45 protein-coding genes, 1 pseudogene and 1 riboswitch (2 of these 47 running past the window's edge) are annotated in these 57,531 nt (G+C 71.4%); of the genes and pseudogenes, 18 read left to right on the forward strand and 28 right to left on the reverse strand.

Translation table 11 applies throughout. The features are described 5' to 3' along the window. Positions 1 to 267, reverse strand: partial view of a phytoene desaturase family protein gene (locus OHA72_RS05195; protein ID WP_327006700.1) — the 5' end (the start) only. The gene continues 1,329 nt to the left of window position 1, outside the view; only the first 267 of its 1,596 coding nucleotides appear in the window; its start codon is at positions 265 to 267; its stop codon lies beyond the left edge, outside the window. A gap of 62 nt (positions 268 to 329) precedes the next feature. Here OHA72_RS05195 and OHA72_RS05200 point away from each other — a divergent pair, with 62 nt between their 5' ends. From OHA72_RS05200 to OHA72_RS05210, 3 genes are all read left to right on the forward strand, one after another. Continuing rightward, positions 330 to 1,430 carry a hypothetical protein gene (locus tag OHA72_RS05200; protein ID WP_327006701.1) on the forward strand — a complete coding sequence of 367 codons (1,101 nt, stop codon included), beginning with the start codon at positions 330 to 332 and terminating at the stop codon, positions 1,428 to 1,430. Further along, positions 1,357 to 2,613, forward strand: coding sequence for a S8 family serine peptidase (locus OHA72_RS05205; RefSeq protein ID WP_327011471.1), 1,257 nt, complete (start codon positions 1,357 to 1,359; stop codon positions 2,611 to 2,613). Before OHA72_RS05200 ends, OHA72_RS05205 begins: the two co-directional genes overlap by 74 nt. A 77-nt stretch (positions 2,614 to 2,690) precedes the next feature. After that, positions 2,691 to 2,897 (forward strand): hypothetical protein, encoded by a 207-nt coding sequence (locus tag OHA72_RS05210; RefSeq protein WP_327011988.1) that lies wholly within the window; start codon positions 2,691 to 2,693, stop codon positions 2,895 to 2,897. 22 nt (positions 2,898 to 2,919) lie between these two features. On the opposite strand, the pseudogene OHA72_RS05215 reads toward OHA72_RS05210, so the two are convergent. Beyond that, positions 2,920 to 3,107 (reverse strand): annotated as a pseudogene (locus tag OHA72_RS05215) (IS630 family transposase); the annotation flags it as partial. A 923-nt stretch (positions 3,108 to 4,030) separates the two neighbouring features. On the opposite strand from OHA72_RS05215, the gene OHA72_RS05220 reads away from it, so the two are divergent. Then, positions 4,031 to 4,912, forward strand: coding sequence for a GNAT family N-acetyltransferase (locus OHA72_RS05220; RefSeq protein ID WP_327006702.1), 882 nt, complete (start codon positions 4,031 to 4,033; stop codon positions 4,910 to 4,912). 142 nt (positions 4,913 to 5,054) lie between these two features. On the opposite strand, the gene OHA72_RS05225 is transcribed toward OHA72_RS05220, so the two are convergent. After that, positions 5,055 to 5,285 carry a hypothetical protein gene (locus tag OHA72_RS05225; protein WP_327006703.1) on the reverse strand — a complete coding sequence of 77 codons (231 nt, stop codon included), beginning with the start codon at positions 5,283 to 5,285 and terminating at the stop codon, positions 5,055 to 5,057. 91 nt (positions 5,286 to 5,376) lie between these two features. Here OHA72_RS05225 and OHA72_RS05230 point away from each other — a divergent pair, with 91 nt between their 5' ends. Continuing rightward, entirely contained in the window at positions 5,377 to 6,423 is a 1,047-nt protein-coding gene (locus OHA72_RS05230; RefSeq protein WP_327006704.1) for a dipeptidase, read from the forward strand. 57 nt (positions 6,424 to 6,480) lie between these two features. Here the strand turns inward: OHA72_RS05230 and groL are convergent, their stop codons facing one another. The 4 genes from groL to OHA72_RS05250 form a co-directional block, all read right to left on the reverse strand. Beyond that, entirely contained in the window at positions 6,481 to 8,103 is a 1,623-nt protein-coding gene (groL, locus tag OHA72_RS05235; protein ID WP_327006705.1) for a chaperonin GroEL, read from the reverse strand. Between the two features lie 384 nt (positions 8,104 to 8,487). Further along, the gene (locus OHA72_RS05240) at positions 8,488 to 8,691 is read right to left on the reverse strand and encodes a cold-shock protein (RefSeq protein ID WP_203848689.1); all 204 of its coding nucleotides are present in this window, start codon (positions 8,689 to 8,691) and stop codon (positions 8,488 to 8,490) included. Positions 8,692 to 8,983: 292 nt separating this feature from the next. Beyond that, positions 8,984 to 10,657: a phenylacetic acid degradation protein PaaN gene (gene paaN, locus OHA72_RS05245; RefSeq protein WP_327006706.1), complete on the reverse strand. Its 1,674-nt coding sequence runs from the start codon at positions 10,655 to 10,657 to the stop codon at positions 8,984 to 8,986. Positions 10,658 to 10,751: 94 nt separating this feature from the next. Next, a complete protein-coding gene (locus tag OHA72_RS05250) occupies positions 10,752 to 12,008 on the reverse strand; it encodes an MFS transporter (protein ID WP_327006707.1) in 1,257 nt (418 codons plus the stop codon). A 51-nt stretch (positions 12,009 to 12,059) separates the two neighbouring features. Here OHA72_RS05250 and OHA72_RS05255 point away from each other — a divergent pair, with 51 nt between their 5' ends. Further along, complete coding sequence (locus tag OHA72_RS05255; protein WP_327006708.1) at positions 12,060 to 12,554, forward strand: ArsR/SmtB family transcription factor; 495 nt, start codon at positions 12,060 to 12,062, stop codon at positions 12,552 to 12,554. Here the strand turns inward: OHA72_RS05255 and OHA72_RS05260 are convergent. Beyond that, positions 12,543 to 13,568, reverse strand: a complete 1,026-nt coding sequence (locus OHA72_RS05260; protein WP_327006709.1) for a GNAT family N-acetyltransferase — start codon at positions 13,566 to 13,568, stop codon at positions 12,543 to 12,545. The two genes, OHA72_RS05255 and OHA72_RS05260, sit on opposite strands and share 12 nt — an antisense overlap. Before the next feature lie 358 nt (positions 13,569 to 13,926). Next, the gene (gene thrC, locus OHA72_RS05265; RefSeq protein WP_327006710.1) at positions 13,927 to 15,195 is read right to left on the reverse strand and encodes a threonine synthase; all 1,269 of its coding nucleotides are present in this window, start codon (positions 15,193 to 15,195) and stop codon (positions 13,927 to 13,929) included. Positions 15,196 to 15,205: 10 nt separating this feature from the next. After that, positions 15,206 to 15,344: riboswitch (SAM riboswitch) on the reverse strand. A 107-nt stretch (positions 15,345 to 15,451) separates the two neighbouring features. Between thrC and OHA72_RS05270 the strand changes: the two genes are divergently transcribed. After that, complete coding sequence (locus tag OHA72_RS05270; RefSeq protein ID WP_327006711.1) at positions 15,452 to 16,372, forward strand: glucosyl-3-phosphoglycerate synthase; 921 nt, start codon at positions 15,452 to 15,454, stop codon at positions 16,370 to 16,372. On the opposite strand, the gene OHA72_RS05275 is transcribed toward OHA72_RS05270, so the two are convergent. The 4 genes from OHA72_RS05275 to OHA72_RS05290 all read right to left on the reverse strand — a co-directional run bounded on the left by OHA72_RS05275 (position 16,369) and on the right by OHA72_RS05290 (position 21,507). Further along, entirely contained in the window at positions 16,369 to 16,623 is a 255-nt protein-coding gene (locus OHA72_RS05275) for a hypothetical protein (protein WP_327006712.1), read from the reverse strand. The genes OHA72_RS05270 and OHA72_RS05275 overlap by 4 nt on opposite strands. Positions 16,624 to 17,347: 724 nt before the next feature. Further along, on the reverse strand, positions 17,348 to 17,842 hold the full coding sequence (locus OHA72_RS05280; RefSeq protein ID WP_327006713.1) for a hypothetical protein: 495 nt from the start codon (positions 17,840 to 17,842) through the stop codon (positions 17,348 to 17,350). Positions 17,843 to 17,878: 36 nt separating this feature from the next. Beyond that, positions 17,879 to 18,754, reverse strand: a complete 876-nt coding sequence (locus OHA72_RS05285) for an ABC transporter permease (protein ID WP_327006714.1) — start codon at positions 18,752 to 18,754, stop codon at positions 17,879 to 17,881. Continuing rightward, complete coding sequence (locus OHA72_RS05290) at positions 18,751 to 21,507, reverse strand: alpha/beta fold hydrolase (protein ID WP_327006715.1); 2,757 nt, start codon at positions 21,505 to 21,507, stop codon at positions 18,751 to 18,753. Before OHA72_RS05290 ends, OHA72_RS05285 begins: the two co-directional genes overlap by 4 nt. Before the next feature lie 98 nt (positions 21,508 to 21,605). Here OHA72_RS05290 and OHA72_RS05295 point away from each other — a divergent pair, with 98 nt between their 5' ends. Continuing rightward, a complete protein-coding gene (locus OHA72_RS05295) occupies positions 21,606 to 23,795 on the forward strand; it encodes an AAA family ATPase (RefSeq protein ID WP_327006716.1) in 2,190 nt (729 codons plus the stop codon). A gap of 161 nt (positions 23,796 to 23,956) precedes the next feature. On the opposite strand, the gene OHA72_RS05300 is transcribed toward OHA72_RS05295, so the two are convergent. Further along, the gene (locus OHA72_RS05300; RefSeq protein WP_327006717.1) at positions 23,957 to 24,412 is read right to left on the reverse strand and encodes a DUF3263 domain-containing protein; all 456 of its coding nucleotides are present in this window, start codon (positions 24,410 to 24,412) and stop codon (positions 23,957 to 23,959) included. Between the two features lie 86 nt (positions 24,413 to 24,498). Beyond that, entirely contained in the window at positions 24,499 to 25,284 is a 786-nt protein-coding gene (locus OHA72_RS05305) for a DeoR/GlpR family DNA-binding transcription regulator (protein WP_203848668.1), read from the reverse strand. Positions 25,285 to 25,470: 186 nt separating this feature from the next. On the opposite strand from OHA72_RS05305, the gene OHA72_RS05310 reads away from it, so the two are divergent. Together OHA72_RS05310 and nagA are read left to right on the forward strand one after the other, a co-directional pair. Further along, complete coding sequence (locus OHA72_RS05310) at positions 25,471 to 26,436, forward strand: ROK family protein (protein WP_327006718.1); 966 nt, start codon at positions 25,471 to 25,473, stop codon at positions 26,434 to 26,436. Beyond that, positions 26,433 to 27,542, forward strand: a complete 1,110-nt coding sequence (gene nagA / locus OHA72_RS05315; RefSeq protein ID WP_327006719.1) for an N-acetylglucosamine-6-phosphate deacetylase — start codon at positions 26,433 to 26,435, stop codon at positions 27,540 to 27,542. The genes OHA72_RS05310 and nagA overlap by 4 nt, the downstream gene beginning before the upstream one ends. A 35-nt stretch (positions 27,543 to 27,577) precedes the next feature. Here the strand turns inward: nagA and OHA72_RS05320 are convergent, their stop codons facing one another. The 3 genes from OHA72_RS05320 to OHA72_RS05330 form a co-directional block, all read right to left on the reverse strand. Next, on the reverse strand, positions 27,578 to 28,291 hold the full coding sequence (locus OHA72_RS05320; protein ID WP_327006720.1) for a phosphatase PAP2 family protein: 714 nt from the start codon (positions 28,289 to 28,291) through the stop codon (positions 27,578 to 27,580). 73 nt (positions 28,292 to 28,364) lie between these two features. Next, entirely contained in the window at positions 28,365 to 29,552 is a 1,188-nt protein-coding gene (locus OHA72_RS05325) for a trypsin-like serine peptidase (RefSeq protein WP_327006721.1), read from the reverse strand. A gap of 131 nt (positions 29,553 to 29,683) precedes the next feature. Beyond that, a complete protein-coding gene (locus OHA72_RS05330; protein ID WP_327006722.1) occupies positions 29,684 to 31,486 on the reverse strand; it encodes an NAD-binding protein in 1,803 nt (600 codons plus the stop codon). 145 nt (positions 31,487 to 31,631) lie between these two features. Here OHA72_RS05330 and OHA72_RS05335 point away from each other — a divergent pair, with 145 nt between their 5' ends. Continuing rightward, a complete protein-coding gene (locus OHA72_RS05335; RefSeq protein ID WP_327006723.1) occupies positions 31,632 to 32,708 on the forward strand; it encodes a hypothetical protein in 1,077 nt (358 codons plus the stop codon). A gap of 51 nt (positions 32,709 to 32,759) precedes the next feature. On the opposite strand, the gene OHA72_RS05340 is transcribed toward OHA72_RS05335, so the two are convergent. Both OHA72_RS05340 and OHA72_RS05345 read right to left on the reverse strand, forming a co-directional pair. After that, a complete protein-coding gene (locus OHA72_RS05340; protein WP_327006724.1) occupies positions 32,760 to 33,323 on the reverse strand; it encodes a DUF1684 domain-containing protein in 564 nt (187 codons plus the stop codon). Positions 33,324 to 33,332: 9 nt separating this feature from the next. Then, positions 33,333 to 34,334 carry a fatty acid desaturase family protein gene (locus tag OHA72_RS05345; RefSeq protein WP_327006725.1) on the reverse strand — a complete coding sequence of 334 codons (1,002 nt, stop codon included), beginning with the start codon at positions 34,332 to 34,334 and terminating at the stop codon, positions 33,333 to 33,335. Positions 34,335 to 34,434: 100 nt separating this feature from the next. Between OHA72_RS05345 and OHA72_RS05350 the strand changes: the two genes are divergently transcribed. Then, a complete protein-coding gene (locus tag OHA72_RS05350; RefSeq protein WP_327006726.1) occupies positions 34,435 to 35,388 on the forward strand; it encodes a lactonase family protein in 954 nt (317 codons plus the stop codon). 12 nt (positions 35,389 to 35,400) lie between these two features. Here OHA72_RS05350 and OHA72_RS05355 read toward each other — a convergent pair whose 3' ends face one another. Continuing rightward, positions 35,401 to 35,643: a hypothetical protein gene (locus tag OHA72_RS05355; protein ID WP_327006727.1), complete on the reverse strand. Its 243-nt coding sequence runs from the start codon at positions 35,641 to 35,643 to the stop codon at positions 35,401 to 35,403. A 119-nt stretch (positions 35,644 to 35,762) separates the two neighbouring features. Next, a complete protein-coding gene (locus OHA72_RS05360; protein ID WP_327006728.1) occupies positions 35,763 to 36,758 on the reverse strand; it encodes a hypothetical protein in 996 nt (331 codons plus the stop codon). A 408-nt stretch (positions 36,759 to 37,166) separates the two neighbouring features. Between OHA72_RS05360 and OHA72_RS05365 the strand changes: the two genes are divergently transcribed. After that, entirely contained in the window at positions 37,167 to 38,282 is a 1,116-nt protein-coding gene (locus OHA72_RS05365) for a DMT family transporter (protein ID WP_327006729.1), read from the forward strand. Between the two features lie 327 nt (positions 38,283 to 38,609). Here the strand turns inward: OHA72_RS05365 and OHA72_RS05370 are convergent, their stop codons facing one another. Both OHA72_RS05370 and OHA72_RS05375 read right to left on the reverse strand, forming a co-directional pair. Continuing rightward, positions 38,610 to 44,402 carry a ThuA domain-containing protein gene (locus OHA72_RS05370; protein WP_442788521.1) on the reverse strand — a complete coding sequence of 1,931 codons (5,793 nt, stop codon included), beginning with the start codon at positions 44,400 to 44,402 and terminating at the stop codon, positions 38,610 to 38,612. 187 nt (positions 44,403 to 44,589) lie between these two features. Further along, positions 44,590 to 45,447 (reverse strand): helix-turn-helix transcriptional regulator, encoded by an 858-nt coding sequence (locus tag OHA72_RS05375; RefSeq protein ID WP_327011472.1) that lies wholly within the window; start codon positions 45,445 to 45,447, stop codon positions 44,590 to 44,592. Positions 45,448 to 45,555: 108 nt separating this feature from the next. Between OHA72_RS05375 and OHA72_RS05380 the strand changes: the two genes are divergently transcribed. The 3 genes from OHA72_RS05380 to OHA72_RS05390 are packed head-to-tail and all read left to right on the forward strand — an operon-like array spanning position 45,556 to position 48,020. Further along, positions 45,556 to 46,938, forward strand: a complete 1,383-nt coding sequence (locus tag OHA72_RS05380; RefSeq protein ID WP_327006731.1) for an MFS transporter — start codon at positions 45,556 to 45,558, stop codon at positions 46,936 to 46,938. 20 nt (positions 46,939 to 46,958) lie between these two features. After that, positions 46,959 to 47,543 carry a helix-turn-helix domain-containing protein gene (locus OHA72_RS05385; protein WP_327006732.1) on the forward strand — a complete coding sequence of 195 codons (585 nt, stop codon included), beginning with the start codon at positions 46,959 to 46,961 and terminating at the stop codon, positions 47,541 to 47,543. A 33-nt stretch (positions 47,544 to 47,576) separates the two neighbouring features. Next, positions 47,577 to 48,020: a hypothetical protein gene (locus OHA72_RS05390; RefSeq protein ID WP_327006733.1), complete on the forward strand. Its 444-nt coding sequence runs from the start codon at positions 47,577 to 47,579 to the stop codon at positions 48,018 to 48,020. A gap of 31 nt (positions 48,021 to 48,051) precedes the next feature. Here the strand turns inward: OHA72_RS05390 and OHA72_RS05395 are convergent, their stop codons facing one another. Continuing rightward, positions 48,052 to 49,563, reverse strand: coding sequence for a ricin-type beta-trefoil lectin domain protein (locus OHA72_RS05395; RefSeq protein ID WP_327006734.1), 1,512 nt, complete (start codon positions 49,561 to 49,563; stop codon positions 48,052 to 48,054). A gap of 128 nt (positions 49,564 to 49,691) precedes the next feature. On the opposite strand from OHA72_RS05395, the gene OHA72_RS05400 reads away from it, so the two are divergent. Further along, entirely contained in the window at positions 49,692 to 53,618 is a 3,927-nt protein-coding gene (locus OHA72_RS05400; RefSeq protein WP_327006735.1) for a wHTH domain-containing protein, read from the forward strand. Between the two features lie 6 nt (positions 53,619 to 53,624). On the opposite strand, the gene OHA72_RS05405 is transcribed toward OHA72_RS05400, so the two are convergent. Then, entirely contained in the window at positions 53,625 to 54,572 is a 948-nt protein-coding gene (locus OHA72_RS05405) for a TIGR03557 family F420-dependent LLM class oxidoreductase (RefSeq protein ID WP_327006736.1), read from the reverse strand. An 85-nt stretch (positions 54,573 to 54,657) separates the two neighbouring features. Here OHA72_RS05405 and OHA72_RS05410 point away from each other — a divergent pair, with 85 nt between their 5' ends. After that, positions 54,658 to 55,893, forward strand: a complete 1,236-nt coding sequence (locus OHA72_RS05410; RefSeq protein ID WP_327006737.1) for an MFS transporter — start codon at positions 54,658 to 54,660, stop codon at positions 55,891 to 55,893. On the opposite strand, the gene OHA72_RS05415 is transcribed toward OHA72_RS05410, so the two are convergent. Together OHA72_RS05415 and OHA72_RS05420 are read right to left on the reverse strand one after the other, a co-directional pair. Then, positions 55,863 to 56,249: a hypothetical protein gene (locus OHA72_RS05415; protein ID WP_327006738.1), complete on the reverse strand. Its 387-nt coding sequence runs from the start codon at positions 56,247 to 56,249 to the stop codon at positions 55,863 to 55,865. The two genes, OHA72_RS05410 and OHA72_RS05415, sit on opposite strands and share 31 nt — an antisense overlap. Positions 56,250 to 56,251: 2 nt before the next feature. Then, a protein-coding gene (locus OHA72_RS05420; RefSeq protein ID WP_327006739.1) for a sigma-70 family RNA polymerase sigma factor crosses the window boundary here: on the reverse strand, positions 56,252 to 57,531 show its 3' portion. The gene runs 505 nt beyond the window's last position; 1,280 of the gene's 1,785 nt are visible here — the last part of the coding sequence; its start codon lies beyond the right edge, outside the window; the stop codon is at positions 56,252 to 56,254.

The raw sequence follows: 57,531 nt of genomic DNA on the forward strand, positions 1-57,531 counted from the left end.
GACCTCGGGCGCGTGCGTCCACCGCAGCCCGTGCGCTTCGAGGTCGAGCGCGAGCAGCGGTGGCGACCCGGCGCCGAGCGGATAGAACGCGCTGCACAGGTCGCTGAGGAACCCGGGCGCGGTGATCTGCGCCGAGCGGACCGCGCCGCCGACGTGGTCCGTGCCCTCCAGGACGACGACGTCCCAGCCGGCGTCGGCGAGCATGTTGGCGGCGACCAGACCGTTGTGCCCGGCACCGATGACCACCGCGTCGACCGTCTCCGTCATGCCCCTCAGTTTGCCCCTCCAGCTCATCCGAAACTGTCACAGCCGGGTCGTAGAGTGCGGCCATGGTTCGATCACGGGGTTGGGCGCTGGGATTGACCATCGTCCTCGGCCTGTGGGCGGCGGCGATCACGGTCGCGGTCCACGGCGCGGGCTGGCTGGTCGGTGAGGGCCTGCTGGCACTGGGGTCCGACCTCCCACGGTGGGCCTGGGCGGTGCTCGGCTGGCTCGCCGCCGTCTTCGTCGCGGTGCCGGCGATCCTGCTCGGACGGCTGTCCTCCGTGCCGTTCGCGCGGGTGGCCGGCCTGCAGTGGTCGATCACCGCCCTGTTCGGCGGCCTGCTGGGCACCGCCCGTCTCATCCCGGACACCTATCACGAGGTCTATCTGGCGGTGCTCGCCCTGGCGGCGGCGCTCGCCGCGCTCGTGCACCGGGCCGTCCGGGGCCGGGCGGAGCGGTCCGACCGCTGGTTGCTGTGGCTGTCCCTGACCGTCGGGCTGGTCGCGCTGCTGCCGTGGCTGTGGGTCGGCGCGTTCGGCGGCCAGGTGGAGACGGTCCTGGCCGCGCTGGCCGCGGTGGCGGTGGCCTGGCTCGCGGCCCGCCCGGTCTCGGCGCTCATCGCGCTCGGCGCGACGGTGCGCAGCATGTGGGGCGGCACGGCGATCGGCGGCCTGACCGCGGGGGTCGGCCTGGTCACCCTGGTCGCCGGCGTCGGCGAGCCCGCGGTGCAGCTGTTCGCGCTGATCTCCGTGCCGCCACTGGCGTTCGCGCTGGCCGCGCTGGCTCGCCGGGGCCGCCCCGCGGTGCCGGCCTGCTGGCGCCCGCCCTGTTCGGCCCGCTCGCGCTGGTCGACCCGGACGGACGACGCTGCTGCTCGGCCTGCGCGACGTCGCGTTCTGGTCGTTGGTCGGCGCGGTGGCCGGCCTCGCCCTGGCGCTGCTGGCCGGCGCGGTCATCGTGCCCGCGACCGGCAGGCTCCGGTGGCGACCCAGGTTCGCGGCCCTGGCCGCCGTCGTCGTCGCGGCGGCCGGCACGGTCGTCTACACGACCCTGGGCCAGCCCGGCTTCCACGGCGAGCACCTCTTCGTGATCATGAAGGAGCAGGCCGACCTGGGCGGCCTGCGCGACGTGCCCGACCGCACCACCCGCATCCGCCAGACCTATGAGCGGCTGGTCGGCACCGCCGAGCGCTCCCAGGCGTCGCTGCGCAGCGCGCTGCGCGCCAAGGGCCTCGATTTCACACCCTTCTACCTGGTCAACGGCATCGAGGTGGACGCCGGCCCGCTCGCCCGGCAGTGGCTGGAGGGCCGCTCCGACGTCGACCGGGTCCTGCTCAACCCGCACCTGCGCCCGCTGCCCGTCACGCCGTCCCCGTCGCTCGACGACAGGTCCCCCGCTCCGGCCGAGCCGCCGTGGAATCTGACGCTCATCAAGGCCGACCAGGTCTGGTCCCAGTTCACCACCGGCCGCGGCATCGTCGTGGGCAGCTCCGACTCCGGCGTCGACGGCACCCACCCCGCCCTGCGGGCCTCGTTCCGCGGCGCCGACGACTCCTGGCTCGACCCGTTCGGCCACTCGGCCGTCCCCGTCGACACCAGCGGCCACGGCACCCACACCCTGGCCACCGCGGTCGGCGCCGGCGTCGGCGTCGCCCCCGGCGCGCAGTGGGTTGCCTGCGCCAACCTCCCCCGCAACCTGGGCAGCATGGCCAACTACCTCAGCTGCATGCAGTTCATGCTCGCGCCCTATCCCGCCGGCGCCGACCCCATGCACGCCGGCATGCCCCAGCGCGCGCCCCAGATCCTCACCAACTCCTGGGGCTGCCCCGCCGTCGAAGGCTGCGACACCCGCTCCCTGGAGCAGGCCGTCGACGTCTTCGCCGCCGCCGGCATCTTCTTCGTTGCCGCCGCCGGCAACACCGGCCCGTCCTGCGCCACCATCACCGACCCACCCGCCAACTACGCCGCCACCTTCACCGTCGGCGCCGTCACCAGGGCCTCGAAGGTCGCCTCCTTCTCCAGCCGCGGCCCCGCCCCCGGCAACCTCCCCAAACCCGACCTCATGGCCCCCGGCGCCGCCATCGTCTCCGCCCTGCCCGGCGGCGGCTACGGCGCCCTGAGCGGCACCTCCATGGCCACCCCCCACGTCGCGGGCGTCGTCGCCCTCATGTGGGCCGCCAACCCCGCCCTCATCGGCCACATCGACCAGACCCGCGACCTCCTCCTCCACACCACGCAGCCCGTCAACACCTCCACCTCACCCTGCGGCCCCCAGGACACCGCCGGCGCCGGCCTCGTCGACGCTTTGGCCGCCGTCACCGCCGCCACCGCCGCCCGCCCCACCCCCTGACCCACCCCGTTATCCCCCTACGTTTTGCGGGTTGATATTGGATGTGTGGCGGAGGGAAGTCGTCATAGCTTGTGCAGATGAGCGACCTGGGCCGTGGTCGGTGGCGGACGCGGCTTCGGCGGCACCTGCCGTGGTCCCTGATCGATCGAGGCGTTGCGGGCAAAGGGACGACCGACTGCGGCGATCATGAGTGGTACAACGCCGACGGCGTGGTCGAGCACTGCTACCACTGCACGGTTGGCCGGCGGCCGTACGATTCGGCGCATTTCGACACGACGGGCTGACCTCAAGCGGCCCGGGCCGGCATGGGTCGGCCCAGCGTTGTTGGCGTTCGCTGCGGATACGGGCGCGTTCGCGGCGTTGGCCGGCCAGGACGTCGAGGCGGCGGGCGTTGGCGTTGCGGCGACGTGAGTGGTCGTGCGGGTCGCGGGCCAGGACAGTGTCGTTGGGGTAGTTCGATTGGCCATGGCGAACCGGCGCAGCGGCCCGATCTCGTTGAACCGGTGGATCACGTCCCGCACGGTGTCCTCGTGCGCCGCGACCAAGCGAGCGCCCGCCGGCACCGGTGTCCCCGCCACTCCATATGCGGCCGACCTCCGGCTCATAGCCTCCGGCCGACGGCGCCTGCCCCGACCCTCGCACCCGATCGCAGCCGCCCGCCCCACCACACCACGTGCGGCTCGTCGCCCCTGCTCCCAACCTGCGCACCCGATTGCCCCCAGCGTCGCCGCGCCGCCCATGGCTTATCGCCCCTGATCGCTACTCACCACCGCGGCCACGACCGCCTCTGGGACCCAGAGTCTCCACTCCGACCACGACCACCCACTTCGCCTACGACCCCAATCCGCCACCGCGACCCGCGACTTCGCCCACGGCCGCTACCCGCCACCACCACCGCGACCACGACCCTCCGCCGACGGGACCACCCGAACCACGACTCCGCCCACGATGACCCGGACCACCGTCGCGGGGGCGCCATCAGCCACGCGGGCCGCCGATCCCTCGATCCACGCCCGGATCAGGACTCGGCCGGCGACATCACTGACTGCGGCCCACCGCCCCACACCACCACTGGCTGCCACCCGCCCAGCCGTCGGGCAACTGGTCCGCCACCCGGCCGCCGCCGACAGCTCTGTCCGCTGCCCGAGTCGCCACGTCCGGGTGAGCCGCCGTTCCGGCGCACGGGTGCTGCAGATCCGCAGTCCGCCATTCGGTGATCATCAAAGCTTCGAGCGACCGACAATGGGCACGCTTGTCACGGACGCGGTCCAAGACGTGGCATCGCCCGGGTCAGCCATCGACTCTTATCACTTCCCTGTGGTCACGGAGACGGGCGTGCGCCAGAGGGCGGCGAGAGCCACGTTGCCAATGATCAAAGGTGCGCCAGGGGACGCTAACAGTTAGGTATCTTTACCAAATGATCGTTGATCGGGTGGATGAGCGTGAGGTGGTTCGGCTGTGTGCGGAGGCGTTGGAGCTGCCGGAGGACGCCGTAGAGGCCGGGGCGCTGGTGCGGCGGTTGGCGGCGCCGCCTGAAGGGCGGGTCACGGTGCGTCTCGCGGAGCTGGATGCGGACGGTGCGGTGGCCGGCGTGGTGCTCGGTTCGATCAGCGACGCCGATCCGCTCCTCGGGCACGTCGAGCTGCTCGCCGTGCGGCCCGATCAAAAGCGGAAAGGCATCGGCAGGGCGTTGCTGGCGGCGGCGGAGCGGCGGCTGGCAGATCTCGGCGCGCAGCGGGTCCGGATCGGCGGCAACCCGCCGTGCTACGTGTGGCCGGGCATCGACGTGCGGTACACGCCGGCGGTATGTCTCGCGCAGGCGGCCGGGTATGAGCGCACGGACACCGCCTGGAACATGACCGCGGACCTGACCCGGACCAGCCCGGCGGCCACAGCCGACGAGGAGCGGCTGGACGGCGCCGGGGTCAAGGTGATGCGTGCCGGGCCCGGCACGCCGGAGTGGGTGCGCGGGATCTGGGGCAACGGCTGGGCCTGGGAGGTCGCGCAGTCGCTGGGGCGTGACGGTGCCGGCTGCTGGGTGGCCGTGCGGGACGGCGAGATCCTGGGCTTCGCGGCGTACGGCGCCAACCGCCCCAGCTGGTTCGGCCCGATGGGCACCGCCCCATCAGCAGAAGGGCTCGGGGTCGGGCGGGTGCTGCTGCGGCGCTGCCTCGCGGACCAGGTCGCCGACGGGCACCGTACGGCGCAGATCGGCTGGGCGGGACCGATCGCGTTCTACTCGAAGACGGTCGGCGCGCGGCTCGAACGGATCTTCTGGATCTACACGAAGCAGCTGTGAACGCATGAAGGGCAGGCCATGGGTTCGCCACGGTCCTGCCCCGCACACGTCGCATCGGCACGCCTCGTGATCCCCCGTCATGCCACGGGCGGCCGATGCCGTCTTAAAAACCGGCCGGAAGCCGGGAAGCAAACCAGGACGCTCAGCGGTCGGGCTGGTTGGCGCGCTTGTCCTGCAGGCTGGTCTGCTGCTCCTGCTGGAGCTTCTTCGCCTGCATGGTGGCCGTGTTCGCGGTCGCCGACTGGCCCGCGACGTCCGCGTCCGGAGTGATGGTCATGTCGTCGGAAAGGTCCGGGTCCATGTAGCCGAGGTCGTCCTCGCTGCGGTGCATGCCGCGGCTGTCGAAGTTGCTGTTCTTCTTTGACTTGCCCATGGCTTTCCCCCTCGTGTAGGCCGCTCCCACCATATGAGGAGGCTTCACATGATGCGGGCAAAATCCACATTTCATCCCTACAGTCGGTGGGATGAGTGGTGCGATACCCGTCATCGACGGCCACAACGACCTGGCCTGGCGCATGCGGATGCGCGCGGAGGACCTGCACACCGACATCCCACGGCTCAGAAGCGGTGGCGTACGGGCGCAGTTCTGGTCCGTGTACGTCCCCGGCGGCGACCCCCAGTCCGCCGCGACCGTGAAGGTGCTCGAACAGATCGACCTGGTCCACCGGCTGATCGAGGCGAACCCCGGCGACCTCGCCCTCGCGACCACGGCCGGCGACGTCCAGCGGATCGCCGACAGCGGACGGATCGCGTCGCTGCTGGGCGCGGAGGGCGGGCACTGCCTCGACGACTCGCTCGGCGTGCTGCGCAGCCTGTACCGGCTGGGCGTGCGGTACCTCACCCTCACCCATGGCAGGAACACCGCCTGGGCGGACAGCGCGACCGACGAGCCCCGCGTCGGCGGGCTGTCGGCGTTCGGCGTGGAGGTCGTCCGCGAGCTCAACCGGCTCGGGATGATGGCCGACCTCTCGCACGTGGCGCCGTCGACGATGCACGCGGCGCTGGACGTGTCCACGGCGCCCGCGTTCTTCTCGCACTCCTCCGCGCGGGCGCTGTGCGACCACCCGCGCAACGTCCCCGACGACGTCCTGGCCCGCGTCCGCGACACCGGCGGCGTGGTGATGGTGACGTTCGTGCCGTTCTTCCTCAACGAGGCCTGCCGGCAGTGGGGCGACGAGCTGTACCGGGTGGAGGACACCATCCCGGCCGAGTACGGCTCGGCGGAGTTCGAGCGACTGCAGCGGGCGTGGATCGCGGCCAATCCGTGCCCGCCGTCGAGCGTGCGGGACGTCGCCGATCACGTGGAGCACGTGCGTGACGTCGCCGGCATCGGCGCGGTGGGGCTCGGCGGCGACTTCGACGGCACCGAGGTGCTGCCGGAGGGCCTGCACGACGTGTCGACGTACCCGGTGCTGTTCGACGAGTTGCGCGGCCGCGGCTGGTCCGACGCCGACCTGCGCAAGCTCGGCTGGGACAACACCTTGCGCGTCCTGAAGGACACCTGCGGCTGAAACACGACAAGAGGGGCAGACCCGAAGCGGGCCTGCCCCTCTCGAAGAGAACTGGACTCAGAAGTCCATGTCGCCGCCGCCGGGCGCACCCGCCGGCGCCGGGGTCTTCTCCGGCTTGTCCGCGACCACTGCCTCGGTGGTGAGGAAGAGCGCCGCGATGGAGGCGGCGTTCTGCAGAGCGGAGCGGGTGACCTTGGCCGGGTCGATGATGCCTTCGGCGAGGAGGTTCACGTAGTCGCCGGTGGCGGCGTTGAGGCCCCACCCGGCTTCCAGGTTGCGGACCTTCTCCACCACGACGCCGCCCTCGAGGCCGGCGTTGACCGCGATCTGGCGCAGCGGGGCGTCCAGGGCGACCTTGACGATGTTGGCGCCGGTGGCCTCGTCACCGACCAGGTCCAGCTTGTCGAACGCCGACTTGCCGGCCTGCACGAGCGCGACACCACCGCCGGGCACGATGCCCTCCTCGACGGCCGCCTTCGCGTTGCGCACGGCGTCCTCGATGCGGTGCTTGCGCTCCTTGAGCTCGACCTCGGTGGCCGCACCGACCTTGATCACCGCAACGCCACCGGCGAGCTTCGCCAGCCGCTCCTGCAGCTTCTCCCGGTCGTAGTCCGAGTCCGACTTCTCGATCTCGGCCCGGATCTGCGCCACCCGCCCGTTGATGCCGTCGGCGTCGCCGGAGCCCTCAACGATCGTGGTCTCGTCCTTGGTGATGACGACCTTGCGGGCCTTGCCCAGCAGGTCGACGGTCGCGTTCTCCAGCTTGAGACCGACGGTCTCGGAGATGACCTGACCACCGGTCAGGATCGCGATGTCGGTGAGCATCGCCTTGCGGCGGTCACCGAAGCCCGGGGCCTTGACGGCGACGGACTTGAACGTGCCACGGATCTTGTTCACGATCAGGGTCGCGAGAGCCTCGCCCTCGACGTCCTCGGAGATGATCGCGAGGGGCTTGCCGGACTGCATGACCTTCTCCAGCACCGGCAGGAGGTCCTTCACCGCGGAGATCTTCGACTCGACGATGAGGATGTAGGGGTCGTCGAGGACCGTCTCCATCCGCTCGGTGTCGGTGACGAAGTACGGCGAGATGTAGCCCTTGTCGAAGCGCATGCCCTCGGTGAGCTCCAGCTCCAGCCCGAAGGTGTTGCTCTCCTCGACGGTGATGACGCCTTCCTTGCCGACCTTGTCCATCGCCTCGGCGATGATCTCGCCGACCGTGGAGTCACCGGCGGAGATCGAGGCCGTGGAAGCGATCTGCTCCTTGGTCTCGACGTCCTTGGCAAGGTTGGCCAGCTCCGACGCGACAGACGCGACGGCAGCCTCGATGCCACGCTTCAGCGCCATCGGGTTGGCACCCGCGGCGACGTTGCGCAGACCTTCACGAACCAGCGCCTGGGCGAGGACGGTCGCGGTCGTCGTGCCGTCACCGGCGACGTCGTCCGTCTTCTTCGCGACCTCCTTGACCAGCTCGGCGCCGATCTTCTCGTAGGGGTCCTCGAGCTCGATCTCCTTGGCGATGCTCACACCATCGTTGGTGATGGTGGGCGCGCCCCACTTCTTCTCGAGGACGACGTTGCGGCCCTTGGGGCCCAGCGTCACCTTGACGGCGTCGGCGAGGGTGTTCATGCCCCGCTCGAGGCCGCGGCGCGCTTCCTCGTCGAACGCGATAATCTTGGCCATTCGGCGTTGTCCTCCTGGACACTCCGGTTACGCCTCGACCCACGTGGGGCCGGCGGCTCACCGCCTGCTTTCGCACCTTCAAGGACCCGGTGGGATCCCCGGTGGTCGGGCCGGATGAGCCCGCGACGACCAGCCCCTCGACGCTCCCGCGCCCAGGCGCTGCACCGCCCCGACCGTTGGCACTCACCTGACGCGAGTGCCAACTCCTGTTTAGCACTCTGCCCCGTCGAGTGCAAGCAAACCCGAGGTGACGACACGGGTGGTCGAAGCGCCCCAAGGCCGACAAACCAGGCATGAATGGTACGAACAATGCCGGAATAGACGCAGGGCACCGTTCCTCATAAATGAGAACGGTGCCCCGGCGGGGTGAATCCAGACGATGTCTCAGGCGAGATGACGAACCTTCTCCGCCTGCGGGCCCTTCTGGCCCTGCGCGATCTCGAACTCGACGCGCTGTCCGTCTTCCAGCGATTTGTAGCCATCCATCTCGATCGCCGAGAAGTGGACGAAGACGTCCTGCCCCCCGTCGACGGCGATGAAGCCATAGCCCTTTTCGCTGTTGAACCACTTGACGGTGCCCTGTGCCACGGTGCACTTCCTCTACTTCGGTCCCTCTTCGTCACTCCGGCTGGCTGTGGGGACCAGCCTTGAGGCCCTCGGCCGGCCACGCCGGGCCTGTGGGGTGGCACCGGCGCGAGGATCGACGACCGAAACGGACGGTACACGAGATAACCCGAGGCCCGACAGCCCCAAATCGGACAGCAAGGTCACGAATCATGCGCACACAAAAGGTTTCCGATGGGACCTTTGCGTGCCGCTTCTTGCCGGCGCAAACATCGCCAGTCGACTAAGCGCCGACAAGATGCCGACAAGGCCCCGACTACACGTGCCTGCGCGACTGCACCACGCGGAACCGGCTGGCCACGTACGCACCGTCAGTGAGCGCGGCATTGGCGGCAGGATTGGCGCCACTGGCATGGAAGTCCGAAAACGCCGCCGACTGGTTCACGAAGACACCGCCGGTAAGGTTGACTGACAAATGAACACTGGCCTGGAGTGCGGCCTCTTCCATCGCGTCCAGCACATCGGCAGACGTCGAATAGACCGAGGCGGTCAATGCGCCCTTCTTACCGACAGTGTCGGCGAAGATCCGCAAACTGCCCACCGTGGAATCGGTGGCGACAACGAACGAAATGGGACCGAACCACTCGGTGCCATAGGTGGCCGACGCATCCGCGTCGAGTCGCACGATGAGTGGCGTGCGGACGGTCGCGTTCTGAAATACCGGATGCGTAACGTCTGACGATTCCAGCACCACCGTGCCGAGCGTGCGGGCTTTCTCCAACCGGCGAAGGACGCCGTCATTGACGATGGCGCCGGAAAGCTCCACGCCCTTGGCCGGGTCGCGGGTCAGCGCGGCGACCGCGCCGGCGATCCCGGCGGCGACGTCGTCGAAGGAGCGATGGCCGTCCTCGGTGGCGATGCCGCCCTCGGGCACCAGCACGTTCTGTGGCGTCGTGCACATCTGGCCGGAGTACAGCAGCAGCGAGAAGCCGATGTTGCGGCACATGCCGGCGAAGTCGTCGGTCGAGTCGACGACGATCGTGTTGACCCCGGCCTTCTCGGTGTACACGGCGGCCTGCCGGGCGTTGTCCTCCAGCCAGTCGCCGAACTCCGTCGAGCCGGTGAAGTCGATGATGCGCACCTCGGGGCGCAACGCGAGGACCTTGGCCAGCCCCTCCCCCGGCGCCTCGGGCGCGAGGAGCACCAGGTTGGGGTCGAAGCCGGCGTCGGCGAGCACCTCACGGGCGATCTTGACAGTGATCGCGAGCGGCAGCACGGCACCGGGGTGCGGCTTGACCACGACGGGGTTGCCGGTGGCGAGGGACGCGAACAGGCCGGGGAAGGAGTTCCAGGTCGGGAACGTGTTGCAGCCGATCACCAGCGCGATGCCGCGGGGCACGATGTGGAAGGTCTTGCTCATCCGCAGCGGGTCGCCCTTGCCGGCCGGCTTCTCCCAGGTGGCGGTCGCCGGGGTGCGGGCCATCTCGCGGTACGCGTAGGCGATCGCCTCCAGCGCCCGGTCGAAGGCGTGCGGGGCGCCGGCCTGGAACGCCATGACGAACGCCTGACCGGTGGTCGCGTGCACGGCGTTGGCCAGCTCGAACGCGTTCGCGTGCAGCCGGGCGAGGATCTCCACGCAGACCCCGGCGCGGGTCTGCGGCCCGGCGTCGCGCCAGGCGGGCATCCCGGCCGCCGCGGCGGCGAGCAGGCCGTCGACGTCCAGGTGCGGATAGCGCACGTCGAGGGGGATGCCGAACGGCGAGGACTCGGTGGCGACCCAGTCGGTGATCGCCGGCTGGTCCTTGAGCGGGAAGTCGTTGCCGAGGTACGCACGGAAGGCAGCCTCACCGTCGGCCGCGGCGTGCTCGCCGTAGACGCGGGGGCTGGGCGACTCCGGGTACGCCGACCAGTACGCACGCTCGGCGATCGCGGTCAGCGCCCGCTCGAGGGTGTCGGTGTGGGTGGTGAACATGGGGTGTGAGTTCTCCATGCTGCCATCCTGCCATCTGGGAAGCGCCGACCTTGCGGTTGTGACCGGAAGCCGCGACTGGAACCACGCAACCTGTCACAACCGCAAGATCGGCCTACTTCCGCACCACTTCCGTGCCCGCGGAGGGTGCGGACGTCAACTCGCGGAGCTTCCGCAAGGGTGACAGAAGGATCGGCACCACGGATAGCAGCGATCCGGCACTGCCGACCCAGAGCGTCTCGTGGACACCGATCCAGTGGCCGAGCAGGCCGCCGACGAGCCCGCCGATCGGCATCGTGCCCCAGACGATGAACCGCATCGTGGCGTTCATCCGGCCGAGCAGGTCGTCGGGCGTGATCAGCTGCCGGAAGCTGACCTGGGTGACGTTGTAGACGACGACCCCGATGCCGAACACCACGTAACCGGGCGCGGCCAGCCACAGCCGCCAGTCGGCCTGGGCGAGCGGCACGAGCAGCAGGCCGAGCGACCCGCCGAGGATCGAGATCCACATCGTCGGGCCCTGGCCGAACCAGCGCACGAACGGCCCGACCAGGAACGCGCCGGCGAGCGCGCCGAGGCCGGTGACGCTGAACCACAACCCGATGACCGCCGGCGACAACGCCAGGTTCCGGGCGAGATAGATGATCAGCATCGCGTTCATGATCGAGCCGAAGAAGTTGCCGGTGCCCGTGCACATCGAGATGGCCCGCAGCAGCCGGTTGCCCAGGACGAACCGGAGGCCCTCCATGATCTCTCGGCCGAGGTGGGGGTCGGGCTTGCGGGTGGGCCGCTCCTCGATCTTGCGGATCCGCCACAGCGCCAGCGCCGAGACGAGGTAGCTGGCCGCGTCGGTGGCGATCGCCCAGGGCCCGCCGAGCAGCTTGACCAGGCCACCGGCGACCGTCGGGCCGGCGATCTGGGAGGTGGAGCGGACCATCTCGAGGCGCGCGTTGCCCTCGACCAGGTGCTCCTTGCCGACCAGGAACGGCAGGTAGCTCTGGTACGCCACGTCGAAGAAGACCGTGCACACCCCACAGAGCAGGCCCACCACGTACAGCTGCGGCATGTGCAGTTGATCCATCCACCATGCCAGCGGCACTGAGGCGAGCAGGGCGGCCCGCAGGACATCGGCCACGACCATCGTCCCGCGCCGGCGCAGCCGGTCGACCAGCGCCCCGGCGGGCAGCCCGACGAGCAGGAAGGCGGCGGTCTCGCACGCGGCCAGGACCCCGACCTCCAGCGCGGTCGCTTCCAGGGTGAGCACCGCGACCAATGGCAGTGCCAGCAGGGTCACCTGCGTGCCGACCTGGCTGATCGTGTCCGCGGTGAACAGCAGCCGGAAGTCGTGATCGCGGAGCAGCCCGAGTCTCACCAGCCCACTGTCGGTGACTGATTGGGAAAAGTCAATCAGTAGAATCGAACGATGCGGCGACCAGCTACCGACGCGGAGGCCAGGGCACTCGCCTCCGGCGTCCGCCTGCGCATCATCCGGCTCTGCCTGGACCGGGCGCTCACCAACAAGGAGATCGCCGAGCGGCTCGACGCCAACCCCGCCACCGTGCTGCACCACGTCCGGACGCTGGTCGCGACGGGTTTCCTGGTGCCACAGGAGGAGCGCCGCGGGCCGCGCGGGTCCCGCGAGGTGCCTTACCTCTCGACGCGCAAGTCCTGGCAGCTCGACGGCGGCGGCGCCGACCAGGCGATGCTGGAGGCCTTCCACCATGAGCTCGCGCTGCTGGAGGGCGAGACCGGGGCGGCCAACCTCGCCCGCCTCGGTCTGCGCCTCACGCCGGAGGAGTGGCAGGAACTGCAGGATCGCTTCCAGCTGCTGCTGGACGAATACGCCAACCGCGAAGGCACCGAGGGTAGGCCATATTCGATCTTCCTCGCCATGTACGAGGACCGCTCACGCGACTGATGCCTGCCAGTTCGCCCAGCGGTCCACCGCGCGGAACCCCATCGCCTCGTTGATCCCGATCATGTGGGCGTTGACCTCGGCGTTGAACGTGTCGATCACGCGTACCGCGGGCTCCTGCGCGCGCAGGGTCCGCAGGTTGACCACCTTGGCGATCATGCCGAGCCGGTGGCCGCGGTGCTCCGGGTGCACCAGCGTGATCAGCTGCCAGGCATGCCAGTCGATGGTCTTCGCGACCCGCATCGCGGTCCACGCGACGAGCCGGCCGGTCGCCTCGTGCACGATGCCGGTCTCGTACCGCCGGGCACCGTACTGCGCGCGCACCGCCGAACTCCGGCGGAGCCGGTCGGCGTCGATCTTCTCCGGCTCGTAGTCCAGGTCGCCGTTCGGGGTCTCCTCCATGAAGGAGCTGTCCAGCAGCGCCAGGTCCTCGATCAGCTCCTCCGGCGGGATGTTTCCCCACTGGACGCACCGGTAACCGGCCGCCTTCGGCCAGCTCTCGGCGAGCAGCCGGTCCAGCTCGACGTCGTCGGCGGTGGACAGGTCGAGCCGGCGGCGCACGTCGAGGAGCTTGTTCTCGTGGCCGATCGCGGCCGCGAACGGCGCCGAGGAGCCGATCGGCGCGCCGTCACGATCGGTGATCACGCTGAAGCCCATCACCGAGGTGCGGCCGCGGGCCAGCCCGAAGTCGACCGCGTGCCGGTACAGCGCCCGCCCGACGCCCTGGCGGCGGTGCTGCTTGAGCACCAGCACGTCGAGGATCGCCTTGTCGAGGTTGTCGTAGACCGGCAGGTCGACCTGGACGAGACCGGCCGGCTCCTCGCCGCGGTACGCCAGGAAGGTGTGCCGGTCGGCGCCCGGCATCGGCAGCCGGACCCGCACGTCGTGCTCGTGGCGGCAGATCGGCGGGAGGTCCGGCAGATCGGTGGCTATCGCTTCGTTACCGATGATGTAGGCCGCGTCGACCGCCGTCGGGTCATCGACGTCCAGCTCGACGATGCGCAGATCCTGACTCATGCCGCCAGGGTGGCCCACCGGCCGCCGGGCGACAACAGATATAACCCGGCCCGGAAATTGGTCGAGAGGACGCTCGCCAACACCTCCGGTGTTGTGGTCGCGGGCCTGGACCAGGGTCCGGGCCTCGCGGCGACACGTCCTCCCGCATCGAGCATCCTGGCGCGCGGTCCTGAGGTCGTCAAGTCCCTCGCGGGGTGGCTTCGAGACGCACGGCTTGACCGCGATCACAATGCGTCGCGGTCAACTCCGTCGATCGGATGAGTCGCCCCTCGTCCAAGCGTGGAAGCGCTCTCTCAAACGCAGCCGGACCAACACCGAGCGTCACCGTTGTGCGCCGGTTGCACAAAAAAATCAGCCATCAGCTCAAAAGGCCCGCCTCGCGCACGGACTTCAATGACGGCTTCACCCGGTGCGTCGGGCCGACCGTCCCGGCGACGGCGTCGAGGGTCTTCAGCCCGTCGCCGGTGTTGAAGACGACCGTCTCTTTCGACGGGTCGAGCTTGCCGGTCTCGACCAGCTTCTTCAGCACCGCCGCGGTGACCCCGCCGGCGGTCTCGGCGAACACCCCGGTGGTGCGGGCGAGCAGCTCGATGCCGGCGCGGATCTCGTCGTCGTCCACGTATTCCATCCAGCCGCCGGTCCGGCGCACCGACTCGAGCGCATAGACCCCCGCGGCCGGGTCGCCGATGTTGAGCGACTTGGCGATGCCCGTCGGCTTGACCGGCACGATCTCGTCGGTGCCCTTGTGCAGCGCGACCGCGATCGGGTTGCAGCCCGCGGACTGTGCCCCGAACACCGTCCACTCCGACGCCGGCACCAGCCCGATCTCGACCAGCTCACTGAACGCCTTGTCGATCTTCGTCAGCAGCTCGCCGCTGGCCATCGGGATGACGACCTGCGCCGGGATCCGCCAGCCGAGCTGCTCGGCCACCTCATACCCCAGCGTCTTGGAGCCCTCGGCGTAGAACGGCCGGACGTTGACGTTGACGAACGCGGTGTCCTCGAACTCGTCGGTCTCCGTCAGCTCCGAGCACAGCCGGTTGACGTCGTCGTAGGACCCCTCGATCGCGACGACCTGGCCACCGTAGACGGCGCTCATCACGACCTTGCCGGGCTCCAGGTCGGCCGGGATGAACACGGTCGAGGGCACCCCGGCCCGCGCGGCGTGCGCGGCGACCGAGTTGGCCAGGTTGCCGGTGGAGGCGCACGAGTAGCGGGTGAACCCCAGCGCCTTCGCCGCCGTCAACGCCACCGAGACGACCCGGTCCTTGAACGAGTGGGTCGGGTTGGCCGAGTCGTCCTTCACCCACAGCTGCCCGGTGATGCCGAGCGCCTTGGCCAGCAGGTCGGCCTTGACCAGCGGGGTCAGTCCCGGGTCGAGGGTGACGCGGCTGGCGGGGTCGGTGCCGACCGGCAGCAGCGGCGCATAGCGCCAGATGTTCTGCGGGCCCGCCTCGATCTGCTCCCGGGTGACCCGGCCGAGCGCCTCGGTGTCATAACCCACCTCAAGGGGGCCGAAACACTCGTAACAGGCGTGCTGCGCCGCGAGCGGGAACTGAGCGCCACAGCCACGGCAGACCAGGTGGCGGGCGGGAGAGTCGGTGAAGACGCTGAGCGTCGAGGTCATGGAGGCCTTCCTCTCATCTTCCCCAGGTGCATGGCCTTGCGCACCGGGACGGATTTGGCACCTACCGCGACCGGCCTCAGCATCGAGACGTGTCGCAGGGGTTGCCGGGGCTTCATCGGGCCGTATCCCTCTGCCCCTCTGGATGAGGTATTCAGTTGTGTCGTGCGCGTATGTCCTGCGTGTTTCAGTGTAAGGGCCGACACGGGCGGCGCCGTATGAGTCATCTCACGGGATGGACCTGACTACGGTTTCACTCATGCATCCCGACGCGGCGGCCTGGTTCGCCAAGCGCACCTCGACCTGGCGCGACTGGCCCCTCGCCGACCTCCGGCGCCGCAAGGGCGACACCCGCGTCAGCGTCGTGCTGCCCGCACTGGACGAGGAGCCGACCGTCGCCGAGATCGTCACCGGCGTGCGCACCCTCATCCCCCTCGTCGACGAGGTGATCGTCGTCGACTCCGGCTCCGTCGACCGCACCGCGGAGGTCGCCGGCCGGGCCGGCGCCACCGTCCACCACCGCGACGACATCCTCCCTGCGACAGGCTCCCGCCCCGGCAAGGGCGAGGTGCTGTGGAAGGCCCTCGCCGTCGCCACCGGCGACATCCTCGTCTACGTCGACGCCGACCTCACCGACTTCCGCCCGCACTTCGTCACCGGCCTGCTCGGCCCGCTGCTGGAGGACCCGGCCACCCTGATGGTGAAGGCCTTCTACGACCGCCCGCTGCTCGACGTCTCCGCCGCCGGCGGCGGCCGCGTCACCGAGCTCGCCGCCCGCCCCCTGCTCAACGCGTACTTCCCCGAACTGGCCGGCGTCGTGCAACCCCTCGCCGGCGAATACGCCGCCCGCCGCTCACTGCTGGAGTCCCTGCCCTTCGCGGCCGGCTACGGCGTCGAGACGGGCCTGCTCATCGACACCTACCGCACCGCCGGCCTCGACGCCATCGCCCAGGTCGACCTGGGCCAGCGCACCCACGGCCACCAGGACACCGCCGCCCTCGGCCGCATGGCCGCCACGATCCTGCACACCATCCACTCGCGCGTCTTCCCCGGCCACCCGTCGTGGCCGACCCTCACCCAGTTCGAACGCCACGACACCACGGTCACCCCTGCCGACCACGACATCGCCCACCCGGACCGCCCCCCGATGCGCACGATCCCCGGCTACCGCACTGCCTAGCCTTCAGGCGCTCGGTCCGCTTTTTCCTGCTCCGGTCCGCCGTGCGCACGGTCCGCCGCTCCCGTCAGCCACCGGTCGGCCGTGAACGGCCTCCCTGCCACCTCCGCGTGCAGTTGCGCCGCCGCGACCTGCGGCCGCGACAAACCCGCCGCCGCGACCTGCGGCCGCGACAAACCCGCAGCCGCCGGCCGGCCCGCATCCGCGGCCCGCTCGGCCACGGCCGCGCCGCAGTGATCGCCCACCACCGCCATGATCGAAGGCCCGCAACGGCCACCCGGACAACCAGTCCCATCCTTCGATCACCGACAGCGACCACCATCCCCGCGGCGTCGCCCGGCATCCCCGGCTCCCACCGTGATCGAAGTCGCGGACCGGCCACCCGGACAACCACCCGACGCCTTCGATCACCCGTCCACGATCAAAGAACCCAGCCCTGGGCCCGCGCCCGCCACCCACGGCCGCACGGAACAATGATCGCCCCGCGCCATGATCGAAGGACCGCGACGGCCACCCGGACGACCAGATCCATCCTTCGATCACCAGCGGAAGCGGGATGCCCGCCGTTCCGACCGCCGCAACGCGCAAGCACACGGCGGCCCGGCCGCCCCTCTGTGATCGAAGGACCGCAGCGGCCACCCCCGCGACCAGATCCATCCTTCGATCACCAGCGGAAGCAGGATGCCCGCCGTTCCGACCGCCGCAACGCGCAAGCACACGGCCGACCCGCCCGCCCCGTGATCAAAGGATCGCAGCGGCCACTCGGACGACCAGATCCGTCCTTCGATCACCAGCGGGAGCAGGATGATCGCCGTTCCGACCGCCGCAACGCGCGAGCACACGGCGGCCCGGCCCACCCCCGTGATCAAAGGACCGCAGCGGCCACCCCCGCGACCAGATCCATCCTTCGATCACCAGCAGGAACGAGATGATCGCCGTTCGACCGCTGCGACGCGCAGGCCGTTATCGAGGATGCGGTCAGCGCCAGGCTGCTGAGGGGGCGTCGGCCTCGGCGGGGGTGAACTGCCAAAGTGTCGACGTTGTGATGCCCGCGCCCAGCAAAGCGGTCCCGACCGCGGCCCACTCGGCGAGCAGCAGCCACGCCGGCGTGTCGATCAGGGCGGTCGGCGCGTCACCGGTGAGCGACGCGACCACGACCACCATCGCGACCAGCGAGAGCAGCACGAACGTCAGCACCACGGTCAGCCGTAGCGCCCAGTGCCCGAGCTTCCTGCCGGTGGCGAACAGCAGCGCGCAGACCAGCACCAGGGACCCGACCGCCGCGGCCGCGAACGCACCGATCAGGGTGAAGATCTGCGCGGTGAGCGCCTCGGCCGGGCCGTTCATCGCGTTGGACGACGGCTTGTAGCTGGTCCAAACGGCGATGTTGGCCTGGTCGTAGTAGAGAGTGCCCGACAGCGCGGCGAGGCCGAGGACGAGCAGCCACGCACCGCGGAGCGCCGAAGTTCGCATGGACCGGCACCCTACCGGCCAGTACGTGAAATGACTTCAGCTGACCACGTCTTTTCGCAGGAATCGCCACCATGCCAGTGAGAAGAAGATCGTCGCGTACGCGAGGGAGGCGATGCACCCCTTGACGATGTCGTCGGTCTGCAGCGGGGTGGAGAGCAGGCCGAGCCACGCGTCGCCGTAGTGGGTGGGCAGGAAGTTGCGGATGGTCCCGAGCGCGGTGATCTGGTCGAGGATGTTGGACAGGATCTGCAGCAGGACCGCGCCGCCGACGGCGCCGAGCGGGGCGTCGGTCGACACGGACAGCAGGAACGCGAGCGACGCGACCACCAGCAGCGAGACGCACAGGTAGCCGACGATCTCCAGCAGCCGCACGACGCTCGTGCCGGCCGCGATCTCGCCGCCGATCGGGGCGTTGAGCGGCGCCCAGCCGTAGCGCAGGGTGCCCGCGAGCAGGGCGGTGCCGACCAGGACCAGCATCGCGACCAGGCAGTAGAGCAGCGCGGCGGTCACCTTGACGCCGAGCAGCCGGGCCCGTGGGACGGGCATCGCCAGCAGGTACCGCAGGCTGCCCCACGACGCCTCGCTGGCCACCGTGTCGCCGCAGAAGAGGGCGACGACGACCACCAGCAGGAAGCCGGAGGAGACCAGCAGGGTGAAGAGGGTGAAGTTGGCGCCGCCGGCCGTGGCGAGGTCGGCGAGGCGGGCGAACTCGCCACCGCTGCCGCCCTCGTCGTCGCCGCCGTTGTCGAGCTGGAACGCGACGAGAATGATCAGCGGCAGCAGGACCATGAAGCCCAGCGCCATCTGGGTGCGGCGGCGGGCCGCCTGGCGGCGGATCTCCGTCCACAGCGAGAGGGTGGCGCCGGGCCGGTAGCCCGCAGCACCGCCGACGACATCTACGGACGTGGTCATGACCGCTCCCCACTGGCCTTGGTGTCGCCGCCGACGAGCGACAGGAACGCGTCTTCGAGCCGCCGCCGCGGGGTCACCCGGTCGATCCCGACGCCGGCCCGCACGAGCGCGGCGACGACCTCCGACCTGGGCACGCCGTCGATGTCGACGACCAGGCCGCTGCCGCCGGACCAGGCGACCGAGCGGATCCCTTCGAGCTCCTCGAGGACCTTCTCGGCGGCGTCCACGTCGGACACGTCGAGCTGCACGGTCGGGGAGTCGCCGACGATGTCGTCGACCTTGCCGGCCGCGACGACCTCGCCGCGGTGCATCACGACGACGTCGGTACAGGTCTGCTCGACCTCGGCGAGGAGGTGGCTGGAGACCAGGACGGCCCGGCCACCGGTCGCGTAGCGGCGCAGCACCTTGCGCATCTCGGCGATCTGCGGCGGGTCGAGCCCGTCGGTGGGTTCGTCCAGGACCAGCAGCTCGGGCAGGCCGAGCATGGCCTGCGCGATGGCGAGGCGCTGGCGCATGCCGTGGCTGTAGGTCTTGACCCGCCGGTTGACCGCCGTGCCGAGACCCGCGATCTCGAACGCCTCGTCGAAGTGCGCGTCGTCCTTGGGACGGCCGGTCGCCGCCCAGTACAGGTGGAGATTCTGCAGACCGGTCAGGTGTGGCAGGAATCCCGGCCCCTCGACCAGCGCGCCGACCCTGGACAGCACCGGCGCACCCGGCAGCAGCTGATGGCCGAAGACGAGGATCTCGCCCTGGCTCGGCCGGGTCAGCCCCATCAGGACCCGCAGCGACGTCGTCTTGCCGGCGCCGTTGGGTCCGAGGAGGCCGACGACCTGTCCACGCTGGACGGTGAAGTCGACCTTCGCGACGGCGACGAAGTCCCCGTACGTCTTGCGCAGCCCGCGCACCACGAGCGGCGTGTCGACGAGGTCGGGGTCGACGCGGCGTTCGATGCGCCTGGCCCGGCCGCGGGCGACCAGCAGCGTGACGGCGAGCCCGACCACGATGAGCGCGACGAGCGCGGCGAGCACGTACCGCCAGATGACGTTCGGGTTGGCCAGCGGTGTCCCGGCGACGTTCGGCACCGTCAGCGCCCCGTCGACGGCGACCTGGTAGACGACCGGGTCCGGCGGTGACCAGTAGGCGGTGTCGGCGGCGGCGACGGTGATCCGCACCCGGCTGCCCGCCTCGAAGCGGTGCACGACGGCGGGCAGCGTCACGGTGACCGGCTGCGCGTCGGCGATGCTCTTGGGCAGCCCGGTCAGCCGTACCGGGGCGATCAGCCCGTCGGGGATCGACGCCGCGCCCTTCGCGGGCACGTCGTACAGCTTGACGAAGAGCACCGCCTCGCCGGTCGGCGACGCGGCCCGGATACGCACCGTCGGCGCGCCGGCCACGTCCAGCGTCGCGGGCAACGCCGCGGAGGTGTAGTCGGCGTGCTGCCCGGGGATCTCCGCGGACACGCCGGTGCCGAGCAGGCTGGCGATGTTGGCGATCGGCAGGGAGGAGATCCCGGCGGGGTTGCCGTTGGGCGGGTTGGCGATGTCCTCCGGCGCGCCGGTGAGCGACACGCTCTCGGTCGAGGTGCCGGCGATGCCCGGGTACGTGTCCAGCTTCGACGCGGCCGTGACGAGGCCCCGGCCCTGGGCGTTGAGGCCCGAGACGCGCGAGTAGGTGAAGCTGTTCTCCGGCGCCTTGCCGTTGCCCTTGACGTAATGGTCCAGCCACTGCGCGGTCAGGAACCGCAGCCGGTCGACCTCGGACTGGGGGCCGCTGCCGCCGTCGTGGCCGCCGGTGAACCAGGCGACCCGCACCGGGGTGCCGGCGGCGGCGATGCCGCGGGCGTTGGCGTCGCCCTCGCTGAGCGGGAACAGCGTGTCGACCTGGCCCTGGATCACCAGCGTCGGCGCCTTGATCCGGCTCAGCACCGGCGCCGGGCTGGACCGCCGCAGCAGCGCGATCGCGTCCTCGTCGGCCTTGCCGGTGGTGGCGATGTCCAGGTACGCCTCGCAGATGTCCCTGGCGAACCTCCCGCACTGCGCGTCGCCGGTCGGGGTCCGCTGTGGCGGGGCACCGCCGCCGCTGAGCACGTCGGCGACGGGGTCGGCGCTGCCGGAGCCGAAGAACAGCCCGGCCCACTGCTTCTTGAACACGCCGGCCGTGGCGCCCTGACCGGTCGACTCGGGCAGGAAGACGCGGGACAGGTCGTTCCAGGTGATCATCGGGACGATCGCGTCGACCCGGGAGTCCTGCGCGGCGAGCAGGAGCGCCAGCGCGCCGCCGTAGGAGCCGCCGACCGCCGCGACGCGCGGGTCGCCGGCGGCGTCCGTCTGGATGTCCGGACGGGCGGCGAGCCAGTCCAGCAGCCGCTGCGCGTCCTTGACCTCCCAGTCGGGGCTGTCGACGTGGATCTCGCCGGTGGAGCGCCCGAAGCCCTGCGCGGTCCAGGTGAGCACCGCGTAGCCGAGGTCGGCGAAGTCCTGAGCGTCGGACTTCACGCTCTGCTTGGTGCCGCCGAACCCGTGCGCGAGCAGGATCGCCGGTTTCTTCCCGCTCTTCTTGGGCAGGTACAGCGTGGTGTCGAGGGTCACCTCGGTCGCGTCGTCGGGGCCGGTGCGCACCGTGATGCTCTGCTCCTCGGTGCGGAACGTGGCGGGCGAGGGGATGACCGCCCAGCCGACCAGGCCGACCAGCAGCAGGGTGACCACCGAGCCGGCCATGACCCTGCGCCGGTTGAGACGCGGTAAGAGACGCATCGGCCAAACGTACGCAACCGATGTTGCGCCCTGACGAATTCCTCAGCGCCCTCTCAGCAAGCGGTCGAGGCAAGCCGCTGGGTTATACGCTCGGCTTCGTGTCCGCGACCTTGACGCTCACCGCAAGTCTGCGCCCAGCGGCGCTGGACGCCCGCCGTGGCGTGGTCCGGCTCCACCCCGAGGTGCTCACCGCCCTGGGCCTGCGCGCCGGCGACCCCATCACGCTCACCGGCCGCCGCGCGTCGGCCGGGATCGCCGCGGTCGCCGAGGCCAGCGCCAGCCGCGCCCTGCTCTACGCCGACGATCTCCTGCTGGGCAACCTGGGCCTGCGCGACGGCGGCCAGGTCACCGTGTCGGCGGCGCCGCTGCGGGCGGCAGTGTCCGTGACCCTCGCCGGGCCGGCGGAGATCGCCGCGGTGGTGTCCCCGGAGATGCTCCGGCTGGCGCTGCTCGGCAAGGTCGTCACCGTCGGTGACAACGTGTCGCTGCTGCCGCAGGACGTGTCGCTCACGTCGCTGGACCCCGGCGTCTTCGAGGCGGCGCGGCGCAGCCTGTCCAACACCGTCGGCTACGCCTGGACCAGCGCCCTGCTCACCGTCGTCACCGCCGAGCCCGACCCGGGCGCGCTGGTCACCATGGACACCGCGGTCGGCTGGCAGCACGGGCACGCCACGCACGCCCCGGGCAGTGTGATCACCGCGCCCGCCTTCGAGGAGGACGCGCCGACGCTGGCGGACCTTCCGGGGCTGCGCGCGCAGGCGGAGCAGCTGGTCGAGCTGCTCGACCTCGGCTTCCACCACGGAAACGTCCTGGCGAAGCTCGGCACGTCGGTGTCGTTGGGGGTACTGGTGACCGGCCCCGCCGGCTCCGGCAAGTCCGACCTCGTCCACGTCGTCGCGACCAGCGTGCAGGCGCGGGTCGTGCCGCTGTGGGCCCCGGAGCTCGCGGCCCTCACCAACAACGACGCCGCCGCCCGGCTGCGCAAGGCCGCCGCCGAGGTGCGCGCGCCCGGCCCGGCGATCCTGCTGGTCGCCGACGTCGAGGCCCTCGCACCGCGCGACCAGCCCGGCCCCCTGTCGACCGTGTTCCGCCAGCTGATCGGCGAGCTCATCCGCGAGGGCGAGGCGGTCGTGTGCACCACCAGCCGCCCCGAGTCCGTGGACCCGGCCCTGCACTCCCCCGGCCTGCTGGCGCACACGATCGCGGTCCCGCTGCCCGACGCCGCCCTGCGCCGCGAGCAGCTCACCGTCCTCACCCGCGGCATGCCCCTGGACGAGGGCGTCCGGCTCGACGACGTCGCCGCCCGCACCCCCGGCTTCGTCGCCGCGGACCTGGCCGCCCTGTCCCGCGAGGCCGGTGTACGGGCAGCGCTGCGCCACCGCCGCGAGGGCGAGCCGCCACTGGTGCTGATGGCCGACTTCGACGCCGCCCTGGAGGTCGTGCGCCCCACGTCGATGGCCGAGTCGTCCCTGGAGCTGGCCAAGGTCACCCTCGACGACGTCGGCGACATGGTCGAGGTGAAGCAGACCCTCACCGAGTCCGTCCTGTGGCCGCTGTCCTACCCGGACGCGTTCTCCCGCCTCGGCGTCGAGCCGCCACGCGGCGTCCTGCTGTACGGCCCGCCCGGCTGCGGCAAGACCTACCTGGTCAAGGCGATCGCCGGCACCGGCAAGGCCAACGTCCTGTCGGTCAAGGGCGCCGAGCTGCTGTCCAAGTGGGTCGGCGAGAGCGAGCGCGCGGTCCGCGAACTGTTCCGCCGCGCCCGCGAGGCCGCCCCCACGCTGGTCTTCCTCGACGAGGTCGACGCGCTCGCCCCGACCCGCGGCCAGGCCACCGACGGCGGCACCACCGACCGCGTCGTCGCCGCCCTGCTGACCGAGCTCGACGGCGTCGAGTCCCTGCGCAACGTCGTCGTCATCGGCGCCACCAACCGGCCCGACCTGGTCGACCCCGCGCTGCTGCGCCCCGGCCGGCTCGAACGTCTCGTCTTCGTCCCACCCCCGGACGCGAACGCCCGCGCCGAGATCCTGCGGGCCGCGTCGAAGGCCGTACCCCTCGCCGCCGACGTCGACCTGAAGGCCCTCGCGGCGTCACTGGAGCGCTTCTCCGCCGCCGACTGCACGGCGCTGATCCGCGAGTCCGCCCTGGCCGCGATGCGCGAGTCCCTGGAGGCCACCGAGGTCACCGCCGCCCACGTGGCCCTCGCCCGCGAACGCGTCCGCCCGTCCCTGGACCCGGTCCAGGTCGCCTGGCTCGCCGCCTACGCCGAGCAGCAACAGTCCCGCTGAGCCCGCCGAGCTGTCAGCCCGGCGCCGAGCACGGGTCGGCGAGCGACCGGCGGGCAGCAGACGAACGATGAGCACCACCGCGCCGAGCAGCACGGCGAACGTCGCCGCACCCGTCCCGGTCCTGGCGGCGAACGACGCGCAGACCGGTGGGCGCGCGGCGTTCAGCGACGGCGGGACCTTGAGGCGCGCAGGCGGCGGAGGCGCTGGACGACGACGGGGTCGTGTGCCAGGGCGAGAGGGTCGTCCAGCAGGGCGTTGAGCAGCTGGTAGTAGCGCGTCGCGGACAGGTTGAACGTGTCGCGGATGGACTGCTCCTTGGAGCCCGCCTGGCGCCACCACTGGCGCTCGAAGTCCAGGATCTGCTTGCCGCGGTCGTCGAGCTCCGGCGGCTCCTCCGCCTCGGCGACGTCAAGCTCGTCGGCGACGTCAAGCTCGTCGGCGACGTCAAGCTCGTCGGCGACGTCAAGCCCGTCGGCGACGTCAAGCCCGTCGTCGGCAGTGGCGGCGTCAGTGGCGTCAAGCGCGTCCGTGGACAGGTCGGTGTCGACGAAGTCGTCGGCGTCCTGGGTGGACCGGGACGCCGGGACACGAGCGGCGGCGAGGTCGTCGCGCTTCATCGTCGCTCCAAGGCTCTGATCCGCAGGGGTCCGGGGTTCGCCCAGCCTACCGGCGTGCCACCAGGACCGCCCGCACCCGCAGCGGGCTACGCAGTCACGATCTTGACGCCGGCGGCGGTGAAGGCGGCCAGGGTCTCGGGGGTGGCGTTGAAGTCCGTGACCAGGGTGTCGATGCGGTCGATCGGGCAGATGCGGGCGAACGCGTGGCCGCCGAGCTTGGAGCTGTCGGCGATGATGACGACCCGGCGGGCGCGGGCGACCATGAGGCTGTTCATCGCCGCCTCGCCCTCGTGGTGGGCGGCCGCGCCGAGGGTGACGTCGAGCGCGTCGACGCCGAGCAGGGCGATGTCGAGGGTGACGTCGCGCAGGATGTTGCCGCCGAGCGGGCCGACGAGCTCGAAGGACTGCGGGCGGACCACGCCGCCGGTCACCACGATCTTCATGCGGGAGCGCACGAGCAGCTCGTTGGCGATGTTGAGGGCGTTGGTGACCACGGTGAGCTGGGCGTCGTCGACCCCGCCGGTCAGCTCGGGGCGCACGGCCAGGGCGCGGGCGACCTCGGTGGTCGTGGTGCCGCCGTTGAGGGCGACGACCATGCCGGGCGAGACCAGCGCGGCCGCGGCGGCGCCGATCCGCTGCTTCTCGGGCGCGTGCTTGGCCGTCTTGTACCGCAGCGGCAGGTCATACGAGACGCCGTTGGCGACCGCTCCGCCGCGGGTGCGGGTGATCATCTGCTGCTGCGCGAGCTGGTCGAAGTCGCGGCGGATCGTCGCCTGCGAGACGTCGAGGCGCTCGGCCGCGTCCTCGACGCTGATCCGGCCGCTGTCGGTGAGGATCTCGAGGAGCGCGTTCCAGCGCGCATAGCGGTCCACTGGCCCCTCCCCTGCGCGTACGGTGCGAGATGTGTGCACAATAATGCGCGAAACTACGGGTAAACGCAAAGGCAACTGCTCGAACTAACCCGCGGGGTACGGTTGCCAGCCTGCCCGACTGTGCGCAATGATGCGCGAACCCGCCGAGTTTCATGCCACATCGATCAGCGCGAGGACGAGCTACACATGACGCAGACCGTGATCGCCCTCGATGTGGGGGGCACCGGGATCAAGTGTGCACTGGTCGGCGCCGACGGCGACACACGGCACACGGTCCTGCACTCCGAGCGACACGCCACCGGCCGTGAGCGCGGCTCCGACGCCGTCGTCGCGACGATCCTCGACATCGCCGAGGGCCTCGCCGCGACCGCGCGCGCGAAGGGCCTCGACCCGCGGGCCGCCGGCGTGGCCGTCCCCGGCGTGATCGACGAGCGCAACGGCGTCGCCGTCTGGGCCGCCAACGTCGGCTTCCGCGACGTGCCGCTCAAGGCCCTGCTGGAGGAGCGCCTCGGCCTGCCCGCCGCGCTGGGCCACGACGTGCGCGCCGGCGGGCTCGCCGAGGCACGGCTGGGCGCCGGGCGGGACCACTCGTATGTGCTGGTCATCCCCATCGGCACCGGCATCGCCGCGGCCAACGTCGTCAACGGGCAGGTCTACACCGGCGCGCACGGTGCCGCGGGCGAGATCGGCCACATCGTGGTGCGCCCCGACGGACCGATGTGCGGCTGCGGCCAGCGCGGCTGCCTGGAGGCGATCGCCTCCGCATCGGCGGTCGGTCGCCGGTACGGCGAGCAGGCCGGCCGCCCCGCCACCGCCGAAGAGGTCGCCCGGCTCGCCGCCGAGGGTGAACCCGTCGCGGTCGCCGTGTGGCAGGAGACCGTCGACGCCCTCGCCGATGGGCTGATGACCGGGATCGCGCTGTTCGACCCGGCGGTCATCGTCCTGGGCGGCGGCCTCGCCGAGGCGGGCGAGGCATTGCTGGCCCCGCTGCGGGCAGGGGTCCACGCGCGTGTGACGTTCCACCGCGAGCCGACCATCACCCGCGCCGCGCTCGGCGACGAGGCCGGCTGCCTCGGCGCCGCCCTGCTCGCACTGGACAGCCTGCACGCGCTGGACAGCCCGCACGACAACAGCACAGGAGGAACGCGATGACGGTGGTGTCCGGCGTACGGGTGATCGCGGGCGACCGCGTCATCGAGGACGGCTTCGTCCGGATCGAAGGGGGCCGCATCGCCGAGGTGGGCGAGTCCCGGTCCGGATCCGATGGGACCACCGTCGTGCCCGGGTTCGTCGACATCCACGTCCACGGCGGCGGCGGCGCCACGTTCACCACCGGCGATCCCGACGCGGCCCGCACCGCAGCGGCGTACCACCTGCGCCACGGCACGACCACGCTGCTGGCGAGCCTCGTCACCTCGCCCCCGGACCTGATGCTGTCCGCCACGAAGGCGTTCGCGCCACTGGTCACCGAGGGTGTCCTGGCCGGCATGCACTTCGAGGGCCCGTACCTGTCGCAGGCCCGCTGCGGCGCGCAGAACCCGGCGTACCTGCGCCATCCGTCCCTCGACGAGCTCACCACCCTCATCGACGCCGGCGACGGCGCCGTCCGCATGGTCACCGTCGCCCCCGAGCTCCCCGGCGCCCTCGACGCGATCAAGCTGCTCGTCTCCCGCGGCGTCGTGGCCGCCATCGGTCACACCGACGCCACCTGGGAGGAGACCCTCGCGGGCGTCGACGCCGGCGCCACGGTCGGCACCCACGTTTTCAACGGCATGCGCCCCCCGCACCACCGCCAGCCCGGCCCCGTCTTCGCCCTGCTCGGCGCCACCCCCGTGACCTGCGAGTTCGTCGCCGACGGCGTCCACCTGCACGACGGCACCCTCGCCTTCGCGGTCTCCGTCACCGGCCCCGCCCGCGCCGCCCTCATCACCGACGCGATGGCCGCCGCCGGCATGCCCGACGGCGAATACGACCTCGGCGGCCAGGGCGTCGCCGTCGCCGACGGCGTGGCCCGCCTGACCCGCGACGGCTCGATCGCCGGCAGCACCCTCACCATGGACGCCGCCTTCCGCCGCGCCGCGGGCGCCGGCCTGTCCCTCGTCGACGCCTCCCGCATGGCCTCGACCACCCCCGCCGCCGCCATCGGCCTCGGCGACGAGCTCGGCACACTGCGCCCCGGCCTCCGTGCCGACCTCGTCCTGCTCGACCAGTCCCTGCACGTCACCCGCGTCATGCGCGCCGGCACCTGGCTCTCATGACCCGCGGCGAGTTCGCCGGCTCTGCGGGTTTGCTGCTACCGCAGACCCGCGGGTTCGGCGAGCTTCGGGGGTTCGATCGGGCCGGACCAGCCGCGCGTGGCGAACCAGGCGGGCAGGGGGACGGTGTCCCAGGGGACGCGTTGCAGGATGCGGTCCAGCACGACGCCGAGGCAGATGGCGGCGAGGCCGTCGGTGAGCCAGTGGAAGCTCAGGAACGTCGTGGTGAACAGGACCACGGCCGGGGCACCGTAGCGGATGGCGCGCAGCTGGCCGGGGCGCAGGAGGCCGCCGAGGAGGATGGCGAGCACGCCGTACCAGACGATCGCGTTGACCACGTGGCCCGACGGGTAGGACATGCCGGCGTCGGCGTGGAAGAGGTACTCGGGATGGTCCGGGTCGGGCGAGCTGGCGGCGAGCCGGTCGGTCCACAGCTTCAGGGGGCCGATCGTCAGGTACGTGATGACGAAGCCGCCGAGCACGGGCAGGGCCGGGCGGATGGAGTGGGTGCGCCAGCCGACGTAGATCGCGGTCAGGACGGCGAGGGGCGTGAGGACCTGACCGCCCTGGCCGAGGTAGTTGAAGACGCGGGCCGTCCAGTACGCCCATGAGGGCCGGTGCGCGTCGACCAGGTCGCGGACGGCGAGATCGACCGACAGCAGCGGGGTGCGCAGCGCCAGGGCGATGGTGATCGCCGCGAAGAGTGCCAGGAGCACCAGGTCGAACCACAAGGCCGGGCGCACGTTTCGCATGTCGGAAAACGCTACCCGACGGTGCAGCCCGGGCCCGGCCCTGCACAGGACCTCTACAAACCTCTACAAACCTCTACAGAAGGTTCCTGATGTCCGCCGCGATGTGGTCCATGCGCACGCCGGAGTTGGGGCAGCCGCCGAAGTGGTGCAGGGCGATGACCTTGTTGGTGTGCCGGGAGATGACGGGCGAGCCGGAGGAGCCGCCGTCGGTGTCGCAGTAGTAGGACATGTCGGTGTCGACGTCGTAGCCGTCGTAGGCCGGGTTCGCGACCGCGCAGTTGCCGCTGCGTTCGCTGGTGTCGTGGGTGGTGATGACGGTCGGCATGCCGCGGGGGTGCTGCGGGATGTAGAGCTCCTCGCCGCGGACCGGGGCGCGGTCGTCCAGCTGCAGGTAGCCGAAGCGGGCGATCGCGTCGAAGTTGCGCACGGTGAACAGCGTGTAGTCGAGGACGTCGTCGGTGGCGAGGACCTGGTCGCCCATGACCTTGGTGGGGCGCAGGGTGGCGCCGCCGCCGCACTGCGCGCACTCGTAGTTGAACCAGACCTCGGTGTTGCGGGCCTCGCGGGTCGTGGTGAAGCAGTGGTGGTTGGTCATCATGCGGTTGTTCGCGCCGAGCCGCCAGGCGGTGCACAGCTCGACGCCGTTGATGAGGATGCGTGCGACCGGTTTGGCGTTGGCGTACGCGACGGGGTCGGCCGACTTGTAGCAGACGGCGTCCTGCTTCTCGTCGTGCCCGCAGATGCTCTCCTCGTGGCGCTGCGCGGCGGCCGCGGCCTTGCGCTTCGCGGTGGCGTCCGCGCGTTCCGCAGGGGTCTGGCCGCGGGCGACCCGGTCGACGGTGACGCCGAGGCCGGCGAGCCTGGACCGGATGCCCAGCGGGTCGGTCCCGGCCCGCTCCACGCTGACCGTGGCCGACTCGCCGGACACGGACATCGTCCAGTTGTCCGTGTCGCTCAGCTGTGCGCCGCTGTACCGGTGGACCTCGGTGCCGGTCGCGTCGGCGACCTTGACCGTGTCGCCCGGGTCGAGCTGGAGCCGGGAGAAGTGGACCTTCACGTAGTCGGCGCCGGGGTAGCGGAACGTCGTGGCGCGGTCGATGGTGCCGCCGCTCACCGCCTCCAGGATCCCTGACGGCTCGGGGGCGGGCTCGTCGTGCGCGGGCGCCGCGAACGCGGTCGCCGGCGGTCGTGCGGGGGCGAACGACGTCGCCGCGGCGACACCTGCCCCGGCGAGCGCGATCACGGCGCACACCCCGGTCACCAGCAAAACCCTACGGCGCATAAGCGCATTCCTCCCGAATGGTCCGCATGAAGGGACCGCCCGGGCTGTTAGGGGTAAATCGGGCGATCCGCCCCATTCAACGACGGATCCCGGGCAGAGGAGGCGGGAACTCAGGGAGTTGGGTCGACCGTGCCGCCGGTCTGAGCCAAAAGGTTGCCCAGGCCCAGCCGGGTCGCTACCACGATGAGCAGGTCGCTCTCGCACAGCACGTAGCTGGTCGGCGGGCTCCAGATGGTCTGCCGGCCGCCGTCGGTGGTGACCGCGAGGACCCGGACCTCGCCGACGTCCTGCGCCGCCGCGACCAGCCCGCCGTCGAGGTCGGACGCGGCGACGACCGGCACCTCGGCCAGCAGCAGCACCCGGCGGTCGACGGGGATCGTGCCGATCACCTCGCGCTCCAGCAGCGCGGCCGCGAACGCCGGCGCGGCGAGGTACGACACGCTGCGCGACGCGGTGATGCCGAACGCGCGCTGCACCCGGTCGGCGAACGCGCCGTCGAAGAGCCGCAGCACGACCCGCAGGTCGGGCTTGAGCTCGCGGCCCTCCAGCGCCGCCTCCAGGTTGGCCTGATCGTCGGTGGAGACCACGACGAGGGCCCGGCTGGTGTCGACGGACGCGGCCCGCAGCGTGGCGATCCGGCTCGCGTCGCCGACGATGAACGGCACGCCGCGGTCCCGGGCGGACTGGGCGCCCCGGGCATTCTCGTTGCGGTCGATCACGACGACCGGCACACCCAGGTCGACGAAGGCGTGCATGACGCGGGTACCGACGTTGCCGAGGCCGACGAGCACCACATGGTCCGACAGCGGCTCGCGCAGCCGGCCGAGCGCGATGGCGAGCTTCGCGTTGACGACCGCCTCGACGACCGCGGCCGTGATGACGGGGATCAACGCGATGCTGACCAGGCTGAGCAGCACCGTGACCAGTTTCTCCGGCCATTGCGCCTGCAGGTCGGGCCCGGCGCCGACGAGTTCGGACAGCAGCGTCACGTACGCCGCGTCCCACCACGAGATCTGCTTGTAGTACGCGATGACCGCGGTGCCCACGGCCAGCAGGCCGAGCATGATCATCGCGGTGGTCCAGAGCCGCCGCCCGACCAGCCCCCGGTAGGTGCGCAGCGGATGGCGCAGCCAGCGCCAGCGGCGACGCCGGCGGCGGACCGGCGCATGCTCCGGGCCGTCCTCGCGGCCCATGACGGTGCTGACCGGTTCGCCGGTCGCGACGGCCAGGACGAGGTCGGCGGCGGCCTGGTCGGCCGGCAGCAGCACGGGCTCGCCGTCGCCGGCGGTCACCGCGAGCCCGCAGATCACGTCCTCGGCGCGCACCTCCGAGCGCCGCGCCACGAACAGCGTGCGCCGCGCCACGCGGACGTGCACCGGGGCGACCTCGCCGAGCGCCTCCGACACGAACGCGGGCGCCGCCATCTGCGCGTCGGACAGGACGCGGGCGTCGGCGAAGAGGCGGCGGACGCTGTACCCCAGGCGCAGGTTGAACATCCGGATCACCAGGCGCAGCCCGGGATTGACCTCCTGCGCCTGCAACGCCGCGTCGAGGTTGCCGATGTCGTCCTGCTTGACCAGCGCGAGCGCGTCGGCGCCGGTGAGGTCCGCCAGCTCGAACGCGTCGCGGTCGGCGTGGTCCGACTCGATGACCCGGCCGCCGTGCTCGCGCAGCAGCCGGGCGATGTCGGGCCCGTGCCGGCGCTGGACGCTGGGCAGGATCGCGGTGACGTGCACCCCGTACTGGTGGATCAGCTCCTCGATCAGGCGATGCGCCAGGGGGTCGTCACCCCAGACGACGATCTTCTTCGTGGCCGCCGGACCGGGAGGCCGGTGCGGGCCACCGGGGGGCTCGAGGGACCACGGACGGGTGATCGCCTGAGCGCGGGGAAGACCGCTTCGGAGCCGACGCATCAACCATGATTCGGACTCCACGGGTCGATCCTAACGACGATCACCAACCCCTGATGTCCCGGGCGATCGACAACTACCGCGTCACTTTGTCCGGGTTGGTCGTTGAACAGACGATCGGATTTGTCGACCAGATTGGTTTACGAGGATGAACACGTGGTTTCGCCGGGCGGTCGGTACCGTCGGTTTGGCCGGCGGCATTTTGCTGCTCGGTGCCGGTGCCGCACATGCCGATGACGCCGCCCTGGTACCCGGCCAGCTGGACGATCTCTTCTCGCCCGCCGGGGGTCCCAACAACCAGTCGCTGCAGCTCGAGGCACACGGCTCGCGCATCGACACGAGTACGGCCAGCAGCTCGCAGGCAGGTCGTCGCACCACAACCAGCACCACCACGACGCGGGCCGGGAGTCAGCAGCTGCCCAACGTGCTGACGCTGCTGCCGACGGAGATGCTGGGCATGCCCCGCGCCACGTCGAGCAAGGTCTCCAACATCCAGACGGTGCCGGGCAGCCTGCCCACCGAGGACGCCGTCGCGGCGCTGCCGCTGGTCGGCTCGCTGCAGCAGTTCGGCCTGCCGGGGGTGTCCGGCATGCCGGTCGACGCCGGTGACACGCTGCGGGGCACGTCGATCGCCGACACCCGCACCGCGTTCCCGAACGTGGGGACCGAGGCGACCAGCCTGCCGCTGGGCAACGGCGCCGGCGGTGGCCTGCCGCTCGTCGGCGGCGCGGGTGGCGGCCTGCCGGTCGTCGGCGGCCTGGTCAACGGCCTGCCCGTGCAGGGCACGCTCAAGCCCGTCGACGACTTCGCGATCCCGGTCGGGGCCAAGGGTCAGCGCTCGGGCGGCCAGCGGGTGCAGCGCATCCAGGGCACCGAGGCGGGCACCGGCCTGCCGATGATCGGCGAGCTCCCGCTCGGCGGCAGTGACGTGCTGAAGAACGACTCGGTCACCGGCGTCCCGGTGATCGGCGGCGTCGGCCCGACCCCCGGCGTCAGCACCACCGCGGTCGCGAACCGCTTCGTGCCGACGACCGGCGCCCTGCCGCAGGCGGCGAGCCAGCTGCCACTGGTCGCCGAGAAGACCTACGCACCGAAGCACTCCACCGCGTACAGCCCGCGGCACTCCGCTGAGGAGGCCCTGCCGGTCGTCGGCGGGCTCCCGCTGCTCAACGGCATCGCGGGCGGCAACCTCCCGCTCGTCGGGGGGCTGCTCGGCGGGCGCTGACCCATCGTCGTGAGTGGCAGAGGCCGGCACCCGCACGGGGGGCCGGCCTTTTCACGTGTACGCCAGCTCGCCGGCTCTGATCTCGGCGTCGAGGCGGTTCTCGTACGGCGCGAGCGGGCACGCCCACGCGTCGTCATACGCGCATGAGGGGTTGTAGGCGTAGTTGAAGTCCAGCCGCACCCGGCCGTCGGGCTCCAGCGCGACGCCGCGGCCGTGGGTGCCCTTGACGGTGTCCGTCAGGTAGCGCCCAGCGCCGTAGGACTCCTTGCCGCAGGTGGCGTCGCGGAAGGGCAGGAACAGCCCGCCGCCGTACGCCGCCAGCCAGAACAGCGTCAGTCGCCCCCACGGCGTGGGCAGCACCCCGACCCGTTCGTAGCGCAGGACGCCGTCCGGACCGCCGGTCGCGATCTCCAGCGAGCCGTCGGCGGGCTCCACCGGCACGACCGCCGAGAATGCGGGGTCGACGGGGAAGTACCGCAACGGCCCGGGTGCAGCCGACTGCGGATGCGTCGCGAACAGCTCGTCGCGAAGGGCCCGGAACCCCGCCACGTCCACATCGGACAGGTACATGGCGGCGACCCGGGCCCGGAAGTCGGCAAGCGACAGTGCGTCCACGCCCCGACGTTACTTGCGCAGCGGCGCGCCCGCCTCGTGCAGGTGGCGCAGCGCCTGGGAGTACGAGTCGACGAACGACGCGGACAGGTACGACACGCCGATCTCCGCGCAGTACTTCTCGACGATCGGCTGGGCCTTGCGCAGGTTCGGCGTCGGCATGTTGGGGAACAGGTGGTGCTCGATCTGGTAGTTCAGGCCGCCGAGCAGCACGTCGACCCACACCCCGCCCCGCACGTTGCGGGAGGTCAGGACCTGCTTGCGCAGGTAGTCCAGCTCGTCCTCACCGGTGAGGGTGGGCATGCCCTTGTGGTTCGGTGCGAACGTCATGCCCAGGTACAGGCCGAAGAGCCCCTGGTGCACGGCGATGAACGCGACCGCCACGCCCGGCGACAGCAGCGCGAACACGGCGACCAGGTAGATGACGAAGTGGCCGTACAGCAGGAAGCCCTCGATCTTGGAGCGCTTGATCTTGCCGATCGCCCGGGCGCTGGCCACGTGGAGGTTGAACCCTTCCAGCAGCAGCAGCGGGAAGAACAGCAGCGCCTGGTGGCCGCCGATGAGCCGGGCGATGCCCTTGGCCTCGTTCGCCTGCCGCGTCGACCAGACCAGGATGTCCGGCGCCACGTCCGGGTCGTGCTCCTCGTGGTTGGGGTTGGCGTGGTGGCGGGTGTGCTTGTTCATCCACCAGCCGTAGCTCATCCCGATGCCGAGGTTGCCCACCAGCATGCCGAGGATCTCCGAGGCGGGCCGGCCGCGGAACACCTGCTTGTGCGCCAGGTCGTGGGCGACGAGCGCGACCTGGGCGTATGCCACGGCGAGCACGGCGGCGACCAGCAGCGCCCACCACGACGAGCCGGTGAGGGCGAGGGCGGCCCAGCCGCCGACGTACAGGGCACCCACCAGGGTGAACCGCACGGCGTAATACCCGGGACGACGGTCGAGCAGACCGGCCGCACGGATGTGTTTGGACAACGTCGTGAAGTCGGACGTGCGGTCGGCCAGGATCGTCATGTGTCCAGCGTCTCGGCATCGAGCCGATACATCGAGCCGGGCAGCCCCGCTGTTTATGGTAGGGCTGGCCCTACCATCGCAGACCGTTAGGGTGGGTGGGGTGCCAGTGCTCATCGGCTCCTACGCCGACCAGATCTCGATCTTCGACGACGACTTCAAGCCCGCCGGATCACCGATCCGGGCGTCCTCACCGTCCTATCTCGCCGCGGGCCCGACCGGCGTCATCTACACGGTCGCCGAGCTCGACGAGGGCCACATCGCCGCGTTCCGGCTCGACGGCACCCCGCTGGGCTCGCTGCCGACCGGTGGCGCGTCCCCGTGCCACCTCGCCGTCACCGACGGGTTCGTCCTGTCCGCCAACTACCAGGGCGGCAGCGTCTCCGTGTTCGCCCTCGACGCCGACGGCGGCCTGGCCGCCCGGACGGACCTCGTGCAACACACCGGTCACAGCGTCCACCCCGACCGCCAGTCCGCCCCGCACGCGCATCAGGTGACGGTTCGCGATTCGATGGTGTACGTGGTGGACCTCGGTCTCGACGAGATCATCCACTACCGGTTGACGGCCGAGGGCACGCTGCAGCGGCAGCGCGTCACGTCCACGACCCCGCTGGGCAGCGGCCCGCGGCATCTCGCGCTGCACCCGGACGGCCGCGTCTTCGTCGCCAACGAGCTGATGTCGACCGTCACCACGTACAGCGCGGACTTCGACGTCCTCGACGTGCGGCCGTCGGTGCAGGTCCCGCCCGTGGGCGACAACTTCCCCAGTGAGCTGCTCATCTCGCCGGACGGCACGCGGCTCTACGTCGCCAACCGCGGCAACGACACCGTCACCACGTTCGCGGTGACGGACGCCGGCCTGTCGCCCCTGGACGAGGTGTCCACCGGCGGCACCTGGCCCCGCCACTTCACCCTGATCGACGGCGCGCTCGTGGTGGCCAACCAGCACTCCGACACCGTCACGCTGCTGGAGCTGGACGCGGGCACCGCAGTGCCGCAGCCCGGCCGGGTCGTCCTGGAGCACCCGTCGCCGAGCATGGTCCTGCACCTGGCGTAGCGGACGGCGCCGTCAGGCGCTCTCCTCCCGCACCACCATCGGTGCGTCGTTGAACTCCATCGCATCGAGGGCGGCCCGCAGCCTGGGCAGGTCGCCCTCGGACAGCTGGAACGACGCCCGGCAGATCTTGTCCACCCACAGCGACACCACAACTGTGCCGCGCATCGGGTGACAGGTCACCCGCATGGTGCGGTCATCGCCCCGCACGTCTTCGAACACGTCGCCCGATTTGGGCAGCGCCACAAGCTCACCCATGCACTCCATGCTGCGGTACTGAACGAGCGTTCTTCAACCCTTGGGACCCCTATCCCCCGTGCCGTCCCCCACGCACTCATCCGCGCGGCCGACCGCCACCCCGCTCACGCGGGGCCGGTTCAGGCCGCTTCGGTCAAGGGGGAGTTGACCGGGACGGCCTCCATGGCGGCACGGATGTCCTGGGTGCGGTCGATGTCCGGGGTGACGGAGATGTCGAGGCCGGGGCGGGTCTCGACGGCCCGGGTGTTCTTCGTGCGCTGCTGCGGGACGCGGCGCTTCTTGCGCGTGATGGTGGAGGCGACGATCGCCGACTGGCGGGCGGCGTCGAGCGTGTCGCGCAGCTCGGCGGCCTCCTCGGCGACCCCGGCGGCCTCCTCGGCAAGGGCGTGGGCGGCGACGACCGCCACGTCCGCGGCCTTGACGGCGGTGCGCTCCGCCGCGGCAGCGGCATCGTAGAGGCGGCGGGCCCGGCTCTCCGCCGAGCGGCGCAGCTCGATCTCGCGGGCCTGCAGCTCGTGCAGCTGGTCCCAGCCGGATGCGCCCCGGAAGACCGACTCGAGGGCGTCGACGGTGATGTCGCCGCGCTTGAAGGCGGCGAGCGCGGCCCGGGACACCTCGCGCTTGTCGTCCTCCTCGGCGTCGGTCGGCGCGTCAGGGTCGGTGGCCGCGGCGGCCCGCAGGGCCTCCTCGTAGGCCTTCTGGGCGACGTCGAACGTGGTCCAGGCGATCTCGCGGGCCTGCTGCGCGGCGAGGGCGCGGGCCTGGGCCTCGACCACCTCGATCTGGGCGCGCTTCGCGGCGGCGGCGGTCGCGGCGGCCTGGCGGATCAGCTCGCCGGCCTCGACGCGGAGACGGGCCCGCTCGGCGGGGCTGAGGCTGGCGTCGGCCTCGGCGACCTGGGCGCGGCGCTCGGCCCGGTTGATGCGGTGCAGGCTCCAGCGGGACAGGATCGCGGCGAAGATGATGAACAGGATGATGACGCCCATCAGTGCGGCCCAGACCACGAGGGCGCCGGTGATGGGGTCGAGACCGAGGATGCCTCTGCCGCCGTCGAGGGTCCAGGGCAGGCCCCCTCCCGAGGATGACCCGTGCGTGGCGGGTGCGGAAAGAGCCACGGCGCGACCTCCGGCTGTGCGTGTCGCTACAGCGTAGTGGTCATGACCAGGGCCGGTCGACCCATCGAAGGGTGACAATTCGATGAAAACCCGGGCACGAATTGTCACCGCCGGACGGAAAAGCGCCGGTCAGCAGGCCTGTCGCGACAGCGGACGGTGATGATCACCAGATAGCTGTCGGAGACTTGTCACCAGAACGTGATCGTGAACGGTAATTCAGGTGTCCCGCCCGCGGGTGATCGCTACCGTGCCCCGCATGTGCCTCCGTGTCGTGCTCTCGCCGCCCACTCGCTAGCGGGCAGGCGAACGACCCCGAAAGAGCACCCGGCCTCGGCCCCGGTGCCGGTGACGGCTGCCCGCATTTCGTGAAGGTTCGCATTCTCACGACAATTCGGGAGTTAATCACAAATGGTACATAACCATTCCCTGCCCGTCGGGCGGGGACTGTTCTACATCGCATTCGCCGCCGTCGCGTGGGGCGTCGGCGGGTTCGTCGCCGCCGTCCTGTACGACCACAGCGGGCTCGGCCCGATCGCGGTCACCTTCTGGCGGTACCTCGGCGGCCTGCTGCTGCTCGCCGCCATGCGCCCGTTCACGTCGAGGGGCGGGGCGGCCCCGCGCAGCAGGACCAGGACCGTCGTCAACGGCCTGGGCATGGCGCTCTACCAGACGGCGTACTACGTGGCGATCGACCTCGCCGGCGTCGCCGTCGCCACAGTCGTCGTCCTCGGGTCGGGGCCGGTGCTGGTCGCCGTCGGCGCGCGGGTCTTCCTCGGCGAGCGGCTCGGTGGCACCGGCGCCGCGACGGTCGCCGTGTCCCTCGCGGGGCTGGTGCTGCTGGTCAACGCGGACGGCACCGGGAGCAATCCGGCGGCCGGGCTCGCCGTGGCGCTGGTGTCCGCGGCCGGGTACGCCGCCGTCACGCTGCTCAACAGGGCGACGAAGGACGACCCGTTCGACTCGGCGCTCGGTGGGTTCGCGGTCGGCTCGGTGGCGCTGCTGCCGCTCGCCCTCTTCGAAGGGCTGCTGCCGACGCGGGGTGGGACCGGCGAGACGGTCGGGCTGCTGGTGTTTCTCGGCGCGGTGCCGACGGCCCTCGCGTACGCGCTGTTCTTCGCGGGCCTGACCGTGGTCAGGGCCACGACCGCGTCGGTCGTGGCCCTGGTCGAGCCGATCACCGCGGTGGCGCTCGGCGTGCTGGTCCTGCACGAGCCGCTGACGGGTTGGTCAGCGGCTGGTGCAGGGCTGCTGTCGCTGTCGGTGCTGACCAGCGGTCAGGGGGAACGCCGCAACCGCACGACGGCGGTGACCGCGAACGCCCCCGCCGCCACGGCCGCGGCGAGCACCCACCACCACAGGTGGGAGGAGCCCGGCTCGGCCGGTGGTGCCGATCTGGACACGGGCGGCGGCGGTGACTGCGCCGGTCGCGACTCCACCACCGACGTGGCCTTGACCGGGTTCGCGCCCGGGCCGGTGACCACGACGGTCCACGTGCCCGGCGAGAGCACCGGGCCCGAGGTGTAGAAGCCGCGGCCCTCCGCCGCGGGGTTGAGCTGCAGGGGACCGACCGTCCGGCCGCCGGCCGCGGACGCGGTCAGCACCAGGCGGAGGTCGCCCTCGGCGGGGCGGCCGTCCGCGCCGAACGCGCGGACGGTCACCCCCTCGGCGCCGTCCCCGGCGACCTCGAGCTTGAGGTCGCCGGGAACGTCCGCGTAGGCGGCACTGGGCGCGAGGCCCAGCACCACGAACGCGAGCAGAGCAAAAACAAATCTCACAGTTCCCAGCTCCGAGGCTGCGCCACCGGTTCCGTGGGGGGTTTCCACCCCACACCCCCCACGCGGCAAGCCGCGCTCATGCCAGCTTGCCGTTCTTCTTCAACCGGTTCGGGTCCTCGTCGAGCCGCCCGGTACCTTTCAGGGTCTTGCCGGCGTTGGCCTGCACCCCGGCGTTGTTGGGCGGTGTACCGCCGAGCCGCACCGTCATCGCGTCCGCATCGCGGATCAAGACGTCGCGGACCTCCGCCTCGGGGACGAGCTTGGCGGTCACCAGGTCCCGGAAGGCTTTGAGCTCCTTCAGGGCCTTCGTGTCGTTGCCGTTCGCCTCCGCCTTGCGTGCCTTGGCGAGCTGGTCCGACAGCTGGGTGTAAGCCTTGCTCGTCAGGCGGCTCGTCGCCTTGAACCGGTCCAGCAGGTTCTGCATGTCCCGGAACGAGGTGGTGACGAAGAACCGCACGGTGCTGGTGGTGGCGTTGCCGGCGTTGTCGGTGCCGACCACGACCAGCTCGTGCATGCCGAGGTCGAGCTCGTACATGGCCTGCAGCGTGCCGGTCTGGTAGGCGCCGCCGTCCAGCGAACCGGTGACCGACCTGATGCCGGAGACCGGGTCGATGGCCTGCCAGGTGACGCGGACGTCCTGGCTGTCGCCGTAGAGCTGGCCGTCGGCGAGGCCGGCGACGATGACCGTCGGCGCGGTGCCGTCGATCTTCAGGATGGCCGACTTGAGCGTCTCGACGTTGCCGGCCGCGTCGGTGGCCTTGTAGAGCAGCTCGTGCTGGCCGTTGCCGGTCACGTTGACCGGCGTCGTGTACACCGTCCACGGGCCGCCGTCGAGGGACCACTCCACCTTCGACACGCCCGCGCCGGCGTCGGTGGCGGCGAGCGTCACCGGGGTGGCGCCGTTGTGCCAGCCGGCGTCGGTCGCCGGTGCGAACGCCGCCGTGGTGACCGGCGCGGTCGCGTCGATCTTCACGGTCGCCGTCTGCACGGCGGACACGTTGCCCGCCTTGTCGGTGGCCCTGGCCTTGACGGTGTGGGTGCCGTCGCCGCTGACCGCGACCGGCGCGGTGTAGGCGGTCCAGGTGCTGTCGGCGTCGAGCTGGTATTCGACCTTGTCGACGCCGGAGCCGCCGGTGTTGTCGGTCGCCGCGAGGGTCACGGTGACCGGCCCGGTGTACCAGCCCCCACTCAGCGGTCCATCCACTGTGGACGTGACGACCGGAGCCGTCGTGTCCACCGAGGCGGTGCTGAGGTGGAAGTAGTCGAACGCCGCCGACTTCGACGCGGTCTGCCCGGCACCCAGGGTGTACAGGCCGACCTTCAGACCCGCCGCCAACGCGTTGGTGAGCGTCTCGAACGGCGTGTAGGTGACGCCGTCCGCCGAGTACGAGGCGGTGTAGACGTTACCGGCCTTGGCCAGGCGCAGGTACCAGACCGAGGCGGTCAGGTTGCTCACGCCGGGCTGCGGGTTCTGCACGGCGCCGGCGATCTCGCTGCGGAACTCGAGCCGCCGCGTGACCGCCTGGCCGGCCTGGTTGTCGGCGACGAAGTCGAGTTTCACGTAGTTGTCGTCGTCGACGTAGGCGATCAGGCCGCCCTGCTGGTACTGCTCGTTGAACAGCGAGCCGTCGACCTTCGTGTCGAGCGTGAAGTCACCGGTGGGTGCCTTCTGCAGGATGAAGTTCGCCGGGTTGGTGTTGCCGGTGCCGTAGATGTCGCCGTTGGGGACGTCGACCTGCAGGGCACCGCCGGTGACGCGGTACTGCGTGGAGTCCTCCCGCACGATCGCGTTCCACCGGCAGTGGTCCAACGTGGACCCGGTGAACTCGTCGTTCGGGTCGACGCTCGCGATCTCGTCCGGCACCAGCTGGAAGTAGTCGAAGCTCGCGTTGACCACCGGCGCGGTGGTGCCGCCGTTGAGCGCGAACATGCCGACCTTCGGGTTGGCGATGCCCGCGAGGGCCGCCGAGCGTCCGACCGGGACGAACGTGGTGCCGTCCGCCGAGTAGAACGCGGTCAGGTTGGTGCCGTCGGAGGCGATCCGCACGTAGTACGTGTCGCCCGCCTGTGCGTTGATCGCGTCGGCGGACTCGTTGCGCGGCGTGCCGGCGCTCTCGCGGATGAACTCGACCCGCCGGGAGCCGTTGTAGAGCAGGTCGACCTTGGCGTAGTTGTCGTCGTCGCCGTAGACGATCAGCCCGGCCTGCTGGTAGTTCGCCGTGACCGGCAGCGTGACCTTCGTGGTGACCTGCCAGGCACCGGACGGAGCCGGCTGCAGCACCAGGTTGGTCGCGTCGTTGCGGCTGCCGTACAGGTCACCGGCCGCGGTCGGCAGGATCAGCGAGCCGCCCGCCACGGAGAACGTCTGGTTCTCCCGTACGACCGTCCACTTCGCACGGTCCAGCGAGGATCCGGTGAAGTCGTCGGACTTCGCGCCGAAGCACGAGGTGTTCGGCGCCTCGGCCCGCACGACCACGCTGCTGTACCCCTTCGCCCCGCGGGCGTCGGTGACGGTCAGCGTCGCGGTGAAGGTCCCCGGTGCGGTGTAGGTGTGGCTCGCGTTGGCGGTCGTGGCCGTGCCGCCGTCGCCGAAGTCCCACGCGTAGCTCAGTGGGGTGTCGCCCTCGGCGTCGGTCGCCGAGCCGGTGAACGCCACGGAGAACGGCGTCGTCCCGGTCGGCGGGGTGGCGGTCGCGGTGACCACCGGCGGCGCGTTGTCCGTGACGCCACGGCCGATGAAGTCGATCCAGTTGATGTTGTAGCCGGCCCCGGACCCGGTGGCGATGAAGTACAGCGGCCCGGACGTGGTGCTGGCGGCGACGTCCACCGTCAGGTCCACATAGGTCTGCCAGCCGCCGGTGCCGGGTACCGCGACGGATCCGACGACCGGTCCGTCCAGGGCGCCGGTGCGGATCTGGATCGTGCCTCCGCTGGCGTTGTTGCTGGCGGCGCGGATCCGCAGCTGGCTGATGCCGGTGAGGTTGGCCGGCGCGATGGAGAACCAGTCACCCTCCTCGACGAAGCCGATGTTCTGGAAGCCGCCCTGCGGGTCGCCGGTCGTCTCCGTCCGCACGCCCGGGTCGCCGCCGGCGGTGGAGCCCGGCACCCGCCCGGTGGCCGCGAAGTACTCGGCCTGCTTGCGCTTCGGCTGGAGCTGCACGAGCGACCGCCCGGTGAGCGGCCCGGCGCCACCGGCGCCGCCGTTGTCCACATAGGACGCCTCGATGACGGCGAAGACGTCGGCGTCGGCGCCGTGCCCGCTCGCCAGGGACGTCTGGACCTTGCCGCTGCAGCCGGTGTACTGGTTGAGCGGGTGGGCGTGCTCGTCGTGGCCCAGCAGGTACTGGACCTGGACCTTCGAGCAGTCGACGGTGCCGTCCTCGGGGTCGGTGACGGTCACGGTGAACGCGACCTGGTCGCCCCACTCGTAGAAGCCGCCGTCGGGCGGCAGGGTGATGGTGACCTTCGGCGCGGTGTTGCCGACGGTGACCGGCACGTTCGCCGTGGCGCTGCGTCCCTCGGTGTCGGTGACGGTCAGCTGTGCGGTGAAGTTGCCGTTGCTCGTGTACGTGTGCGTCGGGTTCGCCTCGCTGGAGGTACCCCCGTCGCCGAACGACCAGGCGAAGGTGATCGCCTGCCCGTCGGGGTCGCGGGAGCCTGCGCTGGAGAACTGCACGGCGAGCGGGGCGGCGCCGCTGGTCGGGTTGGCGGCGGCCTGCGCGATCGGGGCCCGGTCACCGGCGATGTAGCCGATGCGGTAGACGCCGGAGTCGTCGTTGTTGCCGCCGAAGCCGGTGCCCCACTCGATGATGTAGAGCGCGCCGTCGGGGCCGAACTCCATGTCCATCGGGCGGATCGTGCTCATGCCCACCAGCGCCTGGTTGATGTCCACAAGGGACTTGCCGTCGGCACTGACCTGCATCGTGTACAGCTTGTTCTGGTTCCACTCGCCGAAGATGGCCTTGCCGTCGTAGTACTGCGGCCACTTGATCTCCGAGGTGGAGCCGGCGTTGTAGCGGTAGACGGGGCCGCCCATGGGTGCGCCGCCACCACCGATCTCGGGGAAGCGGGGGTTGCCGTCGTAGTCGTAGTCGACGGTCGCCGCGATGACCGGCGGCAGGTTCGTCAGGCCGGTGTTGTTGGGCGAGTCGTTGACCGGTGCGGCGCAGTCGAACGCGGGGCCGGCCGGGCCGGACGGGAACGTCCAGTCGCGGTAGGGCACGTTCGCCCCGGTGCAGTACGGCCAGCCGTAGTTGCCGGGCTGCCCGACGATGTTCCACTCCACGGTGTTGCCGGGGCCGCGGTTCGCGTTCGCCTGGGCGGCGTCCGGGCCGTAGTCACCGACGTAGAGGGTGTTCGTCTTCGGGTCGACGCCGATGCGGAACGGGTTGCGGAAGCCCATCGCGAAGATCTCGGGACGGGTCTTCGCGGTGCCGACCGGGAACAGGTTGCCCGACGGGATGGTGTACGTGCCATCGGCCTGCGGCTTGATGCGGATGACCTTGCCGCGCAGGTCGTTGGTGTTGCCGGCGCTGCGCTGCGCGTCGTAGTCCTGCCGCCCGGACCGCTCGTCGATCGGCGCGTAACCGTCGGACTCGAACGGGTTGGTGTTGTCGCCGGTGGCGAGGTACAGGTTGCCGGCGCTGTCGAACGTCATCGTGCCGCCGGCGTGGCAGCACGTGTTGCGCTGCGTGTCGACCTGCAGGATCTGCTTCTCCGTGCTCAGGTCGATCGAGTCGCCGACCGCCGTGAACCGGCTCAGCATGTTGCGGGGGCCGCCGCCGTTGGGTGCGTAGTACAGGTACACCCAGTGGTTCTGCGCGAACCCGGGGTCGAGCGTGATGCCGAGCAGCCCGTCCTCGTTGCCGGTGAAGACCGGGACGGTCGCGGCGGTGACGGTGGTGTGCGTGTCCGGCTTGACGATCTGGACGCGCCCGTCACGCTCGATGTAGAAGACCCGCCCGTCGGGCGCGATCGCAAGCTCCATCGGGTTGTTGGTGTTGCTGTCCAGCGTGACCTTCTCGAAGCCGCTGGTCAGCGTGGCGCTGCAGTCGGACTTGAGCACGCCCGCGGCCGTCTCGATGCCGCCGAGCAGGTGCCCGAGGAACTGCGGGTCCGTGTAGGACTCCTGGGTGTGGCCGGCTCCGGTGTACCAGGAGCGGCCGCCGTCGTAGTCACGGCACCAGGCGAACGGGTGGTCCGCACCCATCGCGCCGGTCCCGGGCGTGTAGCTGCTCTCGTCCAGGCTGGCCAGGACGTGCACCTTGCCCCGGGGGTTGGCGCGGAAGTTGTACCACTCGTCGAAGCGGCTCCACCGGTCCGGCAGGTCCTTTGTGGACGGATGCGCGGGGTCCTCGACCTTGATGGTGGCCTGCTGCTGCGCCGGGTGGCTGGTGAAGTAGGCGCCGACGAGCTCGCCGTACCACGGCCAGTCGTACTCGGTGTCACTCGCGGCGTGGACGCCGGCGTAGCCGCCGCCGGCCTTGATGTAGCGCTCGAACGCGGCCTGCTGGTCGGCGTCGAGCACGTCCCCGGTCGTGGACAGCCAGACGACGACCTCGTATTTGGCGAGGTTGGCGTCGGTGAACGCGCCGCCGTCCTCGGTCGTGTCGACGGTGAAGCCGTTGGCGGCGCCGAGCTGCTGGATCGCGGTGATGCCGGCGGGGATGGCATCGTGCCGGAACCCGGCGGTCTTGGAGAACACCAGGACGTCGAACGGGTCGACGGCCTGCGCCTGCGGTACGGCGGGCGCCTGGACCGGCGCCGCACTGGCGATCTGGGCGGGGAGGGAGACGGCTGCGGTTGCTGTGAGGGTTAAGGCGGCAAGACTGAGAAGCGCGCGTGACGCGCGCCGGCGGGTGGTGAACACGGAGCTCCTTGTGCGGGGTGGACACAGGTTGCTGCTGCGCGCAACGACTCGCCGAAGCCGCTGTGCGTAATAGGGACCGGGCTTCTCCCGCCGAGGAGTCGACCGTCCCAAATGTGGTTCGTTGTGTTGCCTAACAAACTAACCGCGCAGCTCCCCCCGGTAAAGAGGTGGGCCAATATGTGCGGATTCAGTAAGCTTCGCGGTGCTCGGCACAGCCGGCGGACACGCCGCCCACCTCGCCCAGGCGTGCAAGTGCGGACGCCGTCGCCGCATCGGCGGGGGTGTAGACGATCATCCGGGCCTCGGGAGTGCCGGCGAGCTGCATGCTCTGCGTGGCCAGGCGCAGGTCGCCGAGCGTCGCGTGGCGGAAGATCTTCAGCCGGCTGCCGGGCACCGCGACGTCGTGCGACTGCCACGCCGCGGCGAAGGCGGGACTGGCCGCGGACAGGTCGCGGACGAAGCCCTCCCAGGCCGGCTCGCCCAGGTGCCGCGCGAACGTGGCCCGCATCGTGGCCACCATCAGCGGCAGCTCCTCGGCGAGATTCACGAACGGCATGCAGCACTCGGGGGTGACGAACAGGTGCCAGAGCGCGTTGCGCTCCCGCCCCGTGCGCCGGACCAGGTCGGTGAACAGCCGCGCGTAGGCGGCGTTCCAGGCGAGCAGGTCGTAGCGGCCGTTGTACACGCAGGCCGGCAGCGCCATGCCGTCGAGGATCAGCTGGATCTGCGGCTCCAGCGGACAGCCCGCCGGCTGCGGGGTGAACGCGGGGACGTCGGCGAGGCGGTACAGGTGCTCCCGCTCGGCCTCGTCGAGCCGCAGGGTGCGGGCGATGGCATCCAGGACCTGGACGCTGACGTTGATCGCGCGCCCCTGCTCCAGCCACGTGTACCAGGTGACGCCGACCCCGGCGAGCTGTGCCAGCTCCTCCCGGCGCAGGCCCGGGGTGCGGCGCCGGAACCCGGGCGCCAGGCCCACGTCGGCGGGGGTGATCCGGGCGCGCCGGGACCGCAGGAACGCGGCCAGTTCGGCCCGGGACGTCGTCATGCTCACGCCTCCCATCGTCGTGCGGCACGGCGGGCGTTGCCAGGTGGTGCTGATACCAGGATGAGCGGGCTCTCGTTACCGGTGTCGGCGACGCCCGAGGCTGAGGCCATGACCACTCTTGCCGCCCCACCGTCAACCGCGCGGGCCGGGGGCGCCCTTCTGGCGACCGTGCTCGGCGGGCAGTTCATGGCCGTCCTGGACGTCTCGATCGTCAATGTCGCGGTGCCGTCGATCCGCGCCGACCTCGCCGCGTCCGGAGCGGGTCTGCAGCTCGTCGTCGCCGGGTACGCCGTCGCCTACGCGGTCCTGCTCGTCACCGGTGCCCGCCTCGGGGACACCCACGGCCATGGACGTGCCTTCCAGGGCGGCCTCGCCGGGTTCACCGTCGCGTCGCTGCTGTGCGGCCTCGCCCCGTCGACCGGCGCACTGATCGCGTGCCGCCTGCTGCAGGGCGCCGGCGCCGCGCTGATGGTGCCGCAGGTGTTCAGCATCATCCAGCGCGCCTTCACCGGCCCCGCCCGCACCCGCGCCCTCGGCCTCTACGGCGCCGTCCTGGCCGGCGCGGCCGTCGCCGGCCAGGCCCTCGGCGGCGTCCTCACCGGCGCCGACCTGCTCGGCACGGGCTGGCGCCCGGTCTTCCTCGTCAACGTCCCCGTCGGCCTGGCCCTGCTGCTCCTCGGCCGCCGGCACCTGCCCCGCGACCGCGGCGCGGACACCCGCCGCCTCGACCCGCTCGGCGCGCTGACCCTTGCCGCCGCCGTCCTCACGCTGGTCCTGCCCCTGGTGCTCGGCCACGAGTCCGGCTGGCCGTGGTGGACCTGGGTGAGCGTCGCCGCCAGCGTCGCCCTCTTCGGCGCCTTCACGGTCACGCAGCGCCGCAGCGCGGCACCCATCATCTCCGGCCTGGTCCTGCGCTCGCCCGGCCTGATCACCGCGATGCTGGCGATCCTGGCCGTGATGGCCTCCTACGCCGGCTTCCTGTTCACCCTCGGCCTGCACACCCAGACCGACCTCGGCTACTCCCCCGCGAAAGCCGGGCTGGTACTGGTCCCCGCCGCCGCCGGCTTCGCCGCGAGCAGCCTCAACTGGCGCCGGCTCCCCGCCCACTGGCACCGCCGCGTGATCCCCTTCGCCCTGCTCGTCGTGACCGTCGGCTATGCCCTCATGGCCTGGACGATCCGCGACGGCCGCCCGCTGGGTCCGGCGTACCTCACGGTCAGCGCCGTCTACGGCCTCGCCCTGGGCGCCGCGTTCAGCCCGCTGATCGGCGTCGCCCTGGCCCACGTCCCGCCCGCGGTCGCCGCCGACGCCAGCGGCGTGGTCGCCACCGTCACCCAGCTCGCCGCGGTCCTCGGCGTCGCGACCTTCGGCACCGTCTACCTGTCCCTCGTCCCATCACCGTCGGCGGCCGCGACCACCGACGCCACCCTGTGCGTCGCCGCCCTGCTCGCCACCGCCGCCGCCCTCACCCTCCCCAAACACTCCCGTTAACTGGGATATATATTGCGTTTATGCGTAGCAAGGCGCCGGACCTCCTGCCGATCTTCCGGTCGCGTCATCAGGCCGAGCTGCTGACCTGGCTGTATCTGCACCCGGCGGACGAATATCCGATGACGGAGCTCGCCGCCAGATTCGGGGTGCCGCTGTCCACCACACAGCGAGAAGTGCAGCGCCTGGTTGTGGCGGGACTCCTGCATGATCGGTCGATCGGGCGCTCCCGGTTGCTGCGCGCAGCGACCGGGCATCCCGCCGCGGAAGCGCTGACCCACCTGCTGACCGTCTCGTTCGGGCCACCCGCGATCATCGGCCAGACCTTCGACCGGCTCCAACGCGTCGACAGCGTCCACATCTACGGCTCGTGGGCGGCCCGGTATCTCGGACAGCCCGGGCCGGCACCCAATGACATCGACGTCCTCGTCGTCGGGTCGCCCGCCCGCGCCGACGTGTACGCCGCCGCGGACGTGGCCCAGGACACACTCGGCCTCCCGGTCAATCCGACGATCCGCTCGCGTGACCAGTGGCAGGATGCTTCCGACGCCCTGATCCAGCAGATCCAGGCATCACCGCTCGTAACTGTCATCCCCCCAGCCGAATAGCCCGCGGCGCAAGACGGACCGAGGAGTTCCGGCATGCCCAGGTGGCTGAAAGGCTCTGAAACCATCGAGAAACTCGTCCACGCCAACGATCTCCAGAAGGTGCAGGGCGCGGACGCCAACGGAGAACCGCTCCTGCTCAAAGCCCGAAGGTCGCTGGCATCCGCGCACGCACTCAGCCGCGACGACCCAGACAGCAGCTTCACGCTGGCATATGACGCGGCCCGCTTCGCGTGCACCGCAGTGCTCGCCCAGCAGGGCCTTCGCCCCACGAGTCAGGGCGGGCACTACGCAGTCGAACAGGCGATGCGCGCGCAGTTCGGCGACGGCTTTCGCTCGTTCGGGGCACTGCGCAGACGGCGCAACGAGCTTGAGTATCCGTCGGCGGCGAACGCCGAGACGGCGCCGGATGAGCTGGCGGACGCTCACCGCGACGCCTCACGGATCGTCGAGGCGGCAGAGCAGTTGCTGCGGGTCTGACCTTCTTCTGACCTCCCGCCGACCCCGGTGGTCAGTAGGGCTGGATGGACCACTTCTGGTTGGAGGCGGTCGAGCAGTCCCAGATGATGACGGGGTTGCCGGCGCTGGTGCCGCCGTTGGCGACGTCCAGGCAGCGCTTGGAGTTGACGTTCTGCAGGGTGCCGTCGGCGCGCATGGTCCACTTCTGGGCCGGGGTGCCGTTGCAGGTGAAGAGGCGCACGGCATTGCCGTTGCCGGTGCCGGCGTTCTGGACGTCGAGGCAGCCACCGTCGGCACGGACGGTGCTGTCGGTCTGCAGCGTCCAGCGCTGGTTGGTGCGCCCGGAGCGGGGGTCGTCGCAGTTGTCGATGACGGCACGGTTGCTCTCGCCGGCGCGGTACTCCAGGCACTTGGCGGAGCCGGTGCCGCGGAGCTGGCCGGTGCGGGCCGGGGGCGGCGGGGCGACCGAGCCGTGGGTCTTCGACGGGGACGCCGCGCTCGGCGGCGGGGCGGCCGGCGCGGAGGACCTCGACCGGCTCGGGGACGGGCTCGCCGAGCCCGGGCCGCCGGTCGGCGACGAGGAGGCGGCGTTCGTGGTCAGCTCGGGCAGCCCTCCGACGCCGGGAAACTGCCGTGGGCTGGCGCCCGCGGAGGTCGGGGTCGGGTCGCCACCGGTGCTGCGGACCAGCTGCAGGACCACGGCGGCGGTGACCAGGAGGATCAGCACGGCGACGGCGACCGCGCCGACCGGGTACCGGCGCCAGGCGGCGAGCCGCCGGCGGGACCCGCGGTAGTCGTCCTCGTCGACGGGGTCGTCGGTGACGATGGCGAAGGCCGGCGCCACGTAATCGGCCACGGTCGGCGAGTCGTCGGCGGTCACCTGGACGGCCGCCACCCCGACCGGCGCCGGCTCCGCCGCGGCGACCTCGCCGATCGACTTCTCGCCCTCGGGTGACCCCGCACCGGGTGCGTCGAATGCCGCGGGGTCCACCAGCGCCGGCGACTCGACCACCGGCTTGCCGAGCAGCACGGGATCGCCCAGGAACGGCACGGCGCTCGCCCTGACCTCACCGGCAAGCGTCCCGACCGTGGCCGGGTCCTCGTCGTCCTCGTCAGACTCCGGATCCTCGTCAGGCTCCGGGTCCTCGTCAGGCTCCGGGTCCTCGTCAGGCTCCAGGTCCTCGTCGATGGACGGGTCCTCGTCGGCGGCCAGGTCGTCGTCAGGCTCTGCGTGGTCGTCAGGCTCCGCGTGGACGTCGTCGTCACCCAGCGCGTCGTCACCCAGCGCGTCCGCGAACAGGACGTCGAAGTCCGGCCTGTCGTCCTCGACGGGAATGGCCGGGATCGAGGCGGTCGCGATCGCGGTGGGGCCGCCGCGCCGTTGGCGGGGAATGGCCGCACCTGTCGGGAACGTCGGCTTCGCCGGGTTGAACGGCTCCGGCAGGAGGGGGACCTTCGCGATGGCGGAGGCCGTCGGCGGTACGCGATGCCGGGCCGCCCGGTCCTCACGCCGCGACGTTTCGTCCGGCTGCTCCTGCTCGTTGCCGTCTTCAGCGACGGACATACCCGGCGTGCTCCTTCCAGCGGCCATCATTGCCCGGTGCACCGTAGCTTGGCGATGCAACAACGCGCGACCGGCCGTTCGGCCCCAACAGGAGCGGTCCGTTGCCATTGGCCGGTAAGTTTTCCCGCATGGCTCCTGACGGCTGGGAAACGTTCGCTGCACAGCACACGGTGTGGGGCCGGGTGACCGACGGTGCGTCACATCGCGACCGGGCGGTGACGCTCGTGCGCCAGCTCGCCGAGGCGCGGGCGCGGTCGGCGGCCCTGCTGACCGACGATCCGTGGCAGGACGGTGACTTCGCGCGACGGATGTCGGAGCAGGTGGCGAGCCTGATCGGGTTCCTGCCGGCCGACGTGCGGTTCAGCGGGGCCGAGGCGGCACTGCTGGTGACGACGCCGTTCCTGCATGACGCGCTGTGGGCGGGCATCGCCGCGGCGGAGCGCGGGGTGCAGCCGGGCGACCTCGAGCCGTCGCAGGACGCCTCCAGCGACCGGGCCGCGTTCGAGCGGTTCTCCCAGACGTACGCCCAGCCGCACCGCCGCGCGCTCGCCGCGATCCGGGCGGGCCGCCGGGAGGCCGCCGCCGAGCTGGGCTGGTGGCTGCTGCACCGGTGGATCGGCCGGCGGCCGGCGGCATACCAGCCGGCCACGATCGAGGCACTGATCCGCGGGCCGGAGGGGCAGACCCAGGACCTCGCGACCGTGCTGAACGACGAGCCGCAGAAGCGCCTGGCGGAGCTGCTGCGGGCGATCCGCGCGGACCCGGCGTTCCTGAACCGGCACGACCGGCCGGAGTCGCTGGTGTCGGAGGACCGGCACGGCACACGGGAGCGGCTGGTCGCATTCCTGCTGACGATCGCCCGCTGGCTGGCGGTCGAGGCGACGGTGCTGCCCGAGGTCATCGGCGAGCACCTCGGCATCGGCGACCCCGTCACGCCCCGTCAGGTCATCGACACGGTCCACGCGGCCCGATGGGATCTGCGCGGCGCGACGCTGGTGCTCAACGCCGACTGTGCGCACCCGTCGATCGAGGTCGCGCTGCGCGTACACATCGAAACGCTGAACCAACTGCTCGCCGAGGCACAACGGGCGGCGTCGCGGGACGAGTCCCTGGCAGCGCTGCGGCACCTGCCCAACCGGGCGGCCACCGACGAGGTCCGGCCCGCCGTGCTCGACGGTGTCCCGGCGTACCAGTCCGCCGGGGTCCGGTTCCGGCTGGCCGAGGACCGGGTGCGGGAGCTGCTGATGGGCGAGCAGCTCTACGGCGACCCGGCGCTGGCCATCCGTGAGCTGTATCAGAACGCCCTGGACGCGTGCCGCTACCGGGAGGCGCGCACGGAGTTCCTGACCCGCACCAGCACGACGAACCCGGGGCAGTGGGACGGCCGGATCCGCTTCGAGCAGGGCGTCGACGACGCCGGCCGGCCGTATCTGGACTGCGTGGACAACGGCATCGGCATGGGTGTCCGGGAGCTGAGCGAGGTGTTCTCGCAGGCCGGCGTGCGGCTCGCGGACCTGCCGGAGTTCCTCGAGGAGCAGGCCGAGTGGGCCCGGCTCGACCCGCCGGTGCAGCTGTTCCCCAACAGCCGGTTCGGCATCGGCGTGCTCAGCTACTTCATGCTCGCCGACGAGCTGACCGTCGAGACGTGCCGGATGGGCCGCGACGGGCAGGCGGGCGAGCGGCTGCGGGTGTCGATCGCCGGGCCGGGCAGCCTGTTCCGGATCCAGGTGCTGGGCCCGGGCAGCGACTCGGGCACGACGGTGCGGCTGCACCTGCGCGAGGGCGTGACCGTCGCGTCGGTCGAGGAGCTGCGCAAGCTGCTGTGGGTGGCCGAGTTCGCCACCGACGCGACCGACGGCGTGGAGACCCAGCAGTGGGCGCCCGGGCAGCTGTCGGAGGCGGCGACCGCGATCGACGAGGACGATGAGGACGAGGAAGGCGTCGGCGCCGGGGTGGTCGCGGCCGAGGGCTCGCGGGTGTGGTGGTGCAAGGGCACCGGCGCGCTGCTCGCCGACGGGCTCTACGCCGGCAAGGAGATCTTCGGCGCGGTGGTCAACCTCAACCGGGACCTCGCCCCGCGGCTGTCGGTCGATCGCACGAAGATCCTGGCGTACCGCGAGGACGACGTCGACCGCCTGCTGTGGGAGGCGGTGCCGGCGCTCACCGCACCCGGCACCACGCTGCTCGGCTACGAGTGGCTGTGCCGCCTCGCGCCGATCCGGCCGCTGGTCGCGGACCTCATCTTCGAGCAGGCGATCGAGCGCGGCCACGGCAAGTGGGACATGGACGGCGAGACCGTCGACGCGGCGGTCACCGGCTGTTTCGTGGCCAACGACGGGCCGGTCGGCGGTCCGGACGAGCTGGTCGAGTGGCGGCTGACCGCGCTCGCGGCGGGCGGGCGCTACCGCAAGGTGCTCAAGCCCGGCGCGGACTGGAAGCGGGCGCTGCGCTCCCGGCCGTCGGACGCCCTGCTGCTCAGCGTCGACGTCGACGGCACGGGCCCGTGGCTGGACCCGGTCGACATCGTGCCGCTGGTCCATCTGGTCCGCGCGGCGCGCAAGACCGGCAGGAGCGCGCTGGAGATCGCGGCGCGGCTCGACCAGCTCGGCTACGAGCCGTCGGTGGGTGCCGCGCAGGTCGGGGTCGACCCTGACGACCTGGTGTTCACCAGCCGCGACGTGGACGGCACCCGCCCGTGGATGCACCCGGATCAGCCGGTGCATCTCGTACACCTGCTGCGGGCCGCGCACAAGACCGGCCGTCCGATCCAGCAGATCGTCGCCCGGCTGCGGCAGCTGGGCTTCGACGTGGACGTCGACGTCGACATGCTGCCGATCGAGCAGTTCGGCCCCAAGGACCTGACGATCGCGAGCCGCGACCTGGACGGTTCGCACCCTTGGCTGGACCCGCGGGAGCCGGTGACGCGGCTGCACGTGCTGCGCGCCGCGCACAAGGTGGACCTGCCGGCCGACGAGACCGCGGCGCGGCTGGCGCTGCTGGGCTACCCGCTGGAACCTGGCTGGGAGTCGCTGACGGTCGAGTCCGACGACCTGGTGCTGATCTCCCGGGACCTGGACAGCACGTCACCGTGGCTGGACCTGCTGGAGGAGGTGGCGCCGGTGCACGTGCTGCGCGCCGCCGAGCGGACCGGCCGGCCGGTGGCGGAGGTGGTGTCGCGGCTGCGCAGCTTCGGTTTCACGCTCGGCGGCAACCTCGACGCGCTGGAGGTCGTGAAGCTGGAGGCGGAGGACCTGCAGCTGGCGAGCCGGGACCTGGACAGCTCGCAGCCGTGGCTGGACTCGTCGCGGCCGGTGCCGCTGATCCACCTGCTGCGGGCGGCGGAGGCGACCGGCCGGGACGTCGGTGACGTGGCCACGCGGCTCGCGGCGGTCGGGTACCGGGTCGACGTCGACCCCGACGCGATCCTGATCGACCACCTGGAGCCCGACGACCTGACCATCACCAGCGAGGACCTCGACGGCTCGGACCCGTGGCTGGACCCGATGAAGGCGGTGCCGACGATCCGCATCCTGCGCGCGGCGCAGCGGACCCGGCGCAGCGTGCACGACATCGCGGCCCGGCTGACGTTCCTCGGCTACGCGGTCAGCCTGCAGGGTTCGGGTCCGTCGCTGGACCAGGTGGAGCCCGACGACCTGCTGATCACCAGCCGGGACCTGGACGGTTCGCAGCCGTGGCTGGACCTCGACGAGCAGGTGCCGCTGCCGCACCTGCTGCAGGCGGCGCGGCGGGTGCGCCGGCCGGTGCACGAGATCGCGGCACGGCTGGAGACGCTGGGCTACAACGTCGACGTCGACCTCAGCAGCATCCAGGTCGACTCGGTGAAGCCCAACGACCTCCTCCTCGCCAGCACCGACCTGGACGGGTCGCGGCCGTGGCTGGACGCGGGCCAGCCGGTGCCGCTCAACCACCTCCTCGCCGCGGCACAGAAGATCCGCAAGCCGATCGAGGAGGTGTCGAGCCGTCTGCGTGCGCTGGGATATTCGGTACCGGACGTCGACTCGCGGCTGCCCCGGCTACGCCCCGGTGGCGTTTAGGGGCGGCTACGCCCCGGCCCCTGCGTGCAGGGCCGGCAGCAGCTCCGACCTTGACCAGGCCAGGAACTCCTCCTGGTGCCCGCCACCGATCTGGACCAGCGCGACGTGGGTGAACCCGGCGTCGACGTACCTGCGCACTGCCGCGACGTGCTGGTCCAGGTCCGGCCCGCACGGCACGGCCGCGGCCACGTCGTCCTCGGTGACGAAGGCGGACGCGGCGTCGAAGGCGCGCTGGTCGGGCAGTTCGGCCAGGACCGGCCACTGCAGGCCGAACCAGCGCCACTGGTCGAGGGCGCGCTTGCGGCACTCGGACTCATCCGGGCCGTAACAGAGCGCGACCTGCCCGTACGCCGGCTTGCCGGGGATGCGCAGGGAGGCGTCCGGCGCGACGGCCACGGTCCCGTCCAGCGGTTTCGCGAGGGCCAGGGATTCGTCGCCGGACACCGCAAGGACCACGGGGACGCCCTCGTCGGGGCGGTCCCACAGCCGTGCCTCGGGCACGTCGAAGTAGGTGCCGCCGTGGTGCACCGTCTCGCCGGCCAGCAGCGGCCGGATGATCTCAAGGGCCTCGGTGAGCATCTCGTGCCGCTGGGTGCGGTGCGGCCAGGTGCCGGCGACGTGCTCGTTGAGGTTCTCGCCCGCGCCGAGGCCGAGCGTGAACCGGCCCTGTGACATGGCCCCGATCGTGGCCGCCTGCTGCGCCACGACCGCGGGGTGGTAGCGGCGGATCGGGCAGGTCACCATGGTCATGAGCTCGAGGTTCTGGGTGGCGTACGCGACGGCACCGAGCACCGACCATGCGAACGGTGAGTGCCCCTGCTCGACCAGCCACGGGTTGTAGTGGTCCGAGATCGCCGCAAAGTCGTACCCGGCCTCTTCCGCGCGCACCGCGTCGTCGACGAGTTCGCAGGGCCCGGTCTGCTCACACATCAGTGTGTAACCGAAGTTCACCATGGCGTCCGGGTACCCCGCGCGGCGGCCGTTACGCGCATGACGATCATCCTTGGAGAATGCCCAGTACGTAGGCGAGAATTAATCGATGTCTCCCTATCTACCGGTGATCCGGCACCCCGTGTTCAACCGGGTCCTGCCGGGGCTGGTGCTCTCGGCGCTGGGCGACGGCATGAGCGCGGTCGCGGTCGGGTGCCTGGCGCTGCAGCTGGCGCCCGGGCACGCGCGGGGACTGTGGGTGGGGCTCGCCGTCGCCGCGTACGCGCTGCCCGGCGCCGTCGGCGCGATCGCGTTCGGGCCGCTGCTGCGCAACCACGGCGGCGCGCAGCTCGCCGCGTGGGACGGCATCCTGCGCGCGGTGTTCCTCGGCGCCATCGCGCTGCTGTCCGCCTGCGGCGGGCTGTCGATCGACCGGTACGTGGCGCTGCTCGCCATCTCCGCACTGCTGTCGGCGTGGGGGTCGGCCGGCCGGTACACCGTCATCGCGCAGGTCCTGCCGGCCACGCTGCACCTGCCGGCGAACGCGCTGCTCACCGTCATCGCCGAGGCCTCCACGGTGGCCGGTCCCGCGATCGCGGGGCTGCTGATCGCACTCCTCGGCGCGTCGGCCGTCCTCGCGGTCGACGCCGCCACCTTCGCCGTCCTCGCCGTGTCGTTCCTGCAGATCAAGGCCCTGACGCCGGCCACGGCGCCCGGCGCCGAGCGCGGGCGCAGCGAGGGCTTCGCGGCGATCCGCCGGGACCCGCACCTGCTCGGCCTGATGATCCTGACGTTCTGGTTCTTCCTGCTGTTCGGCCCGGTACCGGTCGCGGTGCCGCTGTTCGTGTCCAGCGCGAGCGAGGTCGGGCTGCTGTACACGGCCTTCGGCGTGGGCGCGGTCATCGGCGCGGTCGCCACCGGGCACCTGCGCCGGCTGCCGCTGTGGCCGACGACGATCGGCGTGGTGATCGGCTTCGGGCTGCTGCTCATGCCATTGGGCATGACGCTGCCGCTGTGGGCGCACATGGTCACGCTCGCGCTCGCCGGGCTGGTGTGGGCACCGTACCCGGCGACCAGCATGTCGCTGTTCCAGCGCACGGTCCCGGCCGGGCAGCTGCCGCCGGTGCTCGCCGCCCGCGGCGCGGTCCTCGTCGTGTCGACCCCGCTGGGCACGCTGCTGGGCGCGCCGCTGGTGCAGGCGGTCGGGCCCTCGGCCACGTTCGTCACCTGCGGCGCGGCGACCGCGGTCGTGGGCCTGATCGCGCTCGCCGTCCATCTGCGGATCCGGACGCGGACGCGGCGGCGCACCGTGCTTCAGGCGACCTCGTCGAGCACGTTGCGGTAGGAGCACAGGCGCCGGGTGTACTCCCGCAGCACGTCGATCGCCTCGTCGAGGTCGTCGGTCAGCACGTCGGGCAGGTCGACCAGCAGCCGCCTGCCGTCCACGGTGCCGTAGCCGCTGACCTCGAACGCGCCCTCGCGCACCCACAGGTCGACGCCGAGGTCGACGGTGGTCCGGTCGTACCGCAGCACGACCCCGACGAGCGCGAACGGCGCCTCGCCCGGGCCGATCCGCCCGATCAGCTCCCAGTGCATCGGACCGTGCGTGGCGGCGATCTGCTGCCCGTACCGCTGGAAATCCTCACAGGCGTCGTTGAGGGCACCGAGCAGTGTGGCGGCGCCACCCGACCTCGCGTCCATGATCATCCTCCTGCTGCGCGATAGGCGGCGCCCACCCCGGTCGGGGTGGTGCCGTTGCTGTAGAGACCGGTGTCGCCCGCTTTCGAGCTGTACAGGATGAACCAGGCGTACCGCTCGACGAAGGACAGCCCTTCGAGCATCGCCGTGGAGCTCTTCACGAAGCTGACCTGCTGGTCCGTGCTCGGGTAGACGGTGCCGCCTTCGAAGCGCATCAACGCGTACTCGGTCAGCCAGATGGGCAGCTTGTAGCGGTTGTAGACGTTCTGCAGGTACCGCTTGAGCTGGTTCGGCGCGTCCGGTCCGAAGTCGCCGCCGTACCAGTGCAGCGCGATGAAGTCGACCCGGTAGCCGCGCGACTTCGCACCACTCATGAACCGGTCGAGCCAGCCGCCGGCGGTGTCGCCGCCGTAGGCGACCGACGGGCTGCCCAGGCGCAGCCCGGACGCCTGCAGCTTCGGCCACAGGTCCAGGACCTGCTCGGGGCTCATGTTCGACTGTTCCTTGAGGTCCGGCTCGTTGAAGCCGAGCAGCACCTTGCCGTTCGTCTTGGCCTTGGCCACGTCGGCATCGACGTTGCTCGTGCCCCACACCATCGGCACGAACTCGACGCCGCTGGTCGCGCCGAAGCTGGGGCTCGGGGACCAGTTGTAATACCAGCCGGCCTTCATGTCCTTGACCGCGGCCTGGTTGAAGTTCACCTTGCCGTTGGTGCTGACACCCTTCTTCGGGCTCTTCACCGCCGGGGGCAGCGCCACCTGCGCGCTCTTGCTGGGTGCCGCGCTGGACGGCGGGGCGCTGCTGGGCTTGTCTTCCTTGGAGGGCTCGGTGGACGGCGACGCGCCCGGCTGGGACACCACCGCCGGCTTCTGTTCGCCTTGGGTGGTCACGTAGACGGCGCCGGCCGCCCCGGCGATCGCCACGGTCGCGGCGACGCCGGCCAGGGCGGGTTTCGCCGCCCCGAACCAGCCTGCGATGAGCGCTTTCAGGCCCCCGCCGCCTACTGTCAGCGCTCCCGTTTTCGCAGCGGCCGCACTGAAGACGAACGGCACCGGTACCAGCGAAATGCCGGCCAGCAGGCGCTCTGCGGCGACCATGTCCATCCACGCCCGGTCGCACCGCTGGCACTCGCGGGTGTGCCGGGCCAGCCGCTTGCGCCACAGCGCGCTCGGCCGCCCGTCCCAGCTGACCACGATCGCGTGCAGCTCCGGGCAGCGGGGCCGCGCCGCCAGGGCCCGCACGACCGCGCGGGCCGCGTCGAGCTGCGCCTTCATCCGCTGGATCC

The sequence above is a fragment of the Dactylosporangium sp. NBC_01737 genome, assembly GCF_035963215.1.
Taxonomy (GTDB): Bacteria; Actinomycetota; Actinomycetes; order Mycobacteriales; family Micromonosporaceae; genus Dactylosporangium.

Bases quoted from the DNA above. Each gene is read 5' to 3' on its own strand.
- OHA72_RS05210 (WP_327011988.1), top strand. From the start codon at position 2,691: ATGAGCGACCTGGGCCGTGGTCGGTGGCGGACGCGGCTTCGGCGGCAC.
- OHA72_RS05345 (WP_327006725.1), bottom strand. From the start codon at position 34,334: ATGACGATCCTGGCCGACCGCACGTCCGACTTCACGACGTTGTCCAAA.
- OHA72_RS05380 (WP_327006731.1), top strand. From the start codon at position 45,556: ATGACCACTCTTGCCGCCCCACCGTCAACCGCGCGGGCCGGGGGCGCC.
- OHA72_RS05260 (WP_327006709.1), bottom strand. From the start codon at position 13,568: ATGAGTCAGGATCTGCGCATCGTCGAGCTGGACGTCGATGACCCGACG.
- groL (WP_327006705.1), bottom strand. From the start codon at position 8,103: ATGGCCAAGATTATCGCGTTCGACGAGGAAGCGCGCCGCGGCCTCGAG.
- OHA72_RS05355 (WP_327006727.1), bottom strand. From the start codon at position 35,643: ATGGGTGAGCTTGTGGCGCTGCCCAAATCGGGCGACGTGTTCGAAGAC.
- OHA72_RS05200 (WP_327006701.1), top strand. From the start codon at position 330: ATGGTTCGATCACGGGGTTGGGCGCTGGGATTGACCATCGTCCTCGGC.
- OHA72_RS05285 (WP_327006714.1), bottom strand. From the start codon at position 18,754: ATGACCACGTCCGTAGATGTCGTCGGCGGTGCTGCGGGCTACCGGCCC.
- OHA72_RS05275 (WP_327006712.1), bottom strand. From the start codon at position 16,623: ATGGCGGTGGTGGGCGATCACTGCGGCGCGGCCGTGGCCGAGCGGGCC.
- OHA72_RS05290 (WP_327006715.1), bottom strand. From the start codon at position 21,507: ATGCGTCTCTTACCGCGTCTCAACCGGCGCAGGGTCATGGCCGGCTCG.
- OHA72_RS05415 (WP_327006738.1), bottom strand. From the start codon at position 56,249: ATGGACGCGAGGTCGGGTGGCGCCGCCACACTGCTCGGTGCCCTCAAC.
- OHA72_RS05395 (WP_327006734.1), bottom strand. From the start codon at position 49,563: ATGTCCGTCGCTGAAGACGGCAACGAGCAGGAGCAGCCGGACGAAACG.
- OHA72_RS05300 (WP_327006717.1), bottom strand. From the start codon at position 24,412: ATGAAGCGCGACGACCTCGCCGCCGCTCGTGTCCCGGCGTCCCGGTCC.
- OHA72_RS05220 (WP_327006702.1), top strand. From the start codon at position 4,031: ATGATCGTTGATCGGGTGGATGAGCGTGAGGTGGTTCGGCTGTGTGCG.
- OHA72_RS05385 (WP_327006732.1), top strand. From the start codon at position 46,959: ATGCGTAGCAAGGCGCCGGACCTCCTGCCGATCTTCCGGTCGCGTCAT.
- nagA (WP_327006719.1), top strand. From the start codon at position 26,433: ATGACGGTGGTGTCCGGCGTACGGGTGATCGCGGGCGACCGCGTCATC.
- OHA72_RS05410 (WP_327006737.1), top strand. From the start codon at position 54,658: ATGTCTCCCTATCTACCGGTGATCCGGCACCCCGTGTTCAACCGGGTC.
- OHA72_RS05225 (WP_327006703.1), bottom strand. From the start codon at position 5,285: ATGGGCAAGTCAAAGAAGAACAGCAACTTCGACAGCCGCGGCATGCAC.
- OHA72_RS05400 (WP_327006735.1), top strand. From the start codon at position 49,692: ATGGCTCCTGACGGCTGGGAAACGTTCGCTGCACAGCACACGGTGTGG.
- OHA72_RS05335 (WP_327006723.1), top strand. From the start codon at position 31,632: ATGAACACGTGGTTTCGCCGGGCGGTCGGTACCGTCGGTTTGGCCGGC.
- OHA72_RS05255 (WP_327006708.1), top strand. From the start codon at position 12,060: ATGCGGCGACCAGCTACCGACGCGGAGGCCAGGGCACTCGCCTCCGGC.
- OHA72_RS05205 (WP_327011471.1), top strand. From the start codon at position 1,357: ATGAAGGAGCAGGCCGACCTGGGCGGCCTGCGCGACGTGCCCGACCGC.
- thrC (WP_327006710.1), bottom strand. From the start codon at position 15,195: ATGACCTCGACGCTCAGCGTCTTCACCGACTCTCCCGCCCGCCACCTG.
- OHA72_RS05310 (WP_327006718.1), top strand. From the start codon at position 25,471: ATGACGCAGACCGTGATCGCCCTCGATGTGGGGGGCACCGGGATCAAG.
- OHA72_RS05405 (WP_327006736.1), bottom strand. From the start codon at position 54,572: ATGGTGAACTTCGGTTACACACTGATGTGTGAGCAGACCGGGCCCTGC.
- OHA72_RS05320 (WP_327006720.1), bottom strand. From the start codon at position 28,291: ATGCGAAACGTGCGCCCGGCCTTGTGGTTCGACCTGGTGCTCCTGGCA.
- OHA72_RS05230 (WP_327006704.1), top strand. From the start codon at position 5,377: ATGAGTGGTGCGATACCCGTCATCGACGGCCACAACGACCTGGCCTGG.
- OHA72_RS05280 (WP_327006713.1), bottom strand. From the start codon at position 17,842: ATGCGAACTTCGGCGCTCCGCGGTGCGTGGCTGCTCGTCCTCGGCCTC.
- OHA72_RS05270 (WP_327006711.1), top strand. From the start codon at position 15,452: ATGCATCCCGACGCGGCGGCCTGGTTCGCCAAGCGCACCTCGACCTGG.
- OHA72_RS05390 (WP_327006733.1), top strand. From the start codon at position 47,577: ATGCCCAGGTGGCTGAAAGGCTCTGAAACCATCGAGAAACTCGTCCAC.
- OHA72_RS05330 (WP_327006722.1), bottom strand. From the start codon at position 31,486: ATGCGTCGGCTCCGAAGCGGTCTTCCCCGCGCTCAGGCGATCACCCGT.
- paaN (WP_327006706.1), bottom strand. From the start codon at position 10,657: ATGGAGAACTCACACCCCATGTTCACCACCCACACCGACACCCTCGAG.
- OHA72_RS05375 (WP_327011472.1), bottom strand. From the start codon at position 45,447: ATGACGACGTCCCGGGCCGAACTGGCCGCGTTCCTGCGGTCCCGGCGC.
- OHA72_RS05365 (WP_327006729.1), top strand. From the start codon at position 37,167: ATGGTACATAACCATTCCCTGCCCGTCGGGCGGGGACTGTTCTACATC.